This is a genomic window from Stenotrophomonas sp. STEN029, assembly GCF_056760015.1.
Genome location: NZ_JBRREC010000006.1, coordinates 1 through 54931, shown reverse-complemented (window position 1 = coordinate 54931; position 54931 = coordinate 1). Strand labels below are relative to the sequence as shown.

The window sequence follows — 54931 nt, the reverse complement described above, 5'->3', positions numbered from 1 at the left end:
GCTCAGCATCAGGCCCTCGCCAGCGACCAGGGCGGCATTCAGGGCTGACGGGTCATTTGCCACAAGTAGCGGATTGACCGCAAACTCGCGCATCTCGCCACCATTTTCGGCCAATGCCCACGTAAAACGCTGGGTTTGTCCATGATGGAGCTTGCGGATCGCCAAGGTGCGATGGAATTGCAGCTCGTCCGGGTGCTTGGGCTCGCCGTGCACGGCGAGATAGGCCGGGCTGGCGAATACCTGGGTGCGCAGGCTGCCCAGCTTGCGCGCGATAAGGTTGGAGTCGGGCAGTGCGCCAACGCGCAGTGCCAGATCCACTTCCCCTGAAATCAGGTCCAAGGTCTCATTGCCCAGGTGCATGTCGACCCGGATCTCCGGGTACTCGCTCTGGAACTGGCCCAGCAGCGGTGCAATCCAGCAGGTACCAATCGAGTACGGAACGGTGAAACGCAGCCAACCGCGGGGGCCGGATTGCAACTGGCTGACCGCGCTTTCGGCCTGGTCCAGTTCGCGGGCAATGCGCTGGCAATGCTCGTAATACACGGTCCCAGCTTCGGTCAGGCCCAGGCGTCGCGTGGTCCGGTGCAGCAGGCGCGCACCCAGGCGGGTCTCCAGCTCCTGCACCTTGCGGCTGACCGTGGTCTTGGGTTGACCGAGCAGACGCGCAGCGGCAGTGAAACTGCCCTGTTCGACCACTTTGACGAAGATCAGGGTGTCGTTGAGATCGTTGGCCATGGTTGGGACTCTTGCGGCAACGGAATTGTGCCGGCGACGGGATGATTATTCCCTTCAATCCGTACTAATCAAGTCTGGATTAGGGGCCTATCTTGTACGCCTGTATCCAATCCGGACATGCCGTCATGCGCATGCGCTCCCCCATGGCCCTGCCAACACCTCGCCGCGAGCCCAGTTACCGCAACGCTTTGCCTTCAAGGTTGGCCTGCAATCAATTGAATCCATTGCAGTTTGAGGCCTTGCTTGGCGACGTGCAGGCAGCTGCCCCTCGAGGCGCCAAGCGGCAAGGTGTTGCGATGCTGCGACGGGCCCTGGGGTTGTTTGTCCCATTGGTGGTCCAAAAATTTCCGCGGACGGGACAGTGATTTCGCCGCCACTGCCGCTGATCCGCCCGCCCAGGGCTCAGCTGCGCAGATTGTCGCGTGACGGGCTGGCGCCACCGCGATGTCGAGCTCCATTCCGTTTTTTTGCAATTCCCTGATCACCTCCCCTTGGAGCACGAAATGAAAGGCATCTCCCCATCACCCGCGTTGCGCCGCGTCGCCTTGGCAGGCATGTCAGCGCTGAGTCTGGCCGTACTGGTCGCATGCAGTGGCGGCCACGCGGAAAACGCTGCGCCACCGGCACCCGAAGTAAGCGTTGCGCCAGTGCTGATCAAGCAGGTTGCGCAGTGGGACGAGTTCAGCGGCCGCGTCGAGGCCGTGCAGAGCGTTGAACTGCGTCCGCGTGTGTCTGGCTACATCGACAAGGTCAACTACGTCGAAGGCGATGAGGTGAAGAAGGGCGATGTACTGTTCACCATCGATGCGCGCAGCTACCAGGCCGAGTTCAACAGGGCGCAGGCCGAATTGAATCGCGCACGCACGCAGGCTGGTCTGGCACGCAGCGAGTCCGAGCGCGCCCGTCGCCTGGCCGAACAACAGGCCATTGCTGCGGAAACCGCCGAACAGCGCCGTGCCAGTGCAGACCAGGCCGGTGCACAGGTGCAGGCCGCGCAGGCTGCATTGGATGCAGCGCGTCTCAACCTGGAGTTCACCAAGGTGCGTGCGCCGATCGATGGCCGTGCCGGCCGCGCGATGGTGACCGCTGGCAACCTGGTCACCGCCGGTGATGCAGCCAGCGTGCTGACCACCCTGGTGTCGCTGGACACGGTGCATGTCTACTTCGACGCCGACGAGTCCACCTACCTGCGTTACGTGCAGATGGCGCGCAATGGTGAGCGCCCGAGCGAGCGTGACCAGGCCTTGCCGGTCAAGGTTGGCCTGAGTGGCGAGCAGGGCTATCCGCACGAAGGCAAAGTCGATTTCCTCGACAACCAGATTACCCGCAGTACCGGCACCATCCGCGTGCGCGCACTGCTGGACAACGCCAGCCGCCAGTTCACTCCGGGCCTGTTCGCCCGTGTGCAGCTGCTGGGTAGCGGCCAGTTCCAGGCAGTACTCGTGGACGACAAGGCGGTGCTGACGGACCAGGACCGCAAGTACGTCTTCGTGCTGGACAAGGACAACAAGGCGCAGCGTCGTGATGTCCAGCTGGGCCGCAATGCCGAGGGCCTGCGCATCGTCGAGCAGGGTCTGGCTGCCGGCGACAAGGTCATCGTCGACGGCGTGCAGAAGGTGTTCATGCCAGGCATGCCGGTGCAGGCCAAGCCGGTTGCGATGCAGCGCACCGCTGCATCAGCCACCCAGGCCGTGAGCAGCATCAACTAAGCCGCCAACTACCTTTGCCGGCGTGGCAGCCGGCCGTGTTTGCCTGCTCCTGTTGGGAGCGGGCAGGGCGGCTGCAGCCTGACGCCAGCTTTTCCAAGGATTTCCCATGGATTTTTCCAGATTTTTCATCGACAGGCCGATCTTCGCGGCGGTGTTGTCGATCGTGATCTTCGCCGCTGGCCTGGTCAGCATTCCGTTCCTGCCCATTGGTGAGTATCCGGAAGTGGTGCCGCCGTCGGTGGTGGTGCGCACTGTGTATCCGGGTGCCAATCCCAAGGTGATCGCCGAGACGGTGGCGACACCCCTGGAAGAGGCGATCAACGGCGTCGAGGGCATGATGTACCTCAAGTCGGTGGCCGGCTCCGACGGCGTGCTGCAGATGACCGTCACCTTCCGCCCGGGCACCGATCCGGATGAAGCGGCGGTGAAGGTGCAGAACCGCGTTGCGCAGGCGCAGGCGCGCTTGCCTGAAGACGTGCGGCGGCAGGGCGTGACGACCCAGAAGCAGTCTCCGACCTTCCTGATGGTCGTGCACCTCACTTCGCCCAAGGGCAGCTACGACACCTTGTACCTGCGCAACTACGCCCGGCTGCACGTCAAGGATGGACTGGCGCGTATTCCCGGCGTCGGCGATGCGCAGATCTTCGGTGGTGGTGACTACGCCATGCGTGCATGGCTGGACCCGGACAAGGTTGCCTCGCGCGGACTGACCGCCAGCGACGTGGTGAGTGCCATGCGCGAACAGAACGTGCAGGTTTCCGCTGGTCAGCTTGGCGCCGAGCCCATGCCCAACAGCCAGTTCCTGACCCTTATCAATGCCCAGGGCCGCCTGCGCAGCGAGCAGGAGTTCGGTGACATCGTGCTCAAGAGCGGCACCGACGGCGAAGTGGTGCGCCTGTCGGACGTGGCGCGTATCGAACTGGGCGCGGGTGACTACACCTTGCGTTCGCAGCTGGATGGCAAGAACGCAGTCGGCATAGGTATCTTCCAGGCGCCGGGTGCCAATGCACTGGAGATCCGCGATTCCGTGATCGGCACCATGGACGAGCTGCAGAAGAGCTTCCCGGCCGACGTGAAGTACGAGGCGGTGTACGACACCACCATCTTCGTGCGTGACTCGATCAAGGCCGTGGTGACCACGTTGCTGGAAGCCATCGCGCTGGTGGTGCTGGTGGTGATCCTGTTCCTGCAGACCTGGCGTGCCTCGATCATTCCGCTGATCGCAGTGCCGGTGTCGGTGGTCGGTACATTTGCTGCGTTGTACCTGCTGGGCTTCTCGATCAATACGCTGAGCCTGTTCGGCCTGGTGCTGGCGATCGGCATCGTGGTCGATGACGCGATCGTGGTGGTGGAAAACGTCGAGCGCAACATCGAGGAAGGCCTGTCGCCCACGGCTGCTGCGCACCAGGCGATGAAGGAAGTGTCCGGCCCGATCGTCGCGATCGCGCTGGTGTTGTGTGCGGTGTTCGTGCCGATGGCGTTCCTGTCCGGCGTCACCGGCCAGTTCTACAAGCAGTTCGCGGTGACGATTGCCATTTCCACGGTGATCTCGGCGATCAACTCGCTGACCCTGTCGCCGGCCCTGGCTGCGCGCCTGCTCAAGCCGCATGGTGCGGCCAAGGATGCGCCCAGCCGTCTGATCGACAAGCTGTTCGGCTGGGTGTTCCGTCCGTTCAATCGTTTCTTCAAGACCAGCTCGGAGAAGTATGAGCGCGGCGTGTCACGCATCCTCGGTCGTCGCGGCGCGGTGTTCGTGGTGTACGCGGTGCTGCTGGTGGGTACCGGCGTGATCTTCAAGCTGGTGCCGCCGGGCTTCATCCCGACCCAGGACAAGCTGTACCTGATCGCCGGTGTGAAACTGCCGGAAGGCTCGTCGATTGCACGTACCGATGAAATGCTGCGCAAGGTGGCCAAGATTGCCCAGGAGACCGATGGCGTTGCCCACACCATCTCGTTCCCCGGCTTGAATGCGCTGCAGTTCACCAATACGCCAAACACCGGCGTGGCCTTCATTCCGCTCAAGCCGTTCAACGAACGCAAGGGCCGTACTGCCGCGCAGATCAATGCCGAGATCAACCAGAAGATCGCCGGGCTGCAGGAAGGGTTCGCCTTCGCGATGATGCCGCCGCCGATCCTTGGTTTGGGTAACGGCAACGGCTACCAGATGTTCATCGAGGACCGTGGCAATCTCGGCTATGGCGCCTTGCAGAACGCGGTGCAGAGCATGCAGGGCGCGGTGGCACAGACGCCGGGCATGGCCTATCCGATCACCAGCTACCAGGCCAACGTGCCGCAGCTGGATGCAGAGGTCGACCGTGTGAAGGCGAAGGCACAAGGGGTGCAGTTGACCGAGTTGTTCGACACGCTGCAGACCTACCTGGGTTCGGCCTATGTCAATGACTTCAACCAGTTCGGCCGTACCTGGCAGGTGATCGCGCAGGCTGATGGTCAGTTCCGTGACAGCGTGGAAGATATTGGCAAGCTGCGCACCCGCAATGATCGCGGCGAGATGGTGCCGATCGGTTCGATGGTGACCGTCAAGGAAACCTATGGCCCGGATCCGGTGCTGCGCTTCAACGGTTATCCGGCGGCTGATCTGGCCGGTGAAGCAGATCCGCGCATGCTGTCCTCGGCCGAGGCGATGAACAAGCTCACCGAGATTGCCGGGCAGGTGCTGCCGGCCGGCATGGCCACCGAATGGACCGACCTGAGCTACCAGCAGGCGACACAGGGCAAGGCTGCCTTCATCGTGTTCCCGGTGGCGATCCTGCTGGCCTTCCTGGTGTTGGCCGCGCTGTACGAGAGCTGGTCGCTGCCGCTGGCGGTGATCCTGATCGTCCCGATGACCTTGCTGTCGGCGTTGTTCGGCGTATGGCTGACCGGCGGTGATAACAACGTCTTCGTGCAGGTAGGCCTGGTGGTGTTGATGGGCCTGGCATGCAAGAACGCGATCCTGATCGTCGAGTTCGCCCGTGAGTTGGAGATGGGGGGCAAGGGCATCGTCGAGGCGGCGCTGGAAGCCTGCCGTCTGCGTCTGCGCCCTATCGTGATGACCTCGATCGCCTTCATCGCCGGCACGGTGCCGTTGGTGCTTTCGCATGGCGCCGGTGCCGAGGTGCGCTCGGTGACGGGTATCACCGTGTTTGCTGGCATGTTGGGTGTGACCTTGTTCGGCCTGTTCCTGACCCCGGTGTTTTACGTGGCGCTGCGCAAGTTCGTGTCACGTAACGGCGGCGGCAAGCTGGTACAGCACGGTGAGCCGACGCTCCACCATTGATGGCAGGTGTATACGCGTTGCGTGAGGCAGCAGAAGTCCTGCCTCACGCAGGTCCTTGTCACCTTCACTGGCAAGGATGGTTTGAAATGTTATCGGGCTTGTATCAATTCATTCCCCCAAGGAAAAGCAGATGAATACCCAGAACACCAACGTTGCCCTGGTTACCGGCGCCACCCGCGGCATCGGTCTTGAGACCGTACGCCAGCTCGCAGCCGCGGGCGTGCATACGCTGCTGGCCGGGCGCAACTACGATACTGCCGCCGCAAAGGCGCAGGAGCTGAAGGCGGAAGGCCTGCCGGTGGAAGCCATCCAGCTCGACGTCAATGACCCTGACAGCATCGCGGTAGCGGTTGAGCGCGTGACGCAGCAGCACGGCAAGCTCGATATCCTGGTCAACAACGCCGGCGTGCTGGTCGATGACCTGCAGGCCGGCGCCAGCGGCCAGTCGCTGGAAACCTGGCGCAGCACCTTCAATACCAATCTGTTCGCCGTGGTTGAAGTGACCGTGGCCTTCCTGCCGCTGCTGCGTGCTGCACCGGCCGGACGCATCGTCAATGTGTCCAGCATCCTCGGCTCCTTGACCCTGCATGCGCAGCCGGGCTCTTCGATCTACGGTTTCATCGTGCCGGCCTACAACGCTTCCAAGAGCGCGCTGAACGCCTGGACCGTGCAGCTGGCGCATGAGTTGCGCGAAGGCCCGATCAAGGTCAACGCGGTGCATCCGGGCTACGTCAAGACCGACATGAACGGTGGCGAAGGTGAGATCGATGTCGCCGAAGGCGCGCGTTCCAGCGTGGGCATGGCCTTGATCGCTGCCGATGGCCCCACCGGCAGCTTCAGCTACCTCGGCGAGGTGCTGCCGTGGTGATGCGCCTGTTGGTGACCGCAATGGCCAGTGTCTTGCTGGCCGGTTGCATGACGGTGGGTCCCGACTACAAGGCAGCACCAGTGGAACCGGTCAGCCTGCAGGGCGCGGTTGACCCGGCGTTCTCCAGTGCGCCGCCGGTTGCGAGCTGGTGGACGCAGTTTGATGACCCGGTACTGGGGCAGCTGGTGCACGATGCACTGGGTGACAACCTGGATCTGCAGATTGCGATGGCACGCGTACGCGCCGCGCGCGCGGCGTTCACCGAACAGCGCCTGGATCAGCTGCCGCACATCACTGCCGGTGGCAGCCAGGACAGGCGCAAGCAACCCGATGCAACGCTGGGCGGCGAGCGCGTCGGTAGCGAGACCTATCAGCTCGGCTTCGATGCCGGTTGGGAGCTGGACCTGTTCGGCAGGCAACGTCGTGCGGCGGAGGCCGCGCGTGCCGACCTTGGCGCGGAGCGGGACAATCTGGCCGACGCGCAGGTGATGGTGGCGGCCGAAGTGGCACGCAACTACTTCGAGCTGCGCGGATCACAGAAGCGGATTGCCGTTGCCCGCGACACGCTGCTCAATCTGCGTGAGACCCAACGGCTGACCGAAACCCGGTTGGAGCTTGGCGCTGGCAGCGAGCTGGACGTGCAGAGCAGTCGCGCCCGTTTGAAGGCGATCGAGGCGGATATTCCGTTGCTGGAAGTGTCCGAGGTGCAGTCGCGGCACCGTCTTGCCGTGCTGCTTGGGCAGCGTCCCGGTTCACTGGACACATTGCTGCAGCCACGTGAAGTGCCTGCATTCGCCAAGGCCTTGCCACTGGGCGACACCAGCGACCTGCTGCGGCAGCGTGCCGATGTGCGCATGGCCGAGCGTCGCCTGGCTGCAGCCACGGCGCGTGTTGGCGTGGCAACGGCCGATCTGTTCCCGCGCATCAGCCTGAGTGGTTTCGTCGGTTTCCTGGGCGGCGATGCTTCGGGTCTGGTCAACGGCAACAACAAGGCCTGGTCGCTGACCCCGTCGATCAGCTGGGCGGCATTCGACTTCGGCACCGTGCGGGCACGCCTGCGTGCCAGCAAGGCGCAGGCCGATGGCGCGGCAGCCGAGTACGAGAAGGCGGTGCTGCTGGCATTGGAAGACACCGAGAACGCGCTGACCCGCTATGCCAAGCAGCAGGCACGCTTGTGCATCGTGGCTGAGCAGGCACAGGCCGCACGCAAGGCGGAATCGCTTGCGCAGCTGCGTTATCGCGAAGGCTCGGAAGACTTCCTGGCCTTGCTGGATGCGCAGCGCAATCAGTTGGCTGCCGACGATGCGTTGGCGGCAGCGGAAGCGTCGGTGAATGTCAGTGTCGTTGCTGTCTACAAGGCACTGGGCGGCTGGGGTGGACAGCCCGGTCCTGCGTTGGCGGTCACCAGCGTACGTTGAGAGCGCGGGAGCTTCTGGATCTGCAAACAGAAACAGGCGGCCAATGGCCGCCTGTTTCGTTACGCACCACGGAAAATCAGGCAGCGTCAGCTTGCGCCCGGCGCGGGCCTTCAACCAGCGCGCGACCAACCATCTCCACCAGCACGTCGAGTTCTTCCTCATCCATGCCGAAGTGCGGGGTGAAACGCAGCGAATTCTCGCCACCGTGGATGACATTGACGCCGTGCATGCGCAGCCACTCTTCGGTGGAGCCGGCGCCATAGCATTTGAACTGCGGGGCCAGCTCGCAGGAGAACAGCAGGCCGGTGCCCTGCACCTTGGTGATCAGGCCGCCGAGCTTGGTCTTGAGCGCTTCCAGCTTCTGCACGGCCTGTTCACCACGCAGGCGGATGTTCTGGCGAACTTCCGGCGACAGGCGGGCGAGGGTGGCGACAGCCACATCCAGCGCGCGCGGGTTGGTGGTCATGGTGTTGCCGTACACGCCCTTGCGGTAGAGCTTGGCGGCATGCTCGGTGACGGCCAGCACCGACAGCGGGAACTGCGCGCCGTTCAAGGCCTTGGAATAGGTTTCCATGTCCGGCGGATCCAGCGTCTCGTAGCCCGGGTAGTCGACGAAGGACAGGGTGCCGTGCGCACGCAGTGCGGCCTGGATGGAGTCGATCAGCAGCAGGCTGCCGTGCTCGCGGGTGAGTTCGCGGACCAGCTTGTAGAAGCTGGCCGGCACCGCGCGGCCCGGGTCGCCTTCGCCCATCACCGGTTCCAGGAATACCGCCTCGATGAACCAGTTGTTGGCCTTGGCATCGGCGAACACCTTGCGCATCGCCGCTTCGTCGTAGGGCGGCACGGTGATGACGCTGTTCTCGCCGCGGTAGCTGGCCAGGTGCTGGTCATAGGCCTTGCGGCTGGAGTCGGAGTACAGCGCCGGGCGGTCGGTGCGGCCGTGGAAGCTGCCCTTGATCACCACTCGCTTGATGGTGGCGCCGGCATGCGGTGCACCCGGATCGGTCTGCAGCTTGGCGTTGATGTCGGCAATTCGAGCGGCCAGGCCAACGGCCTCGGAGCCGGAGTTCAAGCACATGAAGTGCGAGAACGGACAGCTGCCGCGGCTGTGGCCGATCTCTTTCTGCATGGCCTGCACGAAGCGGCGCTGGGCCAGGCTCGGGGTCATGATGTTGGCCATCACCTGCGGCTTGGCTGCAGCGGCCATCACGTCGGCCGGGGTGTGGCCGAAGCCGAGCATGCCGTAGCCGCCAGCGTCATACAGCACGGCGCCCTTGAGCGAGACCACCCACGGGCCGCAGGCGGCCAGGGCGATGTACGGGACGACGGCGTCGTCGGCGTAGAAATTGACGAAGCCGGCCTGCATGGCGGCGATCTGGTCGTGCTCGTCCAGATCCAGCAGGTCGGCAGCTTCGTCCTTGATGCGGGCGTATTCGCTGGCGGCAGCGGCGATGGCGCCTGCCAGGTCCGGGTGAGCGACGGCCAGGCGTTCAACGCTGGCGTCGTCCAGGCCTTGGGTCAGGCGGCTGCCGGCGTGCGCGCGAAGCGGGGCGAGGGGGCCGAGTACGGTCATGCTCATCTCCAGAAGTTTCTTGTATATACCCATTATGTGGAGATTCTGGACATATGGCAGCTATGATCTCGACGGATTTTCGGGTAATTTCGTCGAATCGACGAAGCTGGTTTGCAATGTGAATATTTCTCCTGCCGACGAACGCCTGTTGTCCGTGTTGCGCGAGGACGCGCGCGCCTCCACCGCGCAGATCGCCCGCCGGCTTGGCCTGTCACGGACCACGGTGCAGAGCCGCATCGACCGGCTCGAGCAGTTGGGAGTGATTGCCGGCTACACGGTGCGCACCCATGAGGACTACGAGCAGGGCCAGGTGCGTGCGCACGTGCTGATCACCGTCCTGCCGAAGAAGATGCCGGCCGTGGTCAAGGCGCTGCGTGACATCACCGAGGTGCGCTCGCTGCATTCGGTAAGCGGCAACCACGACCTGATCGCGATGGTGGTGGTGGGTGGGGTCAGCGAGATGGATGTGGTGACCGACGCCATCGGTGCGGTGGATGGGGTGGAACGGACCAACAGCGCGATCATTCTTTCTACCAAGTTTGAGCGGTGAGGTAGCTGGCAGCGTTGCTTCGGCGCTGCCTTGCCCATGCTCTACAGCCGTCATTCCCGCGAAGGCGGGAATCGCTCTTGCTTTGGCTGTTCGCTGTTGATTTGGCCTGGCCAGTGCGAATTCAGGAGCAAGCCAGTGCCAGAGCCAGAGCGATTCCCGCCTTCGCGGGAATGACGGCATGAAGCGAAGCCAAGGCCAAGGCCCGAACCCAGGCCCAAGCCCAGAAACCAGCTCTTCCTCCCCCGGGAGCTACAATAGTCGGCTCCCCGCACGAAGTTCCGGCCTTGAAGAAGTCCGATTTCACCTATGACCTGCCTGAGGAATTGATCGCCCAGGCTCCCTTGGCCGAACGTTCGGCCAGTCGCCTGCTGCTGGTTCCGCCGGCGCCGGCGCCGTTCGACGACCGTCAGGTGCGTGATCTGGCCGGATTGCTGCAGCCTGGTGACCTGCTGGTGTTCAACGACACCCGCGTCATCCCGGCGCGCCTGTTCGGGCAGAAAGCCAGTGGCGGCCGCGTCGAGATCCTGATCGAGCGTCTGCTCGGTGGCCAGCAGGCGCGCGCGCAGATAGGTGCCAGCAAATCGCCCAAGCCCGGCAGTCGCATTCAGCTTGATGCCGGCGGCGAAGCCGAGGTGCTTGGCCGCGACGGCGAGTTCTATGTGCTGCGCTTTGATATCCCCGAATCGCTGGAATCCTGGCTGGTGCACGAAGGTCGCCTGCCGCTGCCGCCCTACATCCACCGGGAGCCCGGTGTGGACGACCGCGAGCGCTACCAGACGGTGTTCGCCAAGCAGGTCGGTGCCGTGGCTGCGCCGACCGCCGGTCTGCACTTCGACGAAGCGCTGCTGGCGCAGCTGCGCGAGCGTGGCGTGCAGTTCGGGCACATCACCCTGCATGTTGGTGCCGGCACCTTCCAGCCGGTGCGCGTGGATGATCTGTCGCAGCACGTGATGCACCGCGAATGGCTCAATGTCGGCGCCGAGCTGGTCGAGCAGGTGCGGCGCACCCGTGCTGCCGGTGGCCGGGTGATCGGTGTCGGTACCACCGTGGTGCGAGCGCTGGAGAGTGCGATGCGCGAAGGCGAACTGCATCCCTACGCCGGAGAGACCCAGATCTTCATCACCCCGGGTTATCGCATCCGCAGCGTCGATGCGATGGTCACCAATTTCCACCTGCCGGAAAGCACCCTGCTGATGATGATCAGCGCGTTCGCGGGCAAGGAACGTGTTTTCCAGGCCTATGCGCACGCTATCGCGCAGAAGTACCGCTTCTTCAGCTATGGCGATGCGATGCTGTTGTTCCCGGCTGCGGAAGGTGCGGCTGTTTGACGTAGTGCACGGATGGATCAGATGAGATAAGTTCTCATTTGATCCGTGTCCGGCCATCGTGGCCGGGACCGACGACCACTTCCGGAGTAAATCATGCGTCATCCGAAGCGTGCCGCCGGCCATCTGGCTGCCTTGTGTTCCCTTGTCCTGCTTGGCGCCTGCGCCAAGAGCGGTGACGCCCCCGCACCTGCTGCCGCATCGCAAGCAGGCACCACTGCGGGTGAGGTCAACCTCTACACCACGCGCGAACCCGCCCTGGTGCAGCCGTTGTTGGACGCCTTCACCGCGGACACCGGCATCAAGGTCAATACGGTGCTGCTCAAGGACGGCTTGACCGAGCGTCTGGCTGCCGAAGGCGAGCGTTCGCCGGCCGACGTGCTGATGACGGTGGACACCGGTCGCCTGCTCGACGTGGTTGAAGCCGGGCACACCCAGGCGGTGAAGTCGCCGGTGCTGGAAGCGGCCATCCCTGCGCACTTGCGCTCGCCCGAAGGGCAGTGGTTCGCGCTGTCGCTGCGCGACCGCGTGGTCTATGCCGACAAGGATCTCGACCTGACCGGCTTCACTTATGAAGATCTGGCCGATCCCAAGTGGAAGGGCCGGGTATGCATCCGTTCCGGCCAGCATCCTTACAACACCAGTCTGTTCGCGGCGATGATCGCGCATGATGGCGCGGAGAAGACCGAAGTCTGGCTGCGCGGGGTCAAGGCCAACCTCGCTCGCAAGGCTGCCGGTGGTGATCGCGATGTTGCACGCGACATTCTTGCCGGCATCTGCGATATCGGTGTGGCCAACGCGTATTACGTGGGCCGCATGAAGAACGCCGAGGAAGGCTCCGAGCAGCGCAGCTGGGGTGATGCCATCCAGGTAGTGCGGCCGGTGTTTGCCAGTGCTGCCGATACCGGCACCCACGTCAATATCTCCGGCGCCGCCGTCGCCCGTCATGCGCCCAATCATGACAACGCGGTGAAGTTGCTGGAATACCTGGTCAGCGACAGCTCGCAGAGCCTGTACGCGCGCGCCAACTACGAATACCCGGTGAAGCCGGGTGTTGCGCTTGACCCGGTCGTAGCCAGCTTCGGGCCGATGAAGGTGGACCCGCTGCCCTTGGCCGAAGTGGTTGCCAACCGCAAGCTGGCCAGTGAGCTGGTGGACAAGGTCGGTTTCGATAACTGAACCTTGCGGCTTCCTACGGGCCGGCGCCGTGCTTGCGGTGCCGGGCCGTTGTTTCGCGATGGATAGTGCTTGATGACGTGGCGATGGAATCCCTGGCTGCTGGGCGCGGTATCGGTGGCGGTGCTGATGTTGGCGCCGGTGCTGGGCTTGGCGTGGGCGGCGAGCGATGGCAGCGCGGGGCTGTGGGCGCATCTATCGGCCAATGTGCTGCCGACCGCGCTGTTCAATACCGGGCTGTTGTTGCTGGGCGTCGGGGTATTGGTCGTAGTGCTGGGTACGGGCAGTGCGTGGTTGGTGACGGCGTTTGCGTTCCCGGGGCGCAAACTGTTGAGCTGGGCATTGCTGCTGCCCTTGGCGGTGCCAACGTATATCGCCGCCTTCGCCTATCTGGACGTGCTGCATCCGCTTGGCCCGGTGCAGGGGCTGATCCGTGACCTGCTGGGCTATGACAGTCCCCGCCAGTTCCGTCTGCCGGATATCCGCCATCTGCTTGGCTGCATCGTGCTGCTGGGCTTCGTGCTCTATCCCTATGTGTACCTGACGACCCGCGCCTTGTTCATGACCCAGGCGGCGGGCTTGCTTGAAGCGGCGCGCAGCCTGGGGGCCACGCCGCTGCAGGTGTTCTGGCGGGTGGCGCTGCCGTTGGCGCGACCTGCAATCGCAGTAGGCGTGGCACTGGCCTTGCTGGAAACCCTCAACGATATCGGGGCCTCCGAATTCCTCGGCGTGCAGACCCTCACTGTTTCGATCTACACCACCTGGGTAAGTCGCGGCGATCTGGCCGGCGCGGCCCAGATCGCGTTGGCGATGCTCGCGGTGGTGGCGTTGTTGCTGACGCTGGAGCGCTATGGTCGGCGCCGGCAGCGCTACGCCAGCGTACTGCGGCCACGCCCGTTGCAGCCGCTGCAGCTGCGCGGCGCGCGTGGCCTGCTTGCGTTGCTGTTGGGGTTGCTGCCGGTGCTGCTGGGCTTTGTGGTGCCGGCGGCCTATCTGCTCTGGGAGGCGGTTGAGCGCCTGCAGGTTGCTGGTTTCTCGCCGCAGTTGCTGGTTGCGCTGTGGAACACCTTGCGGGTTGCCTTGTTGGCAACGGTTGTGGCGATGACGCTGGGGTTGTTGGTTGCGTGGGCATTGCGGCTGGCGCAGGCGCGGCGACGCAACGCCCTGGCAATGGCCAGCAGTCGCACTGCCACGCTGGGCTATGCGATCCCCGGCACGGTGCTGGCGATCGGCCTGTTGTTGCCGCTGGGTGGGCTGGATGCCGTGGCCAGCCGGCTGTTGGTGCTGCTTGGCGGTCAGCCGCAGATGCTGTTGATGGGTTCGGTGACCGTGTTGGTGCTGGCGTATACGCTGCGCTTTCTTGCGGTATCGGTGGGCGGGATCGAGGCGGGCTTGGCGCGCATTCCGCTGTCGCTGGATCAGGCTGCAGCGAGTCTGGGCGAGGGTGCAGCGGGGATGTTGCGACGGGTGCATCTGCCGCTGCTGCGCCCGGCCTTGGCCGCTGCCGCGCTGCTGGTATTCGTCGATACGATGAAGGAGTTGGCGGCCACCCTTGTGCTGCGGCCAATGAATTTCGAAACACTCGCGACATGGTTGTATGCCGAGGCTGCGCGCGGGACGTATGAAGAAGGCGCGGTGGCGGCCTTGTTGATTGTCGTCAGTGGCCTGCTGCCGGTGATCCTGCTGGCGCGCGCAGGCGCGGCTTATGGAGTTGAAGATGCACGTTGACGCACAGCTGGTATTGGAAGACCTGCATATTGGCTATCCCGTCGCGGGCGGTTTCAAACCGGTGGTGGAGGGCTTGTCGTTGCAGCTCGGTCGTGGCGAGATTGGATGCCTGCTGGGTGCGTCCGGCTGCGGCAAGACCACGGTGCTGCGCAGCATTGCCGGCTTTGAGCCGCTGCAGCAGGGCGGCATCGTGCTCGCCGGGCGGCAGCTGGCTGCGCCGCAGCGGGCGCTGCCGCCCGAGCAGCGCAGGGTTGGGATGATGTTCCAGGATTACGCGCTGTTTCCGCACCTGGACGTGGCGGCGAACATCGGCTTTGGCCTGCGTGGCCTGCAACGTGCCAAGCGGAAGGCCCGGGTCCAGGCTTTGTTGCAGTACGTGGGCTTGCCAGGCCTGGAGCTGCGCTACCCGCATGAATTGTCTGGTGGCCAACAGCAGCGCGTAGCGTTGGCGCGCGCGCTGGCGCCGGCACCGGACCTGTTGCTGCTGGACGAGCCGTTCTCGAACCTGGACGTGGATACCCGTCAGCGGCTGGCTGGCGAACTGCGTGACCTGCTCAAGGCGGCCGGCACCACGGTGCTGATGGTGACCCATGACCAGAGTGAGGCCTTTGCCATGGCTGATCGCATCGGCGTCATGCATGAAGGGCGCTTGCTGCAGTGGAGCAGCGCCCAAGCGCTGTATCAGGCGCCGCAGGATCCGTTCGTCGCCGGTTTCATCGGTCGCGGAGCGCTGATCCAGGCGGCGCGGCTCGGCATGGTTGGGGGAGGGCGGGTGCTGGTGCGCCCACACAGCCTGTTGCTGGACCCGGCCGCGGCACTGCGTGCGCGGGTCGAGGGCGTGGTATTTCGCGGGCCGGGCAGCAGCGGTTGGGTGCGCTTGGCGGGCGGTGAGCGGCTGGAGCTGGACTTCGGCCCTGGCCAGCTGCCGGATATTGGTGCCGAGGTTGGCCTGGCCTGGCACGATCCAGCGCCGGTTCGCTTCCCCGACTGACTATTCCGGGCCCAAAGTTCGCCCTGCAGGCCCATATCCGCGACAATTGGCGCAACTGACGCCTCAATGCTTCCATGTCCAGATTGCAGTTCAAGCTCCAGAACACCGATGGCCGCGCCCGCCGTGGCCAGCTGTCCTTCCCGCGCGGCACCGTGCAGACCCCGGCGTTCATGCCGGTCGGCACTTATGGCTCGGTCAAGGGCGTGCTGCCAGAGCAGGTGCGCGCGCTCGGGGCCGAGATCATCCTCGGCAATACCTTCCATCTGTACCTGCGCCCGGGCCTGGATGTCATTGCCGACCACGGCGGCCTGCATGGCTTCTGCCAGTGGAATGGTCCAATCCTGACCGATTCGGGTGGTTTTCAGGTGTTTTCGCTGGCGCATCGCCGCAAGATCACCGAAGAAGGCGTCACATTTGCCTCGCCGACCGACGGTGCCCGGGTCTTCCTGGGCCCGGAAGAGAGCATGAAGATCCAGAAGGTGCTGGATTCGGACATCGTCATGATCTTCGACGAATGCACACCGTACCCGGCCACCGAGCCGGTGGCGCGCAAGTCGATGGAGCTCAGCCTGCGCTGGGCCCAGCGCAGCCGCAACGCACATGACGCCATGGGCAACGATGCGGCGCTGTTCGGCATCGTCCAGGGCGGGGTACATACCGAACTGCGCAGCCGCTCGGCCGAGGGCCTGCAGCAGATCGGCTTTGATGGCTATGCCATCGGCGGCCTGGCGGTGGGCGAGCCCGAGCACGAGCGCAATGCCATGCTCGACCACATGCATCCGATCCTGCCCGCCGACCGTCCGCGCTACCTGATGGGTGTGGGCCGGCCGGAAGACCTGGTTGAAGGCGTGGCCCGTGGCGTGGACATGTTCGACTGCGTCATGCCGACCCGTAATGCCCGTAACGGCCACTATTTCACTTCGTTCGGCACCGTTCGCATCCGCAATGCCAAGTACGAGCGGGACATGAACCCGATCGAGCCCGGCTGCGGCTGCCATGCCTGCACCGGTGGCTATACCCGCTCCTACCTGCGTCATCTGGACCGCTGCAACGAGATGCTGGCGCCGATGCTGGGCACCCTGCACAACCTGTTCTATTACGAAAAGCTGATGGCCGACATGCGCGCGGCCATCGAGGCGGGAACCTTCCTGGCCTTCCGCGAGTCCTTCTATGCAGCCCGGGGCCTGAGTGTCCCGGCGTTGTCGGGGGAGTAGCGGTCTTCACACGGTCCGGGACGTGCTCCCGGACGCGTGGCATACTTCACGGCTGACCCCGTTTCGCGGTAACTGCTGCAGGCCATCCGGCCCGGGTGGGTGCCGCCCAACATCAAGGATTACAAAATGACTCTCATGGCTATCCTGCTTCCCGTCGCCCAGGCCGCTCCGGCCGCACCGGGCATGGGTACCTTCCTGCTGCCCATCGCACTGATCGCAGTGATGTACTTCCTGATGATCCGCCCGCAGATGAAGCGCCAGAAAGAACACAAGGCAATGCTGGAGAAGATCGCCAAGGGTGACGAAGTGCTGACCTCCGGCGGCATTGCTGGCGTCGTCACCGACATCGGCGACAACTTCATCACCGTGGAAGTGGCCGACAACGTCCGCATCCGCGTGCAGAAGGGCTCGGTCGGCAACGTCCTGCCCAAGGGCACGCTGAAGAACGCCGCCTGAGACTGATCCCTTTCCGTCACGTCGTGACGCCGCACCGGCGTCGCGCAGGATCCTACAATGCTTGAATTTCCGCGCTGGAAGTACTTCCTGATTCTGATCGTTCTGGCGGTCAGCGCGCTGTACGCGCTGCCCAACATCTACCAGAAGGATCCGTCCGTTCAGATCACCGCCAACCGTGGTGGGCAGATTGATGATGCGCTGCAAGAGCGCGTCAACAAGGCGCTGGGCGAGGCCGGTGTCACCGCCAAGTCGGTGGAGAAGGAGGGCGAGAACAATCTGATCGTCCGCCTTGCTTCGCTGGACGCCCAGTCGCGCGCCAATGAGGTGCTGCGCGAGACGGCCGGCGAAAACTACACCGTCGCCCTGAACCTGGCCTCGACCGTGCCGGATTGGCTGGCCAATCTGGGCGGCAAGCCAATGGTGCTGGGTCTGGATCTGGTCGGCGGCGTGCACTTTGCTTTGCAGGTGGACCAGAAGGCCGCGGTGGACAAGCGTTTCGAAGCCTTCACCGAAGACGTGCGTACCACCCTGCGTGACAACCGCGTGTCCTACCGTTCGGTAGAGCGTCGCGGCGAAAGCGATATCGCCATCGCCCTGACCAACGCTGCCGATGCCGACAAGGCACGTGCGGCACTGGCCAAGGCACAGCCGACCTTCAGCTACTCGGTCAGTGGTGATCGCATCACCGCCACCGTGCCGCAGGCGGAAATGCTGCAGATCGCCTCCGGCGCCATCGAGCAGAACCTGACCACCCTGCGTAACCGCGTCAACGAACTGGGCGTGGCCGAGCCGATCATCCAGCGCCAGGGCGAAGACCGCATCGTGGTCGAGCTGCCGGGCGTGCAGGACACGGCCGAAGCCAAGCGCATGATCGGTGCCACCGCGACGCTGGAATACCGCGCCGTGGTCGATGGCAACGCGCAGGATGCAGTGGATACCGGCCGCATCCCGCCGGAAGCCAAGCTCTACCGCGACCGCCGTGGCATGCCGGTGCTGTTGAACAAGCGCACCATCGTCACCGGCGACCAGATGGTCAAGGCGGCGACCTCCACTGACCAGAACGGCCTGCCGTCGGTCAGCGTGACGCTGAACAGCGTCGGTGGCCAGCGCATGTTTGATTTCACCAGCGCCAATGTCGGCAAGCCGATGGCCGTGGTCTACACCGAGCGGATTCCGCAGGTGACGATGGTCAACGGTGTGGAGCAGCGCAGCTTCCGGGTCAAGGAAGAAGTGATCTCCATCGCCAACATCAATGGCGTGTTCGGCAAGGAGTTCCAGACCACCGGCCTGGAGAAGACCGAAGCCGACGGCCTGGCCAAGCTGCTGCGTGCAGGCTCGCTGGCTGCGCCGATGGACTTCGTCGAGGAATACGTGATCGGCCCGAGCCTGGGTAAGGAGAACGTGGACCGCGGCGTCAAGGCAGTGGTGTTCTCGTTCATCTTCACCCTGGTGTTCTTCGCCATCTACTACCGCATGTTCGGCGTGATCACCTCGGTGGCGCTGCTGTTCAACCTGCTGATCGTGGTGGCGGTGATGTCGATGTTCGGCGCGACCATGACCTTGCCGGGCTTCGCCGGCCTGGCCTTGTCGGTCGGCTTGTCGGTCGACGCCAACGTGCTGATCAACGAACGTATCCGTGAAGAGTTGCGACTGGGCATGCCGGCGAAGAAGGCCATCGCGGAGGGTTACGAGCGCGCCTCGGGCACCATCCTCGACGCCAACCTCACTGGCCTGATTGTCGGTGTGGCGCTGTACGCGTTCGGTACCGGCCCGCTGAAGGGCTTCGCGCTGACCATGATCATCGGTATTTTTGCCTCGATGTTCACTGCGATCACCGTGTCGCGTGCTCTGGCGACGCTGATCTACGCCAAGCGCAAGAAGCTGAACTCCGTGGCCATCTGACGCGAACCTCTTCGCAGAAGCCCGCACCTGACCGGTGCGGGTTTTCCAAGGAACTCCTTGCATGAAACTGTTTCCACTTCACATCGTTCCGAACGACACCAACATCGACTTCATGAGTCACCGCAAGCCGGTGCTCGCGATCATGGTGGTGTTGCTGCTGGCCTCGTTCGCCATCATCGGCTTCAAAGGCTTCAACTACGCGCTGGAGTTCACCGGCGGCACGGTTGTGCGCACGCATTTTGAAAAGAGCATCAACGCCGACACGGTGCGCGAGCGTCTGGAGAAGGCTGGCTTCGAGAACGCCCAGGTGCAGAGCGTCGGTGGCGGCAATGACCTGATGATCCGCCTGCCGCCGGATGGCGAGCACAACAATGCCGCCGATGCCGCGCAGACGGTTGCCGAGAATGTCCGCGTTGCGGTGACTGCGGCGGACAATGTCGCTACCGTGCAGCCGGGCGAGTTCGTCGGCCCGCAGGTCGGCAAGGACCTGGCGATGAACGGCATCTACGCCACGCTGTTCATGGTCATCGGCTTCCTGATCTACATCGCTGCCCGCTTCGAATGGAAGTTCGCCATCGTCGCCAGCATCACCGCATTCTTCGACCTGATCCTGACGGTTGCCTACATGTCGCTGCTCGGCCGCGAGTTCGACCTGACCGTGTTGGCCGGTATGTTGTCGGTGATGGGTTTTGCCATCAACGACATCATCGTGGTGTTCGACCGTGTGCGCGAAAACTTCCGCAGCCTGCGCGTGGAGCCGCTGGAAGTGCTTAACCGCTCGATCAACCAGACGCTGTCGCGTACGGTGATCACCGCGGTGCTGTTCTTCCTGTCCGCACTGGCGCTGTACATGTTTGGTGGCGAGTCGATGGAAGGCCTGGCCGAAACCCACATGGTGGGTGCCGTGATCGTGGTCATCTCCTCGATCATCGTGGCCGTGCCGCTGCTGAGCATTGGTCCGTTCAAGGTCACCAAGCAGGATCTGCTGCCCAAGGCCAAGGACGAGGAAGAGCTGGCCCGTCGTCCCTGACGGACCCGCACTGCCTTGCTGAAAAGCCGCGCTCTGCGCGGCTTTTCTTTTGCCTGCAATCCGCGCGGGGGCAGGGCGGTCCATGCGGTGGCGTCGGTTGTTTTCGATGCGGCAGCGCACTACGATCCTCCCGGTTCAGCGCGCAAACTGCTTGTGCTGCTGTCTTCTGTTTAGCCAACCGAGGTTTTCATGGTCATCAAACCGCGTGTGCGCGGCTTCATCTGCGTCACCACCCATCCGACTGGTTGCGATGCGGCGGTCAAGGAACAGATCGATTACATCAAGGCCCAGCCCAAGCTGGCCAATGGCCCGAAGAAGGTGCTGGTGCTCGGTGCCTCCACCGGTTACGGTCTGGCCGCCCGCATCAAGGCTGCGTTTGGCAGCGATGCCGCCACCCTTGGCGTGTTCTTCGAGCGCCCGGGCAGCGAGACCAAGCCGGGTACGGCGGGTTGGTACAACTCCGCCGCATTCGAGAAGTACGCGCACCAGGCGGGCCTGTATGCGCGCAGCGTCAATGGCGATGCGTTCTCCGACGAGGTGAAGCAGAAGGTCATCGAGATCATCAAGGCCGATCTGGGCCAGGTCGATCAGGTGGTTTACAGCCTCGCCGCGCCGCGTCGCAAGCATCCCAAGACCGGCGAGATCATCAGCTCCACGCTGAAGCCGATCGGCGCACCGATCACCTTGCGTGGCTTGGATACCGACAAGGAAGTGCTGACCGAAACCACGCTGCAGCCGGCAACGGCCGAGGAAATCGCCGGCACCGTGCAGGTCATGGGTGGCGAAGACTGGCAGATGTGGATCGACGCGCTGCTTGAGGCTGGCGTGCTGGCACCGGGTGCTACCACCACCGCGTTCACCTATGTCGGCGAAGAGATCACCCAGGCCATTTACTGGAATGGTTCGATCGGTGCTGCCAAGAAGGATCTGGATGCCAAGGTGCTGGCCATCCGTGACAAGTTGCAGGGGCTGGGCGGCGATGCGCGCGTGTCGGTGCTGAAGGCGGTTGTGACCCAGGCCAGCTCGGCGATCCCGACCATGCCGCTGTATCTGTCGCTGCTGTTCAAGGTGATGAAAGAGCAGGGCACGCACGAAGGCTGCATCGAGCAGCTCGATACCCTGTACGACATTCTGTACAACGGCCCGCAGGGCGGCGCCAACGCGGCTGACCACATCCGCCAGCAGTTGCAGGACGCGCAGGGCCGTGAGATCGCGCTGGTCGACGGCGAAGGCCGTCTGCGAGCGGACTACAAGGAAATGGCGCCGGAAGTGCAGGGCAAGGTACTGGAGCTGTGGCCGCAGGTGACCAACGAGAACCTGTACGAGATCAGCGACCTGGCCGGCTACAAGGCCGACTTCCTGCGCCTGTTCGGGTTCGGCATCGACGGCGTGGATTACGAAGCCGACGTGAATCCGGATGTGGCGATTCCGGGGATTGTTGAGGTCTGAGTTCTTTTGGCTTCTTGGTAATGAGAAGGCCGCGCTTTGCGCGGCCTTTTTTTTTGCATTCCTAGCCAGGAGCTTCCCCTCACCCCAACCCCTCTCCCGCAGGCGGGAGAGGGGCTATACAGCTGCGGTTGCAGGCATTGCTCGCGCTTGCGGATTGCTAGCCCTTCTCCCGCCTGCGGGAGAGGGGTTGGGGTGAGGGCAGCTCTTGGCGCAAACAAGCAGCCCACAGAAAACCATCAACCAAACTCAAAATCCATCTGAGCCGTCGGCGGCCCGACAAAATCGCCTTCCACGTAATCCACGCCAGCGCTGAACAACAGGCTCATCGTCGACGCATCCGCCACGAACTCGGCGATGGTCAGAATGCCGGCAGACTGCGCCTTGGTGGTGATCTCCTGGGTCTTCTCCAGCTGCTCCTTGGCCAGCGTCGGGTCAGCCGTGAACGCGCTGTCCAGCTTGAGGAAGCCAGGCTGGAAGTGCGCCAGCAGCTGGAATGAATCCAGTCCCGAGCCAAACTGCTCGAGGCCAACCTTGCAGCCCAACGCAGTGACATCGCCCAGGAACTGCTGCGCATTGCGCAGGTGGGTGAATACCTTGGCCTCGGGAATCTGCAGCCACAGCTGCGCGCCTTCCACGCCTTCGGCCTGCAGGCCATTGCGGATCACCGTCAGCAGCTCGGGGTCGGAGAAGGACTCCGGGGTGATGCGTACCATCAGGTGCGTGCGGTGACCGGCACGGCGCCGCTCGCCCAGCGCGCGAATGGCGTTGGCCACCACCCAGCGGTTGATCGGCGCCAACAACCCGTGTTCCTGTGCGATCGGCAGGAAGCTGGGCGGTCCCACCATCTCGCCGTTGTTTTCCATCTGCAGCGAGGTGTCATACAGCTGGATCGGCTCGCCCATAAGGTTCAGCACGGGGCGGAAACGCAGATGGAAGCCATCACCAGCGACTGCCTGGCGGATACGCTGTACCCAGCTCTGGATGCGCTCTTCCTCGACGCGGTCGGCCGCGCCCGGATCGAATACCTTGAAGGTATTGCCACCCAGTTCAGTGGCGGCGCGTGCGCAGTCATTGGCGCGGTTCAGGACCTGGCCAACGCTGGCGATCTTCTCGCCCACCTGCACGCCGCCGATGCTGACGGTGACGGTGGCCGAGCGCTCGCCGATGCTGAATACCGAGGAGGCAAAGGCGCCGCGTACCCGCTCAGCCATCTGCGAGGTATGTGTGTAATCGCCCTCGGTAAGCAGGGCAAAGCTATGCTCGCCAAAGCGCGCCAGCTGCGCGTCCTCGCCAACAGCCTGGGCCAGCTTCTGGCCGAGGGCTGCAATCAATGCGTCTGCCGAATCCAGTCCGATATCGGGCAGCAGGCGTGCATAGTGATCCGGTTCTACCAGCAGGAAGCCATACTGGCCATCGCTGCGCCCAACCTGGGCGACGGCCTTCTCCAGCTGGACCATGAAAGTCGGGCGGTTGAGCAGGCCGGTGACCTGGTCGCGCTGGCGCAGCGCTTCGACTTCGCGTGCCAGTTCCGGATCAAACTCCTCGCGGCGACGGAACACGATCTGGAAACAGCTCTCGTCTTCATAGGTGGCAGCGGTGAATTCCATCGTCGCCGGGAAGGTGTCGCCGTCCTGGTTACGTGCGTGCACTTCGTATTGCGGTGGCGGCGCTTCGCCCTTGCTCAGCGATTTGAGCAGCTGCTTGAAGTTCTCCACGTGCTGCGGCGCCACCATGTCCAACAGCGAGATGCCTTCCACATCCTCGAACGACTCGAATCCGAACATGTCCAGATAGGCTTCGTTGGCGCGGATGTGCATGCCTTCGTGGATGTAGGCGATGGGATCGCGCGAGGACGAGATCAGTGCGTCGCAGCGGCGCTCGGTCTCGCGCATCTGCGCCTCGATCCGGCGCAGGCCGCGGCGCGCCTGCAGGTCGGTCCATTCGGTCTGCACCACCGACAACAGGTGGTCTGGCTGCTGGCGCAGCGCGATGGCGCGGATGCCGTTGGCGGCCGAGTCCAGCAGCATCTGTGCATCGATGCTGTCGGTCAGCAGGATCATCGGGATGTCCTTGCCGCTGGCCGCGACCTGCTGGGTCAGCAGCAACTGCGGGATAGCGTAAGAGTTGGCCGCCAGCACCAGGTCGATGGGTTGGCTCAGTGCCTGGCTCAGCTCCTCGGCACTCTGCGGCCGCGACGGGCGCACTGCGATGCCGCTGTTGCGCAAGGTGCTGACGATGGCCTCGGCGCTCTCGGCACTGTCGTCAACGATCAGCAAGCGCAAGGTGATGTCTTTGGCGTTCTGCATTCAGGACTCCCGGGGGACGGGGTTTAATACACGATGCACGTCGCCGGCGTCTATGCGCAGATCGCTTGCCTGTGACGTACTCCCGTGAGTGTAGTCCCAAGGCCGCCTCCAGGGGTCGTCGCCAGCGGCCGCAACACCTCCCCGCAGCTGCTGTGTGCAGCGGTGTGGCCGGCTTGCCGATCTGCCGAATCCGCTTACACCGCCATCCCGGCGGCACGTCCGGAGGCCCAGGCCCATTGGAAGTTGTAGCCGCCCAGCCAGCCGGTCACGTCCAGTACCTCGCCGACAAAGTGCAGGCCGGGTACCCGCTGCGATTCCATCGTCGAGGAAGACACCTTGCGCGTGTCCACGCCGCCCAGGGTGACTTCGGCGGTGCGGTAGCCCTCGGTGCCGCTGGCGACTAGCGGGAAATCGGACAGCAGGCTGGCGGCGGCCTTGAGCTCGGGCTCGTCCATCTGCCGCATCGGCTTGTCCTTCAGCCATTGCTCGCACAGGCGCAGGGCCAGCCGCCGCGGCATCACTTCGGACAGCACGGTGCGCAATTCGGAGGCGCCGCGCTCGCGCTTCATCTGCCGCAGCCATTCGGCTGCATCGTGATCGGGCAGCAGGTCCAGCCGCAGGTCATTACCCGGTTGCCAGTACGAGGAGATCTGCAGGATCGCCGGGCCGCTGACGCCGCGATGGGTGATCAGCATCGAGTTGCGGAAGCTCTTGCCGTTGCAGCGCGCCTCCACCGGCAGCGCAACGCCACTGAGCTCGGCGAAGCGTTCCTGGTGGGTGCCGCTCAGGGTCAGCGGCACCAGCCCGGCACGCGTCGGCAGCAGCTCATGGCCGAAGTTGCGGGCCACTTCGTAACCGAAGCCGCTGGCGCCCATGCTCGGGATCGACAGCCCGCCGGTAGCGATCACCACCGAGGCGCTGTGGAATTGCCCCTGCGCGGTACGCACGTGGAAGCCATCGGCGCCGCGCTCGATCTGCTGGACGCCGCAATCGGTGCGGATCTGCACGCCTGCGTCGGAGCACTCGTCCAGCAGCATCTTCACGATCTGCTTGGAGGAAATGTCGCAGAACAACTGGCCCAGCTCCTTCTCGTGATAGGCGATGCCGTGGCGTTCGACCATCTCGATGAAATCGGCCGGCGTATATCGCGCCAGCGCCGACTTGCAGAAGTGCGGGTTGTTGGAGATGAAGTTGGCTGCGGTGGTGCCGGTATTGGTGAAGTTGCAGCGGCCGCCGCCTGACATCAGGATCTTCTTGCCAACCTTGTTGGCATGATCGATGACCTGCACGATGCGGCCGCGCTGGCCGGCGGTGAGCGCGCACATCAGCCCCGCGGCGCCAGCGCCGATCACCAGTACGTCGCAGCGGATTACCTTGTCTGCCACTACTGCTTACTCCGCCGGGCGCTTGCGCCAGACCGGGATCACGTCCAGCTGGATGTGATCATTGAGGATCTGCACCTCGCCATCCTGGATCAGCACGCTCCAGCGCATCGCGCGTTGCACCTGCTCACCCCAGCGCTCGACGAACGCGGACGGCAGGTCGATCACCGACAGGTTGTTGAAACGGGTCAGGTGCTTGCCCTGCTTCTGCCACCAGATGTCGGAGGCATTGCCGCCGTAGTTGACGATCTGCACGCGACGGCTGCGGTTGCAGGCCTTGCGCACGCGTGACTCGTCCGGATGGCCCAGATCGATCCACTGCTCGATGTCGCCGGTGTAGTCCAGCTGCCACAGGTCCGGTTCGTCCTCGCTGCTTAGGCCCTTGCCGAATTCCAGCCGGTCCTCGGCGTTGAGGGCGAAGGCGAGCAGGCGCACCATCAGGCGCTCGTCGGTTTCGGAGGGATGCTGGGCCAGGGTCAGGTTGTGGGTCGCGTAGTAACCGCGGTCCATGTCGCTGATCTGCAGCTCGGCCTTGCGGATGGTGGCGGTGAGGGCCATGGGAATACCGGGTACAAAGACCGCCCATCATAATGCCTGGCCCCGCACCGGACCCGTTTCAACGTGCCTGACCAAGACCTGCCAAGCCGTCTGCAACTCGCTCCAGGCCCGTGGGCCAGCCTGTTGGAGGGTTTGTGCGCCCGCTTCCCGGCGGTAAGCCAGGCGCAATGGCTGGGCCGTTTTGCGCGCGGGCGGGTGCTGGGCAGCGACGGCCGGCCGCTGCTGCCGGCGCAGCCGTGGCGGGCAGGGCAGGAGATCCAGTATTTCCGCGAGGTTGCCGACGAGCCGGAGGTGCCATTCGCCGAGCAGATCCTGCACCAGGACGAACACCTGTTGGTAGCCGACAAGCCGCATTTCCTGCCGGTCACCCCGGCCGGCCGCTTCGTGCGCCAGACCCTGCTCGCGCGACTGATCGCCAGCACCGGCAACCGCGAGCTGGTGCCGCTGCACCGGATTGATCGTGGCACTGCGGGACTGGTGTTGTTCTCCTGCAATCCGCACACGCGCGCCGCCTACCAGCGGCTGTTTGCCGAGCGTCGCATCGACAAAGGCTATGAGGCCCTGGCCCCGGCCCTGCCGACGCTGCAGTTCCCGCTGCAGCGGAACAGTCGTATCGGCCGCGGCGAACCGTTCTTTCGCATGGTCGAGCTGGCGGGCGAGGCCAATGCCCTGAGCCGGGTGGAGGTGATCGAGCGGCGTGGCGATGTGTGGCATTACGCGTTGGAGCCGGTGACTGGGCGCAAACACCAGTTGCGCGTGCACATGGCCGCGCTGGGAGCGCCCATCATCGGTGACGATTTCTACCCGCAGGTAATCGAGCGCGCACCGGATGATTACCGGCAGCCGCTGCAACTGTTGGCGCGGCGCTTGGCCTTCTTGGATCCGCTCAGCGGCCGGCAGCGGGAATTCCGCAGTGCGCGTGAGCTGGTGTGAGCTTCAGCGCCGTTGCGCGAGCCAGCGGTCGAGCTGGGCGGCAAAGGCCTGGCGGTCACGCGCGTGCAAGGTGGCAGGACCGCCGGTCTGAACGCCAGCACCACGCAGTTCTTCCATGAAGTTGCGCACCGATAGCCGCTCGGCGATGGTGTTGGCGGTATAGAGCTCACCGCGCGGATTCAGTGCGACGGCTTTTTTCTCCAACACACGCGCTGCCAGCGGAATGTCCTGGGTAACGACCAGGTCGCCGGGGTTCACTCGCTCGGCAATGGCGTCGTCGGCAACATCCGGCCCACCCGGCACCTGCATGGCACGGATGAAGCGCGAGGGCGGGGTGCGCAGCCATTGGTTGGCGACCAGTACGGTCTCGACCTTGGCCCGTTCGGCGGCGCGGAACAGGATTTCCTTGATCACCACGGGGCAGGCATCGGCATCGACCCAAATCTGGGTGGCCGAACGGGTGGCGGAAACGACGTCTTCAGTGCTCATGCCGCGCAGTCTATTGGATTTTCGGACTTTGCTGGTTCCGGGCTATCGTCAGAAAATTGACTGTTTTCAGCGACTTAATAGACGAACTGAATCAAATTGGGTTTCTGAATACGGTAATTATCGCTTTTTGGAACAAAGCGGCGTATTGTCCATCCCACTGTGCTTGCAAGGGTCACCGTGAATCGTGGCCTGATGCAGTTGATCTTCTTGATCGGCTCATCGATCCGCTTTACCAACGCCTGCAACTCAGTCTCGGCCCCGATCTCCGGTGGCTGCGATTATTTCAACTTATGTTTCAGGAGTTAGTACATGTCTGATCGTCAGACCGGCACTGTCAAGTGGTTCAACGACGCCAAGGGCTTCGGCTTCATCACCCCGGAAAGCGGCCCGGACCTGTTCGTGCATTTCCGCGCCATCCAGGGCAACGGCTTCAAGTCGCTGCAGGAAGGCCAGAAGGTGACTTTCGTCGCCGTGCAGGGCCAGAAGGGTATGCAGGCTGACCAGGTGCAGGCGGTCTAATCGACCCCTTGCTACCGTAAGGTTGCTTGGAACGCCGGAAGCGAAAGCTTCCGGCGTTTTTATTTGTGTTTTCGCATCGAGCTTCGCCTTGCACTGACGCTGCGTTCTGCAGGTGTTGGCTAGGATGTTGTCTCGTGTCGATTGAATGACGTTGGAGCCAGCGATGATCACCGTGCACCATCTGGAACAATCGCGTTCGCAGCGCGTGCTGTGGATGCTGGAAGAGTTGGGCCTGGCCTACGACGTGGTCAGCTACAAGCGCGACCCCAAGACCTGGCTGGCGCCGCCGGAACTGCGCAAGGTGCATCCGCTCGGCAAATCTCCGGTGCTGCAGGACGGCGCACTGATCCTGGCCGAATCCGGGGCCATCCTGGAATACCTGGCTGACCGCTATGACCTGCAGCGCAGCCTGTCGCCGCAGCCCCTGCCAGTGGATGCGCCGGAACGCCTGCACTATCACTACTGGATGCACTACGCCGAAGGCTCGGCGATGCCGCCGCTGGTGATGAGCCTGGTGTTCGCGAAAGTGCGCAAGGCACCGCTGCCATTTTTCGCCAAGCCGATTGCCCACAGCATCGTCGACAAGGTGATGAAGAGCTTCATCAGTCCGCAGCTGCGTCTGCACCTGGGCTGGATGGAGCAGGCCTTGGGCGAATCCACCTGGTTTGCCGGCGAGCGTTTCAGCGCGGCTGATATCCAGATGAGTTTCCCGGTCCAGGCGGCGGCAGTCCGCGCCGGTCCCATGACCGACTATCCGAAGCTGCAGGCTTTCCTGGCCCGCATCGCCGAACGGCCGGCCTATCAGCGTGCCGAGCAGCGTGGCGGCGCGCTGGATCTGATCGGCGGCGCTCGTTGAGCACAACGGGCCACGCTTGCAGCATGGCCCGGCAGTCCCCACTTTCAGATGATGAACGACACGCCCCCGCTATTTGATAACCGCTTCCAGCGCGAGCTGCCCGGTGATCCTGAAACCGGCGCGCGCCGCCGCGAGGTGCTGGGTGCTGCCTGGTCGGCGGTGATGCCGACGCCGGTGGCTGCACCGCGCTTGCTGGCGCACTCGGCTGAGGTCGCAGATGTGCTTGGCTTCGCCCCGACAACGATTGCCAGCCCGGAGTTTGCCGAGATCTTTGGTGGCAATGCCTTGTTCGCCGGCATGCAGCCGTGGGCCGCCAATTACGGCGGCCATCAGTTCGGCCATTGGGCCGGGCAGCTTGGCGATGGCCGCGCCATCTCCCTGGGGGAGTTGCTGGCCAGTGGCAAGCGTTGGGAGCTGCAGCTCAAAGGTGCGGGTCCCACGCCGTATTCGCGCGGCGCCGATGGCCGAGCGGTGCTGCGTTCGTCACTGCGCGAGTTCCTGTGCTCCGAGGCCATGCATCATCTCGGTGTGCCCACCACCCGCGCATTGAGCCTCGTCGGCACCGGCGAGGCGGTGATGCGCGACATGTTCTACGACGGTCATCCGCAGGCCGAACCCGGTGCGGTGGTGTGCCGCGTCGCACCGTCGTTCATCCGCTTCGGCACATTCGAGCTGCCATCGGTGCGCGGTGATGTCGCGCTGCTGCGGCAACTGGTCGATTTCTGCATCGCCCGTGATTACCCCGAGCTGCAGGGCAGTGGCGAGGCGCTGTACGCCGACTGGTTTGCGCAGGTCTGCACGCGTACCGCGGTGATGGTCGCGCAGTGGATGCGGGTCGGCTTCGTACACGGCGTGATGAATACCGACAACATGTCGATCCTCGGTTTGACCCTGGATTACGGCCCTTACGGCTGGGTCGAGGACTACGATCCGGACTGGACGCCGAACACCACCGATGCGCAGGGCCGACGCTACCGCTTTGGCACGCAGATGCAGGTGGCGTACTGGAATCTGGTGCGATTGGCGCAGGCGTTGTCGCCTTTGTTTGCCGAGGTTGCACCTCTGCAGGCCGGATTGGATGGCTTCCGCGAACGCTTTGAAGCCGAAGAACGCGCCCATCTGGTTGCCAAACTTGGTCTGGGCGAGTACCGGGACGGCGACGTCGAGCTGATGACGCAGTTCCAGCAGTTGCTGCAGGACGGTGAGATGGATATGACGCTGGCATTCCGTGCCTTGGCGTCCATTGATATCGACGCGCCGCAGGCCGCCGCGCTGGAGGATGCCTTCTATTCGCCGGCCGCCCGCGAACAGGTGTTGCCAGCGCTGACCGACTGGCTGCAGCGCCATGCAGCGCGGGTTCGGGCCGCCGGGCAGTCACCGCAGCAACGCCGTGATGCCATGCAGGCAGCAAATCCCAAATACGTGCTGCGCAACTGGCTGGCCCAGCAGGCGATCGACCGTGCCGAACAAGGCGATCTGGCCGGAATCACGGACTTGCTGGACGTGATGCGGCATCCTTATGACGAACAACCCGGGCGCGAGGCATTTGCCGCCAAGCGTCCGGAATGGGCGCGCGACCGCGCCGGCTGCTCGATGTTGTCGTGCAGCTCCTGAGCACCTTTCCACGAATGACTGATATGACTTCTCCTGCCTACCCCGAATGGTCGCGCCCGATCCGCGACATCGCTGATTTCCCCAAGCCCGGCATCCTGTTCAAGGACATCATCCCGCTGCTGGGCGATGGCGCCTGCTTCCGTGCCGCCGTGCAGTCGATGGCCGAGCCGTGGCGCGACGCTGGTTTGCATGCGGTGCTGGGCGTGGAGGCGCGCGGCTTCATTCTGGGTACCGCGCTGGCCCTGGAACTGGGCGTGGGCTTCGTGCCAGTGCGCAAGCCGGGCAAGCTGCCGGGCGCAACGCTGAAGCAGGAATACGCGTTGGAGTACGGCACCGATCGCATCGAAGTCAGCGTCGGCGCAACCCCGCCGGGTGCGCGCGTGCTGCTGGTCGATGACGTGCTGGCCACCGGCGGTACCTTGCTCGCCGCCTTGCAGTTGGCTGCGCAGCTTGAGGCGCAGGTTGTTGGCGGCGCGGTGTTGGTGGAGCTGGACGGACTGGGCGGCCGTGAGCGCTGGCCTGATGGTTTGCCGCTGGCCGCTACACTGGTGTACTGAGTACCTGGTCCACCCCAATCCGCGGAGTCCCGAATGCCGACGTTGAGTGAGCTGCTGTCTTCCTTCGATGGTGAACAAGGGCTGCTGCTCCCTGACAGTTGGCGACAAGGACGCACTGCCTACGGCGGCGTGCTCAGTGCGCTGGCGGTGGCCGCGGCGATGCAAAGCCATGCAGGCGTGTTGCCGCCATTGCGCGCGATGCAGGTGACCTTCATCGGGCCTGCAGCCGGTCTGCTGCGTTTCGTGCCGGCAGTACTGCGCGAGGGCAAGTCGGTGGTGAATGTCGGCGTGGATGTGTTCTCCGACGATGCCTTGGCGGCGCGCTTGTCATTGGTGTTCGGCCGCGCCCGCGAAAGCGCGATTGCGCATGATTTCGGTGGCGAGCGCCCGGCCCAGGGGCCTGCCGCGTACCGCGATTTCGACATGGCGGCGATGCCTTTTGCGCCAGCCTTTACCCGCAACTTCCAGATGCGTCCTGCCGGTGGCGCGATGCCGGTGTCGGCTGCGGAGATTCCCGAGCTGCTAACCTGGATCCGCCATCGCGACGCCGGCGGGATAGACCCGGCGGTAGCCCTGATCGCGATGGGCGATGCGATGCCGCCGGCGGCATTCACCAGTTTCCGAGCTGCTGCGCCGATCAGTTCGATCACCTGGAACGTTGAGCTGCTCGATCCTTCGCCGCAGGGCGAATGGTTCCTGCTGCGTTCCTTCAGCCAGCATGCGGGTGACGGTTATTCGTCGCAGGACATGCAGGCCTGGGATGAGCAGGGCCGGGTGGTGATGCGCGGCCGCCAGAGCGTGGCGGTGTTTGCCTGATGCGCGCCCTGCGGGTGTTGGGTGGACTGGCGCTGTTGCTGGCGATGCTCGGCTGGAGCGCGTGGTTCGTGATCTGCAATGTCTATGAATTCTCGCCAGCACTGGACCCGCTGGCGTTCGCCGGTGGCTGGCTGCTGAGCGCGGTGTTGGCCTGGCGCGTGTTCCGTGGCGGTTTCCGCCGTATTGCCTGGCCATTGTTTGCGCAGGCTAGCTGCATCGGCGTGTACCTGCTGCTGATCCATCGTGGCGTCGGCGAGGCCACTGCGCTGGCGCTGTTTGGCGCAGCCAGCGTAGCGGTTGTTGCCGCGGCATTCCGGGTGACGCTGCGCGCTCGCGCCGACTGAAGCGGGTTCAGCGGGTCAGCCGGATGTCCCCTTCGGCCAGCGCCTGCCGCAAGAATGCCAACACTGCCGGGCCGCTTTCCCGGTCCGCGCGGGCGTAGCCTTCGGCAGTGCCACCAACCGGGATGTATGGACCGGTGTCGCTGCGGAAGGTGGTGGGTTGCAGGAAGGGAGTGATCAGATGGCCAGCGTCCGAGTAGTACAGCAAGGCGTCTGGTTGCGGCGTGCTGCGACGCTTCAGGCGCTGCATCGCCAATGCCGCCATCTCGCCGGAAACACCGAGCTGGTCGTCACCACCTGCGACCAGTAGTAGCGGGCCGTTGATGCGTTCGATCGGCAGCATCGCCTGCTCCAATGCTGCCGCGTGCGCGCCAGGCTGATTCCAGTTGAGCTGCTCCACATAGGGCAGGAACGGCAGGTCGCGGCCACCAACGCTCAAGGCGGGCTCATCCACGGCGCGGAAATCGGCCGGCGGTACATCACGGCGGATACCGCGGAACGGTGCGGGACTGCCTACCCATGACACTGCCGCCTGCAGGCGCGGATCATGTGTGGCGGCTGCCATTGCCACGATGCCACCCCAGGAACCGCCCATCACGCCGACCTTGCCGGCAAAGGGCTGGGCGCGCAGCCAGCCGACCGTTTCGCTGACCGGGTCGATGGGGACGCGGATCAGATCCTTGGGCAGTCCGGGCATCCGGTAATAGGCAACAGCCACGGCGACGAAACCGTTGGACGCCAACCAGGCGGCGTACAGATTCGCGGTATCGATGCCGCCTTCGGCGCCGCCCAGGGTGATCACGACAGGATGGCGGCGGTCGTCGTCCAGCGCACCAGCGGGGTGATAGAGATTGCCGACCACTCCTTGCAACTGCAAAGGCGTGGCAACGACATTGGCCGCGTTGATCCGCCGCAACAACGTCTGCTGAGCGATCCGCTCGCCGTCGACGAAGGCCTCCAGTTGCATCGCTACCGGCGTATAGCGCAGGCCGTCGGGTTCGCTGCGCATCGGCAGTGGCGTGGGTCTGCCCTTACCTGCCTCTGGCCGCATTGACCAGAACAGCCCCATTGCATCGACACCTGCGTAGCTGCCAGCCTCGGCGCCGGCAGTGGCGGTATCGGCAATGCCGTTGTGATCAGCACGGTAGTTGGCGTGCGCCAGCCAGCGGTTGCCGCTGCTGTCCTGCATGGAAAGCTGCAGTTTCACGGCTTGGCTTGGCAGCAGCCCGGCAACGCTGATCTGCACCGGTTGATCGGCTGGACCGTCCACGGGATGTACGCGCAGTTCGGCGGCATAGGCCAGGGAGCTGCAGCCGAGCAGCAGCGGAAGCAAGAGGTGCTTGAGCATGGGTGGTGTGAGCGAGGAGCGGCACGCGATGTTGCCGCTACTGGAAGTGCAACGGAACAGCTGGACGCCACCAATGGCGCAGGCCGTGCCGGGCGTGGCATGAGCCGTGCGTCTCAGCCGACCTTGCCCATCTTCGCTTCGAAGGCGTCGCGGTGCAGCCGGCTCAGTGGCAGTTGGGTGCCATCCAGCAGTTCCAGCGTCGCATCGCCATTGCGGCGTGGCAGCAGACAGCGCACCCGTGCGCAATTGACGATGACCGCGCGCTGTATCTGCACGAAGCCGGCCGGCGTCAGCTGCTCGGCGAGCCGGCCAATGCTCTCGCGCAACAGGTGCACCTGCTTGCCGACATGCAGGCAGGCATAGTGGCCGGCGCTGTCGATGTAGTCGATGTCGGTCGGTGATACGTAGTCGCTGCGGCTGCCATTGCGGATGCATAGCGGTGCCAGCGGGTTGGGGGTCTCGCGTGCCAGATGCCTGCGCAGCCGGTCCAGTGCGACGGCAAGACGGTTGGCATCCAGTGGCTTGGGCAGATAGTCGACCGCGCCCAGTTCGTAGGACGCCAACGCATGTTCTGCATGGGCGGTGGTGAAGATGATCGCCGGTGCAGGTGCAGCCAGGCTGCGCGCGAGCTGCAGGCCGTTTTCACCGGGCAGCTGGATGTCCAGCAACAACAGTTCGACAGGTTCGGCAGCCAGCAGCGAACGGGCCTGGGCGATGCTGGGCGCCTCGCCGACTATCTGGATATCCGCATGCGCGCCCAGCAGGTGGCGCAGCTTTTCGCGGGCCAGTGCGACGTCGTCGATCAGCAGGGTGCGGATCATGCGGCGGGCTCGCTGCTGGCAAGTGGCAGCTGGATGGTGACCTGATAGTGCGAATCTTCGCGTTGCGCGTGCAGCGTGGCAAGTTCGCCGTAGATCGCCTGCAGGCGTTCGCGGCTGGCTTGCAGGCCAATTCCCATGCCGGCGGCAGCGTCGCCAAGCGGGTTGCGGATCTGCAGGTGAAGCAGATCATCGCGCGACTCGAACTGCAGGCTGATCGTGGCGTCCTCTGTGTCCGAGGTGCTGGCGAAGCGCACGGCGTTCTCGATCAATGGCTGCAGCAGCAGGCTGGGCACGCGCGCATCCCAAGCATCGGCGCTGGCCTGCAGTTGCACCTGCACTGGCTGTTGCTGCAGCAGTCGCTGCAGTTCGATGAAGGCCATCGCCTGCGCCACTTCCTCGCGCAGGGCGACGAAGGGGGCGCTCTGCAGCAGGTTACGTAGCAAATCACCCAGCTGCGCCAAGGCAGCGTCGGCGCGCTCTGCATCGCGATAACCCAGCGCGCCGATCGCATTGAGCGCGTTGAACAGGAAGTGGTGATTCAGGCGTGCCCGCAATGCTTGCTCGCGCGCCTGCGCCAGCAGCTCGCCACGGCGGCGATAGCGGCGGATATAGGTCAGTGCCTGGCCGATGCCGATGACAGCAACATAGGTTGGGAGCGCGAACAGGCTGGTGGCGACAACCGCATGCAGCCAGCTGTCGGGCAGCGCGCGGGGCAACGCCAGCTGCGAGAGGTGGTAGCCAAACATCCAGCCCATCAGCGACAGCGCAGGAATGATGCCAATGCCGGCGGCCAGCAGCTTGCTCGCTGCCCGGGCATCGCGGCCCATGCCCAGTGGCCAGCGTGCGCACAGCCGCCAAAGACCAGGCGTTGCCAGCAGCCAGGGGCTGTAGATGCCAAGCAGGAACAGCAGGGAACGCATCAGCTCGACGGGAGCCAGACTGCCAGCGGAGGGGCCGGTGAGCTGTACTGCCGGCAGGGTGACCAGGATCAGCAGCAGCCAAGCCGCGGATACCGCACGCCACGGAAAGGCCGTGGCGTGCGTATCCGCCGCAATGCTGGAAGAGCGGGTGTCCGGCTGGAAAGTCATGTGTGCGCTCAAGCGCCGGGCTGGGCCGGCACCTGCTTACATCTTGCGAACGCGGAACCGCTTGCCCTTGATCTTGCCGGCTTCAAGGCGGGCCAGGGCCTTGCCTACCTGCTCACGGGCAATGGCCACATAGGAGCGGGTCGGGAAGATGTCGATCTTGCCGATCGCCTTGGCCGACAGCCCGGCGTCGCCGGTTAGTGCACCGAGGATGTCGCCAGCACGCAGCTTGTCGGTCTTGCCGCCATCGATGCGCAGGGTGGTCATCGCCGCCTGTGGCAGCTCAGCCGGACGCGCGGTTGCCAGCGGGGTCTTCTGCCAGTTCAGCGGCTTGCCCTGCTGTGTTTCCAGTGCGTCGGCGCGGCTGCGCTCGCGGCCGGCAACCAGGCTCAATGCCAGGCCATTGCGGCCGGCACGGCCTGTACGGCCTACGCGGTGCTGGTAGGTATCGATGTCGGTCGGCAGCTCGTAGTTGACCACCGCAGCCAGGTCTTCCACATCCAGACCGCGTGCGGCCACGTCACTGGCGACCAGTACGTTGCAGCTGCGGTTGGAGAACTGCATCAGCACTTCGTCGCGGTCGCGCTGTTCCATGTCGCCATGCAGCGCCAACGCCGAGAAGCCGAACTGGCGCAGCGAGTTGGCCACTTCGTCAACGTCCTTGCGGGTGTTGCAGAACACCACCGCCGATTCCGGCGTATACCTCAGCAGCAAGCCGCCCAGCGCCTTCTGGCGGTTGGCCGGCTCGGTCTCGAAGAACAGCTGCTGGATGGCCGGTGCCTCGGCCTGGCCATCGACAGTGACTTCGGCCGGCTCGTTGAGCAGGGCGCGGGCCAGTTCGCGGATCGCTTCCGGGAAGGTGGCCGAAAACAACAGGCTCTGGCGTTCCTTGTGGGTGCGGCCGGCGATTTCGCGGATCGGCTCCTCGAAGCCCATGTCGAGCATGCGGTCGGCTTCGTCCAGCACGAAGCTGCGGACCTGGCCCAGGTTCAATGCGCGCTTGCGCGCCAGTTCCTGCACGCGGCCGGGAGTGCCGACCACGACCTGCGGGTCATGGGCTTCCAGCGAGGCCAGCTGCGGGCCCAGCGGCATGCCGCCGGTGAGGATCAGCAGCTTCAGGTTGGGGATGCCGGTGGCCAGCTTGCGCAGCTGCTTGCCGACCTGGTCGGCCAGTTCGCGGGTAGGGCACAGCACCAGCGCCTGGGTGCGGCTGACGGACAGGTCGAGCCGGTTGAGCAGGCCCAGGCCGAAGGCGGCGGTCTTGCCGCTGCCGGTCGGGGCCTGCGCGATCACGTCGCGGCCTTCCAGGATCGGCGGCAGGGCCAGCGCCTGTACCGGCGTCATCGAGGTATAGCCCAGCGCGTCGATGCCAGGAGCGAGTGCCGGCGACAGCGGCAGGGAAGAGAAGTCAGTCATGCCATATTTTCGCAGAAGCCGGGCGGCGGCGCTTGCCTTCCTGAATGGGTAGCTGGGTCTGCTTCATCCAGTGTCGGTGGGGCGGAATCAGCTCTTGCGATTATTGGTGACAGGTTTGCTCCTGGGTGTGACGGTCTTGGCCCCGGAAGGGCGCTGGTAAACGAAGGGATAGGGCACGGCAGGTGTCTCCGGCAAGCCTGCACGCCATTGTTCGAGCACCGTAGCCACGGCCTTGCCGGTCTTGAACTGCGGTTCGGAGGGGAGCTCGCTTTGCTCCTTTTCGCGGCGGCGGACGCTGCCTGCAGCCAGTGTGTAGGCGTGGGCGAAGTCGTTGGTGGCGTTCAGGGCCTCGACCAGGAAGGCGCGGCCAAACCAGGTGGCGCTATCGGTATTGCCGCAGCCAAAGGATGGACGGTCCTTGCGCGCGGCAGTGATCACCATGCGCTGCGGAGACATCAGTGCCGGAACGAAGGCGCCCGAGAAACAGGCCGAGACCACGATCACCGCATTGCCGATCTGGGCTTGATCCAGCATCCGCGCGAGCTGTGCCGGTGCCAGATAGTCTTCCTGGTCGCGGCCGGTGTGCAGGTAGACGCTGTTGTCATGCAGGCCATGGCTGGTCAGGTAGAGGAACAGCACGTCTTCATCCGGGTCCAGCTTCTGCCCGAGCCCATTGAGGGCATGGCCGATGCTGTCGGCGGTAGCCAGAACCTGCGGAGGACCGCCATGGCCCAGGGCAGGCTGGTTGACCAGGCTGATCATGCGGCCTTCGGCACCCCAGCGTGTTGCGGACAGTTGCCGCAGGTAGGCCACTTCATTGGGGAACACGTCTTCGTCGGCATCGCCGGCCACGCCGAGTACATAGATGTCGGTCACGCCGGGGCGCTGGGCTGGCAAGCCCGCCAATGCGGCGTCCAGCATCGTGAGCTGGCTGCCTTCGAGTTTGGGTGTGGTGGCTTGCCGCTCGGGTGCTGCTGCGGCGCCGGCGAGTGCAGGCCAAACCGCACAGACTGCCAAAAACACGTTGGCGACGGCTTTCATCAGCCGGGTAGAGGAATGCTGGGAACCGCGTTGGGCTGCCATTGCCGTAATCCATGACGGTGGGTATGGCAGCACGATCAAGCTGACCGTGCTGCATCCAGTGCGCGCCAGGAGGCGGCCTTGGTGGCTATGGTGCCGGAGTTGGCGCCTGGATGCTTTTGCAGGTGTTGGGACCGCGCGCCGTAGCTGGCGCAATCCCGTAGCGGTCAGCGCGACGCTCAGTCCGCCAGCGATGACCAGCCATAGGCCAGGGCGCACTTCTTCCTGAGATTCTCAAGCTGCTCGGCGGCATTGATTGCGCTGTTGGCGCGGTAGACCAGATCTTCCAGCCTGCACAGGACGTCGGCCTGCTCGTCATCGTCCGGTACAACCTCGACAATCCGGTCGACAAGCTGGTGCATCTCCAGCAGCTTCTGTTTGCGCTCGTATTCGCCAAGCGCGGTAGCGTCCTGCACGACCTGCTGTGCCAGAACGTCGAAGTGATCGCGCAACTTCTCGTAGTCCATACAGCACCTGCTGTTATGACTGCCAGCCAATAGCCTGTAATGGTGCTGTCGGGGATACCACTACCTCAATGAGGGATACACCTTACTTGGCCTAGGATTTATCTGACAAAGCCGTTGTCGAGGGGCTGGAAGGGCGCCCAAGGGGCTTGCATCGCCAACCAGGCGCCGGCGTCGATGTCGACCTCAGCGTAATGGGGATGGATTGATCCCGGGCGGCTGGCCAGTGTTGCCAACATCGGCGTTGTCTTACGGTGAGATGGCGTAGATGTAGAAGTCGTTGTCGCGCGCCCACCCGAGCGTTTCATAGAGTCTTTGCGCAGGGATGTTGTCCTTCGCGGTCTGCAACTCAATGCGTCCAGCACCAAGCCCCTTCGCAACAGAAACCGCAGCAACCATCAGTTTTCTGGCCACGCCCAGGCGGCGAGCGTCTGGAGACACGAACAGGTCGTAGAGAACGTAGCTTTTGGTAGCACCAACGGAATCGAACAGCGGATAGAGTTGGGTGAAGCCGAGAAGACTGCTGGTGGAATCAGCCGCAACCAGGATCAGGGAAGATCCCTCCCGCAGACGGGCGCCAATGAACTCCCGGGCCAAGCCGGGATTGGAAATTTGACCATAGAACTGCCGGTATTGATCAAAGAGCGAGGCGACCGGTTCCATGTCAGCAGCAGTGGCAGAACGAACGGAAATTTCCACTTCTATCTCCTTGCGATTGGTTCTGATGGCTTCGGCGAATCGCGGTTCGTCAACCTGGACCATCACATTCCGCCACGCGGGAGCGGGCTCTGGTGCCCACCTGAGCTACGAGACGGGCAGGACAGGCCGCGAGGAATGAGGCCGCGCCATGAAGCCAGGGTACGGGCCAAGACAGCCTTGATTGCTGCTCGTAAATGGGGGAGGGCGCGAGGCTGTGATGAGTGCCTGGGCTGATCAGCGCCTCATGTGCGGGTTGAAGGCGGCATTGATCAGCGCGACTGCCCCGACCAGCTCTGCAATCAGTCATCTGTCCATGAACAAGGAAAGACGCCGACCTGCGGAGGCCGCAGACAATGAGGCTTGGAAAGGGGGTCAGGCTGCGACAAGGCTCTCTACGGGAATGCCAAGGTTCCTGTGTAGCTTGCGGATCATTGGGAGTGTCAGCTCGCGCTTGCCGTTCAGTACCTCATATACCCGGTTCGGCTGACCAATGCTGGAGACCAGGTCCTTTACCGTGAGCCCAGATTGCTCCATGCGGAATTTGATGGCCGCAATAGGATTGGGCGCTTCAATCGCATAGTGCTTTGCTTCATAAGCCTGCACCAGCGTGACGAGGACATCGAGGCGATCACCCTCTGGAGTGTCAGGAAGGGCCATCATCAGGCCGTCGATTTCGCCGAGCATTGCGCGGTAATCGGCTTCATTTTTAATGGGTTTGATATCCATGGATCACCTCAAATGGTTTGAGCGTCGATGGCGTCGTACTGCGGATGAGTACCAATGAAACGCACGTATACGACTCGATAGTGATAGTTGATCCAGACGATCAACCTGTACTTGTTGCCTGCGATGTTGAAGACAACTCTGCTGTCCTTGAGGATGCTTGCACTGCCGAAATCCGACTTGACCTCCGCTGGCTGGCTCCAGTCCGCCGCTGCAACATGTTTGTACCAAGCCATCGTCGGCTCTTCGGCATCGGCATATTCAGGTTTGTCTTGCCAGAACGCCTTGAGCGTCGAAAGGGCTATGACTCGCATGGCGGCAACCATAGTCCCAAATTGGGACTATGGCAAGATGCTGTTGGTCCAGAGTCGTCGGTTGGTCAGGCCCCGCCCTTCCAGGAACTAGAAGCCAAGAGGCCTTCAAGCGCGGGCAAGTGGGGCGCCGGGATGAAGCCACAGCGCGAGAAGCTTCCTTCCAAATGCCCAAGGGCACTCCCGCAGTCGCGTGGACGCGGAAACAAAAAGGCCGGAAACCCCTGCTGCTACTGGGTTTCCGGCCTGATCGGGACCTTGACGGTCCATCTAATGGTGGAGGTGGGCGGATCGTCCTGGCACCCCTTCCTAAGCAGTTGAACTGCAAGGAAAAGCCGGTGACGCCGTCCCCTCAAAACGATACCTCAAACGATACCCAATCGTAGCATGCAGCACGGTAAGGGGCTCGTGGGCGGCCGTTCTCGAAAGAGGACGGCATGCTGTGGAAAATCTTGGCAGTTTTGGCATTGGTGGCCGGCGGCCCGGCTTGGGCGCAGGGCGGTTCGATTCCGCCCACCGGAATCAAACAGGGTTGGGAGCGTCAGCACCTGGGCGACTACTCCAGCGAACCAGGGGAAGCATTGGCTGATTTCCTTATTCGGTCTGGCCGCGCGCTTCACGACTTCACCCGGCAGAGCGGAACCGAGGCCTGCGGTGCAATCGCCAGCGATGGGCAGCGCTTTTCGTTCCGCCTTTACACGGATGGCGTCCCCCACGGCTGCGCCATTCGGACCAGCGATGTGCTGGAAGGCTTCGTCTTTACCGGCGAAACCATTCATAGCCACCCTTGGCAAAGGCTGCTGACGATGACGCCGGCAGCCAGGGCTTGGAGCCAGTTCTATCGGGACGGCAATGCCGGAGCCCCGACGCTGCGCAACGACGGGGCGGCCGGCTTCAGCAAGGCCGACCGTGCCAACGGAAATGGATGGCTGGTAGCGGGCGGCACCTTGCTGCAGCTCATCAATGGAAAGACCGAGCGCCATGGCCCGGTCTCTCTCTCCACTGAGTGATTCAATGGCCGTTTACGGGCATTTGAACTCGTAAGCGGACCAGTCGGATGCGCCCACGCTCTGCCAGTAGAAGGCTGACCCGGCCCCCACCGTTTCACATGCGCACTCTGTCGGCCAACTCACGGTCCCGGTGCTTGGGGAGCCAAATCCAGGCATCGGGGTCAGCTTCTGCTGAAGCGCAGCAACGCAGGACCGGCGCTCTGTCGTCAACGCCTGCTCTTGAGGCATTACAGGGGAAAACGTCGCGTCATCGTTGGTATTAACGCTCTGCGTGCAGTGCGATTGGTCAGCGTAGAACTGAGAGACCGAGCAGAACACGCCCCAGCCGTAAAGCCCACCGTCGCCCCAGGAAATCCACGATTTCCCGCTGTAGGACGGATAGGTTTTTGCCGGTGGTGCCGGGGTTGTGCAGGTGTTGGAGGTGGTGACCCAGGTCGTGATGCCAGCCCAGGCCGACCACGCCGACCAGGTGCCCCAGGCATACGTCCCGGTGGGCGCCGGGCAGGACGCCGCACGGGTCTGCGTCCGCTGTTCCTGCCGTGTTTGCGTGATGCCCCCGAGCTGGCCCGATGGGCATGCCAGCGTCTGCGACGCGATGCGGGTCTCGGTATTCGTTTGCATGCTGGGGTTCGGCAGCACGCAGGCCGGCGCGCATGTGCTGGACGTGGTGGCCCAGGCGCTCCACCCGCCCCAGGTCAGGACCGGGGCGGCCCAAGCCTCAGGACAGGCATAGGTGCCGGCCCGGCTGCGGCTCTGGGCCAGGCTGCCCAACTGTCCGGCAGGGCAACCCACGGCCTGGCTTTCCGTCTCAGTTCTCGACGCGGGTGACGGCACTGCGCACGTAGCCAACGGTGTCGGCGTCGGTGTCGGCGTGACAACCGGCGACGGCTGGGGAGTCGTCGGAGTTGCTGGTGCTGGCGGGGCCGTTGGCACGACCGGCGGCTGTATCGCCGGCGGTCCGGGCGGCACCACGCCAGGCGTTCCAGGCATTGCATCGTCCACTTCGGGGGCCCCATCGACCGGGCCCACCGGAGTGCTGGGGTTGACCGGGTCCACCGATGGCGGAGCAGGGGGCAGTGCAACGGGTGACACCGCGACTGACGAGCCGGACGCCAAGCCGGAGAAATACACAAAACCGACCCGGTCCCCGCCGTCGCGCTCGCAGGCGACCGTAGCGGTTGCGGGGTCGTATTTGTGGCCCACGTAGACCGACTGGCCGTTGACCTGAGCATCCCAAACAGCCGAATCGCCGGCCATGGCCCCAATCAGCCGGACGCACGCGGACTTGGGCACGTCGCGGGTTTCGACTAAAAACGAGTCGTTTCCGCGTCGCACCGTGTTCGGCAGGAAAGAGACCGAACCGCCCCAGGCGTTGAGCAGGCCGCCATCGCGGCGGAGACGCTGCGCAGCCAGGCCGTCGGCTTTAACGAGGGACGTTGACAGCCCGGAGAAGCCCCCGAGGATTCCTAGGCTACGGTCGATGGCGTTGGCCGTTTCGCTGAAATCCAACTGCGTCTGTTTCACATCTGCGGCCACGCTTGTCGGGCCGAACAACAGCCAGCCGGCGGCCGCTATCGCGGACGAGACGCCGAGGACCAGCAGAACCTCGACCAAGGTGTAGCCCATGACGAGTTTGTTAGGACGCAGAGCACTCATGATCGTGCCGCCTCACGTGCAGCTGCACGTTCTTCCAAGTGTTTGATGCCGCGTTCCCGCAGTGCTTCCCGCTTTTGCGGCTCACGCTCTAGTTGGGTTGCAATGACCAGGAGCGCCCCGACGATTTCTGCCGGGTCCCAGTCGTCCGCACCCGCAGCGATGGTCAACCCGCCGAGCACAATCTTGCGGTGCGCATCGGCGCTGCGAAACAGTGCGGCGCGTTCCTTGGCCTTCTCGCGTGCGGCGTGGCGGGCCTGCCGTTGCTTCTGCTGTTTCTCGGCCAGCATGAGCTTTGCTTGCTCCTTCGCGGCGACTTCAAGAATCTTCGCCAGTTTTAGTTTTTGCTTCTCAACATCCGCCACGGCACGCCTGCATTAAGTCCTGATAACCCATGCAAGCAGATTCAGCGCGGAGCGCAAGGGGCATCGCCCCAAAACTGGCGCGAGCGAGCAGCGAGCGCCGCTTTTTATTTTGGCTAAAAAGTTGACAGTTTCTGCGTGCATGGGACGCTGGATGTAGGGGCCAGCGAGCGCAGCGAGCAGCCCGGTTCTCATGCGGTTTTCAGAGGGTGCGAAGCGCCCGAAGAAAACAACAAGAGCGCGGTTATGCAAACTCTTCGAGTTTGCCCGCGGTCAGGGGCTTCGCCCCCGACACCCCGCGAGCGCTACGCACTCGCTGCCCCCTTCCGCCGGACGCCCCCGTAAACGGGGACTGGCGGGTTTGCCGAAGCTTGGGGACCGTGTGGCCATTTACCGTTGCGAAATCAAAACCGTCAGCCGAAGCCAGGGCGCCAGCGCCGTGGCCGGCGCGGCGTATCGCGCGGGCCTAGACGTCACCGACCTGCGCACGGGCGAGCGTCACGATTACACCCGCAAGCAGGGCGTGGTGGCCTCGGGCATTTTGGCCCCGGCCGGCTCCCTCGAGTGGGTTCAAGACCCGGCCCAACTCTGGAACGCTGCCGAAGCCGCCGAGACGCGGAAAAACTCGGTGGTGGCACGGGAGTTCCTGGTGTCGCTGCCGCACGAGCTGACCGAGGAACAACGCGCAGAGCTGGCCCGCGACATCACCGCCAACCTAGTGGACCGCTTCGGCTTTGCGGCCATGTTCGCCATCCATGCCCCGGACAAGAAGGCCGATGAGCGCAACCACCACGTGCACATTTTGGCGACGACGCGGCGAATGGAGCCGACCGGATTGGGCGCAAAAACGCGCGAACTGGACGACCGCAAAACCGGGGCCGTGGAAGAAGTGCGCGCCCAGGTGGCCGACACCATCAACGCCCACCTGGAACGCGCCGGCCTGGTCGCGCGCGTGGACCACCGCAGCTTGCTGGACCGGCAGATGGCCGCCGTCACCGTGGGCGACTTTGCCCAGGCCGCCGAGCTGGACCGCCAGCCGGAGCCCAAGGTGGGCCGGACCGCCACCGCTGCCGCCCGTCGGGGCAAGCGCAGCCCCCGCGTCGAACGCGTCCAGAGGGTGCGGGCCGAAAACGCCCAGCAAGCCCAGGCCCAGGCCGACCGCTTCCGCGAACTCAAGTCCCAAGCCGCCGCCGAAGGCCGGCTGGGCATGGTCGACGAGCAGGCCCTGCACGCCCGTGCGTTGCTGGAGCGCCAACAGTCGGCCGCCCCGTCTCGCAGTTCCCCTTCTACCCCACAGGCCTCACGCCATGACTCAGCCCACCCCCAGCGACGCCGCGCCCCCGCTCTCACTCGACATAGCCTTGATGCTGTCCGAGTCCGAAAACCCGGACCTGGCGACGAGCGCGTGCCTGCGCTGCGCCCACTCCACAGCCTTAACCCTGGCTTGGCCGCGGGGGGACGACGAGCGCCCGAAGCCGGCGGATTTAGTCGTGTTTTGCGGCCAGATGCACCGCGATATCACGACCCTCGTCCAGCGGTGCTCAGGATTTCAGCCCAAGAGCTGACACCCAGGGCAGGGGCCGCCATCCAGGCGCGTGCACAGCGTCCAGCTGCGCACAAAGCCGGGTCATCCATGCCCCGGCAGGCCCCCGTTGGGGGCGGTCAGCAGGGCAAGGGGGCGGCAGGCATCGAGCGCGCTTCACGCAAACACACACAGAACAGACAGGCGGAAATCATGGCCGGAGACCAGGCGGCGAAGAATCTAGAAGAAATGATTGAACAGATGTTCAAGGTGGCACGCCGGGCCCTTCAATCTGGCAACAGCAACGCCACGCCTGAGCAACGTTCTGCCTCTCGCGCACTCATCAAGTGCCACACAGACCTGCTCGAATGCCGGGCTGCACATGTGCAGGCGAGCGAAGAACGGCAACAGGCTCGGTTGGCCCGGCGCAGGGCCGTGGCTGACGCCAACACCTTCCCGGTGCCCGCAGATTTCCTGTCTACGGCGCTGCGCAAGGTGGGACGGCCTACCGCCGAAGACAAGGCTGCCCAGGCGGCGCAGGAACAGAAGCGGCAAGCGAAGGCGCAGGAGCAGCAGGCTCGGAAGCTCCGCGATACGACCCGGGAGGCCAAGAACCAAGCCGGGGTGGCGTTCGAGCTTGCGCAGGCGGATTTTTTGACGCACTTCCCGAAGCACTTCCCGCCCGTCAAACCTACTGACGAGCTCGCGCCGATGCGGGAGATGGGCCCGGTGCCGCAGACCCCGGAGCAGGCCTTGCGGCCAACGGAGTCGGTCAGTCCGCCCCGTCGTCCGTCCCCGCGGCCTTGAGCAGGGCCGCAACCGCCTTGGCGCGTTGCTCCGGAGACAACTGAGCAAGCGCCAGCACCGCGTCGGCCATCGCTTCGTCCTCGGCCACCAGGTAGGCCATTGGAACGCCAAGCACCTCGGCGAGCTTGCCCAGCCCGTCCAGGTCTATCCCCCGCGCTTGGCTTTCATACCGGTTGACCCTGTTGCCGGCCAGGTTCTTATCAAGCCCCATGAGCAGACCTAAGGCGCGCTGGCTGCCGACCCCGCGCAGTGCTCGGGCCTGCCTCAGCCGGTCGGCGAAAAGCTGGCGGGGGGCTGGGGGTGATTGGGACACGTGCGCAACCGGCAAAAAGACCAACTTTCAGCATGACTGCAACGCTCCCTTTGAGGTAGTCTCTACCTTAAAGGTAGCACCCCGCTACCCGCCCAGGGAACGGCCATGAACTACGCACCAGCCCCCACCACCTCAGTGATGACCCCGCAGGCACGTCTAACCCTTTGCTTCTGCGTCGCGGTTCTGTTAACCGGACCTTTTGGGTTCATCATTGGGCCAGTGATGTCCCGCGTGCTGCGGAGGCGCGCGGAGCGACTCCAACCCGCAGCGGCATACGCGGCTGCACAGCGCAGCGCTGGTCACTTCAATGTGGGCCAGCTATGGGCAATCACGGCCTGCGGCATCTGGGGCTTCATCGGGCTCATCGCCATGGTTCCGATGCTGGCGATTCTTGCGCTGAGCATCATTTCCTGACACGGGGATGCTTAGCTGCGGATGCGTGCGAACAACCAAGAAGGCATCACTCTGGATACGCGTTGGACAAGGCCTGACGATGTTCATCGGTGACGCCCGCCTCTAACGCGTCCAACCAGCCATGGAACTCTTCGAGGTGATTCAGGCTAAACACCTTTACTCCGAAGGCCTGCTCCAGGTCTATTCCTCTTTCACCCATCAGCTCTGCCATCGCCTGGTCCAACGCTATGGCATCGCAATATGGTGCGTAGAACGCTGCATGGTCCACATCTGAGTAGAACCCGCTCAGCTTCCCGCGAGCACGCTCAAGATTTACATAAGCGCCGTTCCGAACCATCCTCTGAAGCGTGGCGTATGAGCAAGCACGCACATGCTGGAATGGAAGCTGCGCGAAATGCTCGGAATCGAAGAAGGAAGCACAGGCTCGCATTGATTCTTGGAACGTTTGCTCTGGCGGGAGGAGATGCCGCATCTGCTCCACCACCTTCGAGATTATTGGAGAGTCAAGCAGAGCGGAGAAATCCCCTTGCCCCACCCTTGTGAACTAGGTGAGGAAGGTATCCAGGTAAAGTCTTTTCGCTCCGGCCAGCTCTCCGGCAACGCACTGCTCAAACGTTTCCTCAGACGCCCGCCAGCCGTCGAAAAGGTTAAGCAAACCTTCCAACGACTGCCGCTTGAACTCTCGCTGGGCCTCGTTGTCTCCTGGCTGGTGCCGGACCCCCACCACAAAGTAGCCATCCCAGTCGTGCACCCGCTCAGAAAGCGCCTCGGACTGGGTTAACGGATAGGCTGCCACCTCGCCTGCGAGCCAGCGTCTAAACCCTGCCAGTATCTGCCGGCGTTCGACGTTGTATGCCCTCTCAAATGTGTGGCCACGGCTTGTTCGTTTGATGAACTCCAAGAGCTCGTCACCGCGTTCCCAAAGCCGCGTCTCGTAGTCGTGTATCGAAGAGCGGGGGATGGTGACCAACTGCGCCGAGGCTGCGCGTTGTATGCGGTCTGCGAGTTCGACATAGTGACGGTTCCTCTCCCCCCCACGAAACGCCCCGCTGAAAAACGGTTGGTCCAGATATAGGATCTTCTTGCGAAGTGGGGGAAGCCAGAGCTGCTCTGACACCCGGCAACGCTCGCATCCCCGAAGGACATGATTGCCGTATACGTCTACATTGCCGTATCGCCCATGACCGCAGGCGGGGCACGGGCCTAAAACCTTTGTTACGAGCACATCCGTCTCCTACCAGGTATCGAACCGGCCTCGTTAAGGTCTTGCCTAGGATCACGCGCGCAAGCAGGATTGCTTCAACCGCTACGACTGAAGGATGGTGAATCCGTGTGGCTCTGTAAAGACTCAGGCTTGGACTGGACAGCCATTGCAGCTCTTATCGCATTGGGCATATGGATAGCGGACGGCATGCGAAGGGCGAGGGAGCGGGCCGCCACCCGTCGCTTGCTGGCCCAGATAATGACGGCGCCGGTCGGAGCAGCACAGATAGACATCGCGCGCTTCCGAGCGTCAGTCGTTCCATCAAACGGCGATACAACGACTCTCCTGGATCTGATTGACAGCCAGGCGCTGAGGCGAGTTTTTGCAGGCAAAGCCTATGAAGTAAAAGTGGAACTTCCTTCACAGTTTCTAGAAAAAGCAGACCTATTTGGCGAGAGGACTGCGAACCGCTTGGCGTTTGCGCTCTCTCAGACGAGCCGCCTCCACAGCGCCTGGAAAATCGCGTCAGACGTTCCTGACGGGGGTGATGAGAAGGAACTCCATAACCACATCCAAGCTGCTCTGGAGCAAATCCAGGAGACGGAGAAGGCAATAGGCGAAGCCTTCAACGCGCTCCTTGTGGATGGTCGCGCTTCCTAAGTTGCCTTCCGAGCCGAAAACGCCCCGGCTTGACAAAAGCCGAGGGCGTCTTAGTTTGGATTCATGGCCCCCGAGTTTGAGCGACTCGGAGGCGAGCAAATGTAGGAATCAGCTACGACATGCCCAGGCGGTGCCCCTTGAGGACACCTTAGCAAGCCTGGACGGACCCGCAAGCCCCCCTCCTTTTCTCTCCTCCCTGTCTGCCCAGCCCGAAGGCCGTTGGTAGCCGTATCACGACGACCCATTGAGTTGGGGTGCGCACGGTTTCCGGGAGCCCATTGCGGGCTCGGGCTGACCGCCACCGGGTGCGCAGGCAGTAAAGCGAGGGGGGTGAAACTCGCGCCAGCCAGGTAACGCAGATGTCGATGGTAACTGGGGAGTGCTCAATCTGGCCCCAGCAGCGTCTCCCATTCGCGGTCCCGTTACCAATGGTTCGTTGCTAGGAGAAGCCCCAGGAAAAACGCGCCTGGGCACGGGAAAAGTAAAGCAACACCGGAGAGACGCCATGAGAACCTTGGTGACAGGACCCGGACCCGGCGCGGTTGCTCGCGTGAACCTGTCGTAGTGGTGCAGAGCAGAGAATCACCACGCCCTGAGTGCTAGGGGCCGCCATCACGGGGCAACGCACGGGCCAAGTCCACCCCACCGCTTTTAGTCAGCGGGGTTAGGGGAGACTTTGCCCTTCGGCAAGGGGGAGCCGGAGGCGACCCCGAAGCCGAAGGGCAAAAGCAGGGGAGCTTTAGCAAAGCTTTAGGCTCTGAGAAGGCAAACGCATGAGTGCTTTTCTGTTACTGCAAAGCATATCGGGCGCGCGCTCATTCAAAATCGAAGTGTCCTTTGGTGGGGTCATGCTTCGGAACCTTCACTTTCAGCTCAAAACGATAGGTGTCACGGGTCAATACATCGATTGCGGTTGCTTCGACCACTTCGAATGCCCGGATTTCGACAGTGGGCGAGAAGGCGGTGAACTGAGAGAGGGCCTGCGCAATAGCTTCCTCGATATCCTTCAGCGAAGCAGCTTTCAGTGATTTGGGTGATGTTTCCATGGCTATCCTTTCTGGCTGGTTGAGTGGCGTTTGCTCGCGGCCGTTGCGCGCCGCCGCTCGATGTGGCGGACCTGCTTGAACGCTAGCTCAAACTGGCCGGAGGTGTAGGCGGGCAGTGTCACCGGCGGGCCATACGCATTCAGCGCGTCAAAGCGTTTCGGGATGGTGCCCGGATTGACGTAGTGCCTGAGGCCGCTGGGCAAGGTCAGGTCGTGCCCCGTGATTTCCTGCACCACCTGGATGGCAATGCCCCGCTCGTTGACCAGGTTGCTCACGATGTTGTGGCGGAAGCAATGGAAGGATTTCAGGCGGCCGGTCAGGCCGCGCTTGATGGCGTAGGCGCGAAACTGGTCGCCCATGGTGTCGCCGTAGCCGCCGGCCTCTGTGTGCTGGAGGTGCGGGAACAGGCGTTCAAACCCGGCGCGCTTCACGTCCTCGACGAACGCCAGGAACCCCGCCTGCAGCACGGTGTCGGACAGGGGGACGAAACGCGAGGAGTGCGCGTTCTTCAGCCGCTGGTCCGGTCGCTGGGCGCGAATGTGGATGCCCCAGTGGCCCCCAACCTCGGCCACGTCATCGACGTAGAGCTGGGCCAACTCATTGATGCGCGCGCCCGTGGCCACGCCCAGGATAGAGCCGAACCAGCGGTGCGGGTATTTGCTGGCCCACTCAGGAAAGGCTTCGGAATCGAACAGCGCGGCCAGCTCTGCGGGCGTGAAGGGTTCGCGGGTTGGGGCATCAGTTTTGGACTTGGAGCGGTTCATGATGGCCTTGTGCGGCGCCTTGGGAATGAGGGCCTCGTCGGCCTGAGCGTTGAAGAAAGCGGCCAAGTGGTCGCGGCGCTTTTCCTGGGTGCGTTCCAGCAGGGTGGGGTGGCCGCCGCCCTTCGCCTTTTGCACCACTTCCAGGGGCGTCAGGCCACGAAACACGGCTTTCTTGCTGGCATTTGCCGGGTAGACCGCCAGGGCGTCCAGGAAGGAACGCACGTCCGTGGCCGTGACCTCTTCAATCGCCTTGTCGCCGCCGAGGGCGAGGAACAGGCGCAGCGTGTATTCGGTGTCCATCACGTTGCGCACGGCCCGCTGGGCTCGCCGCATGTCGCTGAGGTAGACGTCAATGCGCTCGGAGAGCAGCGGCCCGGCGGGAGGCGCAGGTGGTGCTGGGGGCCGTGGTGGTTCCCACCCGTGCATGCCCGCCATGAGCGGGTCTTTTGCTGCCAGGGCGTTCAAGTCCTGAACGGTCTGCCGGAACAGGCGGCGGTCCTCGGCCGTGTTGATTTCCACGCCGCCGAGCGTCAGCCCGTTGGGCAGGCGCACCTGTTGGATAGTCAGGTCCTGATGCCCGTTCTCGCGCACCCTGCGCAAGATGTCCTTGATGTCGTCGTTCACTATCGTCCCTGTGCGTAGCGCCTTGAAGGACTCTGATAGTGCCATCGCCATGCGTGCCGCGACCAGTCGGGCGGCGTCGCCTCGACCGGGCAGGGCGCGGACGAGGAAGCGGCACCCCAACAGCGAGCGCAGGTCAGCGGGCACAAGAAAGCGGGCATAGAGCCCGCTGGCGCGCTTCAACAGAAAGGGTTTGGGCAAAACGATACCTCAAACGATACCTTGAAGGGGTATCGTTTGAGGCTCGTAAATCACCAATAAACCTTGCAAAATCAAGCTACTTACGCTAGTTTTGCAGGTGAGAATGGTGGAGGTGGGCGGAATTGAACCGCCGTCCGAAGGCACTCCATCCCCGGCACTACATGCTTAGCTCACCGTTGGGTCTCGTCCTGTGGCAGCACGGTGTGCAAAGCGCACCCCAGGACCAGCCTGTTTTGGTTAAGCCGTGACTGACAGGCAGCCGTCACAGCCGGTTCCGTGATAATGACCCTACATCCACGAGCACGGGCACAAGTGGGTTCGGGGCTTACGCCTTAAGCGGCGAGAGCGTAGTTGTCGTCGTTGGCAACTAGAGTTTTGCAGCTGGATTTACGAGGAAAGCTACCCCCTCGGCATGCGCCAAGCGACTTCACAACCCCCGTCGAAACCAGTGCACCCCCGGTAAGACGTTGATTCATGAGGGCTGTAGACGATGTTCTGACCACGGCCTCGCTGACGAAACGAATGCTACAGGGAAAAGCCTGAACAGTCACCCGCGTGAATTGGGGTTTTGCCGGGCTTTCAGCAAAAGGCCGGTACCACTTGCCAGGCAGGCGGCGATGGTTGCGATGGATAGAGGCAGATCGAACTGGTCTTTGCCTGCTGCGGCAAAGCCGGCGTGGAGCAGGGCGGTCAGCACACCAATGCCTCCGCAGAGCAGGGCATAACGCCTTGCTTGTGGCATAGCCAATGCCACCTGCCGATAGCCGTGGAGCAGTAGGCCTAATGCCAGTACGTTGAACAGCAGAAAGCCTTGTATGCCGCCGGGCACATGGAACATATCCCATTCGTGCCAGTAGGCGGCATCTATCTGGTGAACGATCAGCGACAGCAGCGTTGCGGTGTACCAGCGATCCATCGTCAAAGAACTCATTGGTGGGGCGCCAGTCTAGTCAACAATCTTCATGACCACGTGCGGCTGCGATGTCGCATCAACTTGAACGCACCAGGTGAGGCTTAACGCCGCGCCGACCTTTCTGCGACGTTTGCCGGCGGACCATGGCTGCCATCAAGTTTGCGACGGTGGAAGTGGTCATGCAGAAGCGCAGCCTGCGATTGTTGGCGGGTGGAGTTGGAACCGGGTTTCGGCGACGCGCGCTGGCGCCGGCTTCGCTCTATCTGTTGCTGGCGGTTGTTGTGCTGATCACGGCGTGGCTGGGGCGGAGCTATTGGCCGCAGCTCGCACCGCTGGTGTTGTTGCTCTGCGCCGGGCTTCTGGGGTGGGTGCGCCAAGTGTGCCAGCGCTGGCTTGGTGTCTATCTGGTGGCGGTAGTGCTGTTGCTGGTGCTGCAATCGTCATGGTCTGGACTCGCGGCCGCCGGGGTGGAGCGGGCTGCAGTCGTCGCGATGGCATTGGGTTTGGCTCAGTTGCTGATCCATACCGCGCGGGTATGGCGGTTCTCACGCGCGCTGCAGCTGCAGGTTGATGGCTTGGATGATGCCGCGATCCTGGCGGTGTTGCCGCCGGAAGCTGCCGAGGAGGCAAGGCAGTGGCTCGGCGGTGATAACCGCAAAGCTGCCGAGCTGAGCGAGGTGGTCAGCCTAAGCGTGCTGTACGCGGCCTTGCAGGCACCCGGAACCCAGCGACGCCATCTGCGCCGGATCTTGATGGGTTAAAGCGTCTTGCGCAGATAGATGCGCTCGTGGCCGGGCGGAAAGTCGGGCAGACGGCCGAAGACTTCGTAGCCGTGGCGCAGATAGAAGCCCTCGGCCTGCCAGTCGAAGGTGTCCAGCACAACGCTGTGTGCACCTGCGGCCTTGGCCTGTTGTTCGGCTTCCAGCAGCAGTTGGCTGCCCAGCCCTTGGTCGCGCAGCTCCGGATCGACCCACAGTACATGGATGGCGAGCCAGCCTGCGCAGACGTCGCCGAGCAGTCCGCCGCGCAGGGTTCCGTCCCGGTCATGGCTGGCCAGCTGCACTGGCAGCTCATCGAAGCTGTTGCCGCTGGCGTTGCGATTGAAGGCCAGCAGCCGTGCGCACAGCGCCTGCACATCCTGCGCGCTGGCGACCTGCACCGCGCGCTGTGCCGACATCAGGCGTTGCGGTTGTGGGCACGCATCGCGCGCTGCTTTTCGCGGGCCCAGTCGCGTTCCTTGGCGGTATCGCGCTTGTCGTGGTTCTGCTTGCCCTTGGCCAGCGCGATCTCGAGCTTGATCTTGTTCTTGCTCCAGTACATCGCGGTTGGCACCAGCGTGTAGCCATCGCGTTCGACCCGGCCGATCAGCTTGTCGATCTCGCGACGGTGCAGCAGCAGTTTGCGCTGGCGGCGGTCTTCCGGAATGGTGTGGGTGGAGGCTTGGATCAACGGTGTGATCTGCGCGCCGATCAGGTAGATCTCGCCATCCTTCACATAGGCGTAGGCGTCGGTCATGTTGCCGCGACCGGCGCGGATGGCCTTGACCTCCCAGCCCTGCAGCACCAGGCCTGCTTCGACCCGCTCTTCCAGGTGGTATTCGTGGCGCGCGCGCTTGTTCAACGAGATGGTTTTGTCGGCCGTCCCGTTCTTTGCTTTATCCTTGCTGTGTTTCGTGCTCATTTCCGTATTGTCTCCGATTCGGGGGCTCCCCGAACACTTTCTGTATTGCCATGACTACCATTCGTCGCAGCGCGCTGGTCGAACACTCCGCCGAGCGCATGTTCAACCTGGTCAATGATGTCGCCGCCTATCCTGGCCGGTTCCGCTGGTGTGACAAAGCGGAAATCCTGGAGCAGGGCGAGGAGCGGCTGGTTGCCCGGCTGGATCTGGGGCTGGGTTCGTTCCGTACCTGGTTCATGACCGAAAACACCTTGCAGCGCCCGCACAGCATCGATATGAAGCTGCGCGAAGGCCCGTTCAAGCGCCTGCACGGCCGCTGGGAGTTCCACGCCCTGTCCGAGAGCGCCTGCAAGGTCAGCCTGGAGCTGGAGTTCGAGCCGACCTCGCGCCTGCTCGGGCCGGCCCTGGCGTTGGGCTTCCAGGGCCTGGCCGATCGCATGGTCAACGATTTCGTGCGCGTGGCCGATCAGGAACTCTGAGCGATGCGTGTAGAGGTGGTGCTGGCCTGGCCGAACCGTTACCAGCTGCGGCAGCTTGAGCTGCCAGAGGGCTGCACGGTCGCTGATGCGGTGGCCGAGGCGGCGCTGGATGGCGCTGCCGAGGCGGCGGCAATGGCGGTGCACGGCGTGCTGGCGCGTCCGCAGCAGTTGCTGCAGGACGGTGACCGGGTGGAGCTGCTACGCCCCTTGCTGGCCGACCCCAAAGAAAATCGCCGCCGGCGGGCGCGCGGCGGCGATTGACCCTGCGAAGGGGGGCGCTGGATCAGCGGCCCTTCTTCTTGTCCTTGGCCAGGTTGCGGCCGAATTGACGCACGCTGTTACGGGCCAGATCCGCATCCTGGGTCGGGAAATACTCACCTTCCCAGCGGGTGACCAGGTCGTTCTCGAAGAACACGGTGAAGTTCTTCACCTCGGTCTTGCCCAAGCGGTTCACACGCTGGCTGGCGGTGTAGTCCCAGCGCTGGGCATGGAAGGGGTCGGCAATGGACGGCGTGCCCAGCAGCGCGTTGACCTGCTGCTTGCTCTGGCCGGCCTGCAGCTGCGCAACGGACTGTTCACGGATCAGGTTGCCCTGATAGATGGGCTGCTTGTAGATGATGCCGCAGCCAGTAGTGGACAGGGCGACAACGGCGATCAACAGTAGGTTGCGCATTAGGTAGGGCGGTTGAGGAAATCAGGTCGATGATACACTCCCCGGCACCCAGCGCGATCTGACCGGAGATAACTGGCGTTAAACCGCCAATGAACACGATGGCTATGGAATCCAATGACCTGCGCAAAGTCGGCTTGAAGGTAACGCATCCGCGGATGCGCATCCTTGCCCTGCTTGAACAGAACACCCCCCAACACCACCACCTTACCGCCGAAGACATCTACCGCCAGTTGCTTGATTGCGGTGATGAGATCGGGCTGGCCACGGTTTACCGTGTACTGACCCAGTTCGAGGCGGCCGGGCTGGTCCTCAAGCACAATTTTGAAGGCGGCCAGGCGGTTTACGAGCTGGACCGCGGCGGCCACCACGACCACATGGTCGATGTGGACTCGGGCAAGATCATCGAGTTCGAAAGCCCGGAAATCGAGGAGCTGCAGCGGAAGATCGCTGCGGAACACGGTTTCGAGCTGGAGGAGCACTCCTTGGTGCTCTATGTGCGCAAGAAGCGTAAATAAGGCTTTGGCGGCGCAGTCTCTGGGCTGTTGCTGCTGAATTGAGAACACCGGCCAATGGCCGGTGTTTTTGTTTGCGCTCCCCGCTCACCGCAGGCAAGAGGCTTGGATGTAGTGCCGAGCCATGCTCGGCAGGGGCCTCGCCGGTCAGGCGTCAGCGGGCGGTGCTTCCGCTTTGAGATTTGCTCCCTCCCTTTCGTGCAGCGAAGGGGAGGGTTGGGGAGGGGTGTTTTTGGAGCGGAGCCTTAAGAGCCAAGAGCTGCCCTCACCCCAACCCCTCTCCCGCAGGCGGGAGAGGGGCTTCAGAACCAGAGCCAAAAGCCAGAGCCCAAGCCCAAGCCAAAGCCCAAGCCCAAGCCCAAGCCCAAAGCCCAAAGC

General features: G+C 63.7%; 55 protein-coding genes and 1 other RNA gene (1 of these 56 cut by a window edge). 29 read left to right on the top strand and 27 right to left on the bottom strand.

All coding sequences use genetic code 11. From position 1 onward, the window contains the following. A protein-coding gene (locus ACVOLI_RS02575) for a LysR family transcriptional regulator (RefSeq protein WP_481533402.1) crosses the window boundary here: on the bottom strand, window positions 1-735 show its 5' portion. 288 nt of this gene lie to the left of the window's left edge; the window shows 735 of its 1023 coding nt (coding positions 1-735); it begins with the start codon at window positions 733-735; its stop codon lies off the left edge, out of view. A gap of 503 nt (window positions 736-1238) precedes the next feature. Here ACVOLI_RS02575 and ACVOLI_RS02570 point away from each other — a divergent pair. The 4 genes from ACVOLI_RS02570 (at window position 1239) to ACVOLI_RS02555 (ending at window position 8007) form a co-directional block, all read left to right on the top strand. Beyond that, entirely contained in the window at window positions 1239-2444 is a 1206-nt protein-coding gene (locus ACVOLI_RS02570) for an efflux RND transporter periplasmic adaptor subunit (RefSeq protein ID WP_481533401.1), read from the top strand. Between the two features lie 106 nt (window positions 2445-2550). After that, complete coding sequence (locus ACVOLI_RS02565) at window positions 2551-5721, top strand: efflux RND transporter permease subunit (protein WP_481533400.1); 3171 nt, start codon at window positions 2551-2553, stop codon at window positions 5719-5721. 130 nt (window positions 5722-5851) lie between these two features. Then, on the top strand, window positions 5852-6589 hold the full coding sequence (locus ACVOLI_RS02560) for an SDR family oxidoreductase (RefSeq protein WP_481533399.1): 738 nt from the start codon (window positions 5852-5854) through the stop codon (window positions 6587-6589). After that, entirely contained in the window at window positions 6583-8007 is a 1425-nt protein-coding gene (locus ACVOLI_RS02555; protein WP_481533398.1) for an efflux transporter outer membrane subunit, read from the top strand. Before ACVOLI_RS02560 ends, ACVOLI_RS02555 begins: the two co-directional genes overlap by 7 nt. Window positions 8008-8083: 76 nt before the next feature. Here the strand turns inward: ACVOLI_RS02555 and ACVOLI_RS02550 are convergent, their stop codons facing one another. Then, the gene (locus ACVOLI_RS02550; RefSeq protein WP_481533397.1) at window positions 8084-9580 is read right to left on the bottom strand and encodes an aminotransferase class III-fold pyridoxal phosphate-dependent enzyme; all 1497 of its coding nucleotides are present in this window, start codon (window positions 9578-9580) and stop codon (window positions 8084-8086) included. Window positions 9581-9698: 118 nt separating this feature from the next. Between ACVOLI_RS02550 and ACVOLI_RS02545 the strand changes: the two genes are divergently transcribed. The 10 genes from ACVOLI_RS02545 to fabV all read left to right on the top strand — a co-directional run bounded on the left by ACVOLI_RS02545 (window position 9699) and on the right by fabV (window position 21401). After that, the gene (locus tag ACVOLI_RS02545; RefSeq protein WP_282271858.1) at window positions 9699-10130 is read left to right on the top strand and encodes an Lrp/AsnC family transcriptional regulator; all 432 of its coding nucleotides are present in this window, start codon (window positions 9699-9701) and stop codon (window positions 10128-10130) included. Window positions 10131-10414: 284 nt separating this feature from the next. Further along, complete coding sequence (gene queA / locus ACVOLI_RS02540; RefSeq protein WP_296246330.1) at window positions 10415-11458, top strand: tRNA preQ1(34) S-adenosylmethionine ribosyltransferase-isomerase QueA; 1044 nt, start codon at window positions 10415-10417, stop codon at window positions 11456-11458. A gap of 93 nt (window positions 11459-11551) precedes the next feature. Continuing rightward, window positions 11552-12634 (top strand): Fe(3+) ABC transporter substrate-binding protein, encoded by a 1083-nt coding sequence (locus ACVOLI_RS02535; RefSeq protein WP_481533396.1) that lies wholly within the window; start codon window positions 11552-11554, stop codon window positions 12632-12634. 72 nt (window positions 12635-12706) lie between these two features. Then, entirely contained in the window at window positions 12707-14359 is a 1653-nt protein-coding gene (locus tag ACVOLI_RS02530; RefSeq protein ID WP_481533395.1) for an ABC transporter permease, read from the top strand. Next, window positions 14349-15350, top strand: coding sequence for an ABC transporter ATP-binding protein (locus ACVOLI_RS02525; protein ID WP_481533394.1), 1002 nt, complete (start codon window positions 14349-14351; stop codon window positions 15348-15350). Before ACVOLI_RS02530 ends, ACVOLI_RS02525 begins: the two co-directional genes overlap by 11 nt. A 74-nt stretch (window positions 15351-15424) precedes the next feature. Then, a complete protein-coding gene (tgt, locus tag ACVOLI_RS02520) occupies window positions 15425-16564 on the top strand; it encodes a tRNA guanosine(34) transglycosylase Tgt (protein ID WP_282271735.1) in 1140 nt (379 codons plus the stop codon). A 126-nt stretch (window positions 16565-16690) separates the two neighbouring features. Next, a complete protein-coding gene (yajC, locus tag ACVOLI_RS02515; RefSeq protein WP_282271731.1) occupies window positions 16691-17020 on the top strand; it encodes a preprotein translocase subunit YajC in 330 nt (109 codons plus the stop codon). Window positions 17021-17077: 57 nt separating this feature from the next. Next, window positions 17078-18922, top strand: coding sequence for a protein translocase subunit SecD (secD, locus tag ACVOLI_RS02510; protein WP_481533393.1), 1845 nt, complete (start codon window positions 17078-17080; stop codon window positions 18920-18922). Window positions 18923-18983: 61 nt separating this feature from the next. Continuing rightward, the gene (gene secF, locus ACVOLI_RS02505; RefSeq protein ID WP_282271728.1) at window positions 18984-19952 is read left to right on the top strand and encodes a protein translocase subunit SecF; all 969 of its coding nucleotides are present in this window, start codon (window positions 18984-18986) and stop codon (window positions 19950-19952) included. 189 nt (window positions 19953-20141) lie between these two features. After that, a complete protein-coding gene (gene fabV / locus ACVOLI_RS02500) occupies window positions 20142-21401 on the top strand; it encodes an enoyl-ACP reductase FabV (protein ID WP_303746690.1) in 1260 nt (419 codons plus the stop codon). 236 nt (window positions 21402-21637) lie between these two features. Here fabV and ACVOLI_RS02495 read toward each other — a convergent pair whose 3' ends face one another. The 3 genes from ACVOLI_RS02495 to ACVOLI_RS02485 all read right to left on the bottom strand — a co-directional run bounded on the left by ACVOLI_RS02495 (window position 21638) and on the right by ACVOLI_RS02485 (window position 25647). Then, a complete protein-coding gene (locus ACVOLI_RS02495; RefSeq protein WP_481533392.1) occupies window positions 21638-23707 on the bottom strand; it encodes a GGDEF/EAL domain-containing response regulator in 2070 nt (689 codons plus the stop codon). 194 nt (window positions 23708-23901) lie between these two features. Beyond that, window positions 23902-25092 (bottom strand): BaiN/RdsA family NAD(P)/FAD-dependent oxidoreductase, encoded by a 1191-nt coding sequence (locus ACVOLI_RS02490; RefSeq protein ID WP_481533391.1) that lies wholly within the window; start codon window positions 25090-25092, stop codon window positions 23902-23904. Window positions 25093-25098: 6 nt separating this feature from the next. After that, window positions 25099-25647 carry a YaeQ family protein gene (locus ACVOLI_RS02485; protein ID WP_282270084.1) on the bottom strand — a complete coding sequence of 183 codons (549 nt, stop codon included), beginning with the start codon at window positions 25645-25647 and terminating at the stop codon, window positions 25099-25101. Between the two features lie 63 nt (window positions 25648-25710). Here ACVOLI_RS02485 and ACVOLI_RS02480 point away from each other — a divergent pair, with 63 nt between their 5' ends. Next, window positions 25711-26580: a pseudouridine synthase gene (locus tag ACVOLI_RS02480; RefSeq protein ID WP_481533390.1), complete on the top strand. Its 870-nt coding sequence runs from the start codon at window positions 25711-25713 to the stop codon at window positions 26578-26580. Between the two features lie 3 nt (window positions 26581-26583). Here ACVOLI_RS02480 and ACVOLI_RS02475 read toward each other — a convergent pair whose 3' ends face one another. Continuing rightward, window positions 26584-27069 (bottom strand): YaiI/YqxD family protein, encoded by a 486-nt coding sequence (locus ACVOLI_RS02475; RefSeq protein WP_481533389.1) that lies wholly within the window; start codon window positions 27067-27069, stop codon window positions 26584-26586. 309 nt (window positions 27070-27378) lie between these two features. On the opposite strand from ACVOLI_RS02475, the gene ACVOLI_RS02470 reads away from it, so the two are divergent. The 6 genes from ACVOLI_RS02470 to ACVOLI_RS02445 all read left to right on the top strand — a co-directional run bounded on the left by ACVOLI_RS02470 (window position 27379) and on the right by ACVOLI_RS02445 (window position 31775). Further along, window positions 27379-27588: a cold-shock protein gene (locus ACVOLI_RS02470; protein ID WP_054659637.1), complete on the top strand. Its 210-nt coding sequence runs from the start codon at window positions 27379-27381 to the stop codon at window positions 27586-27588. Between the two features lie 163 nt (window positions 27589-27751). Then, the gene (locus ACVOLI_RS02465; protein WP_296246304.1) at window positions 27752-28444 is read left to right on the top strand and encodes a glutathione S-transferase family protein; all 693 of its coding nucleotides are present in this window, start codon (window positions 27752-27754) and stop codon (window positions 28442-28444) included. Between the two features lie 51 nt (window positions 28445-28495). Further along, window positions 28496-30058, top strand: coding sequence for a protein adenylyltransferase SelO (locus tag ACVOLI_RS02460; RefSeq protein WP_481533388.1), 1563 nt, complete (start codon window positions 28496-28498; stop codon window positions 30056-30058). 14 nt (window positions 30059-30072) lie between these two features. Next, the gene (locus ACVOLI_RS02455; RefSeq protein WP_481533387.1) at window positions 30073-30615 is read left to right on the top strand and encodes an adenine phosphoribosyltransferase; all 543 of its coding nucleotides are present in this window, start codon (window positions 30073-30075) and stop codon (window positions 30613-30615) included. Between the two features lie 33 nt (window positions 30616-30648). After that, window positions 30649-31431 carry a thioesterase family protein gene (locus ACVOLI_RS02450; RefSeq protein ID WP_481533386.1) on the top strand — a complete coding sequence of 261 codons (783 nt, stop codon included), beginning with the start codon at window positions 30649-30651 and terminating at the stop codon, window positions 31429-31431. Further along, window positions 31431-31775 (top strand): hypothetical protein, encoded by a 345-nt coding sequence (locus ACVOLI_RS02445; RefSeq protein WP_481533385.1) that lies wholly within the window; start codon window positions 31431-31433, stop codon window positions 31773-31775. The genes ACVOLI_RS02450 and ACVOLI_RS02445 overlap by 1 nt, the downstream gene beginning before the upstream one ends. A 7-nt stretch (window positions 31776-31782) precedes the next feature. On the opposite strand, the gene ACVOLI_RS02440 is transcribed toward ACVOLI_RS02445, so the two are convergent. The 9 genes from ACVOLI_RS02440 to ACVOLI_RS02400 form a co-directional block, all read right to left on the bottom strand. After that, complete coding sequence (locus tag ACVOLI_RS02440; RefSeq protein ID WP_481533384.1) at window positions 31783-33120, bottom strand: acyl-CoA thioesterase/bile acid-CoA:amino acid N-acyltransferase family protein; 1338 nt, start codon at window positions 33118-33120, stop codon at window positions 31783-31785. Between the two features lie 113 nt (window positions 33121-33233). Then, window positions 33234-33941: a LytR/AlgR family response regulator transcription factor gene (locus ACVOLI_RS02435; RefSeq protein WP_481533383.1), complete on the bottom strand. Its 708-nt coding sequence runs from the start codon at window positions 33939-33941 to the stop codon at window positions 33234-33236. After that, the gene (locus tag ACVOLI_RS02430) at window positions 33938-35029 is read right to left on the bottom strand and encodes a sensor histidine kinase (RefSeq protein WP_481533382.1); all 1092 of its coding nucleotides are present in this window, start codon (window positions 35027-35029) and stop codon (window positions 33938-33940) included. The genes ACVOLI_RS02435 and ACVOLI_RS02430 overlap by 4 nt, the downstream gene beginning before the upstream one ends. Window positions 35030-35065: 36 nt before the next feature. Next, window positions 35066-36442 (bottom strand): ATP-dependent RNA helicase DbpA, encoded by a 1377-nt coding sequence (dbpA, locus tag ACVOLI_RS02425; protein WP_296246288.1) that lies wholly within the window; start codon window positions 36440-36442, stop codon window positions 35066-35068. Window positions 36443-36529: 87 nt separating this feature from the next. Next, window positions 36530-37525, bottom strand: coding sequence for a C13 family peptidase (locus ACVOLI_RS02420; RefSeq protein WP_481533381.1), 996 nt, complete (start codon window positions 37523-37525; stop codon window positions 36530-36532). Window positions 37526-37701: 176 nt separating this feature from the next. Then, window positions 37702-37989, bottom strand: coding sequence for a hypothetical protein (locus ACVOLI_RS02415; protein WP_481533380.1), 288 nt, complete (start codon window positions 37987-37989; stop codon window positions 37702-37704). 246 nt (window positions 37990-38235) lie between these two features. Further along, complete coding sequence (locus tag ACVOLI_RS02410) at window positions 38236-38748, bottom strand: GNAT family N-acetyltransferase (RefSeq protein ID WP_481533379.1); 513 nt, start codon at window positions 38746-38748, stop codon at window positions 38236-38238. 309 nt (window positions 38749-39057) lie between these two features. Then, window positions 39058-39411: a helix-turn-helix domain-containing protein gene (locus ACVOLI_RS02405; RefSeq protein ID WP_481533378.1), complete on the bottom strand. Its 354-nt coding sequence runs from the start codon at window positions 39409-39411 to the stop codon at window positions 39058-39060. Window positions 39412-39419: 8 nt separating this feature from the next. Further along, on the bottom strand, window positions 39420-39734 hold the full coding sequence (locus tag ACVOLI_RS02400; protein WP_481533377.1) for a type II toxin-antitoxin system HigB family toxin: 315 nt from the start codon (window positions 39732-39734) through the stop codon (window positions 39420-39422). A gap of 422 nt (window positions 39735-40156) precedes the next feature. Here ACVOLI_RS02400 and ACVOLI_RS02395 point away from each other — a divergent pair, with 422 nt between their 5' ends. Continuing rightward, entirely contained in the window at window positions 40157-40729 is a 573-nt protein-coding gene (locus tag ACVOLI_RS02395; protein WP_088375442.1) for a hypothetical protein, read from the top strand. Between the two features lie 12 nt (window positions 40730-40741). Here ACVOLI_RS02395 and ACVOLI_RS02390 read toward each other — a convergent pair whose 3' ends face one another. Continuing rightward, a complete protein-coding gene (locus tag ACVOLI_RS02390) occupies window positions 40742-42385 on the bottom strand; it encodes a type 4 pilus major pilin (protein WP_088375441.1) in 1644 nt (547 codons plus the stop codon). Continuing rightward, a complete protein-coding gene (locus tag ACVOLI_RS02385) occupies window positions 42382-42747 on the bottom strand; it encodes a conjugal transfer protein TraD (protein WP_088375440.1) in 366 nt (121 codons plus the stop codon). The genes ACVOLI_RS02390 and ACVOLI_RS02385 overlap by 4 nt, the downstream gene beginning before the upstream one ends. A 379-nt stretch (window positions 42748-43126) precedes the next feature. Between ACVOLI_RS02385 and mobQ the strand changes: the two genes are divergently transcribed. Then, window positions 43127-45073 carry a MobQ family relaxase gene (gene mobQ, locus ACVOLI_RS02380; protein ID WP_088375444.1) on the top strand — a complete coding sequence of 649 codons (1947 nt, stop codon included), beginning with the start codon at window positions 43127-43129 and terminating at the stop codon, window positions 45071-45073. Here the strand turns inward: mobQ and ACVOLI_RS02375 are convergent. After that, the gene (locus ACVOLI_RS02375; RefSeq protein ID WP_088375445.1) at window positions 45039-45386 is read right to left on the bottom strand and encodes a helix-turn-helix domain-containing protein; all 348 of its coding nucleotides are present in this window, start codon (window positions 45384-45386) and stop codon (window positions 45039-45041) included. The two genes, mobQ and ACVOLI_RS02375, sit on opposite strands and share 35 nt — an antisense overlap. A gap of 105 nt (window positions 45387-45491) precedes the next feature. Between ACVOLI_RS02375 and ACVOLI_RS02370 the strand changes: the two genes are divergently transcribed. Continuing rightward, window positions 45492-45800, top strand: a complete 309-nt coding sequence (locus ACVOLI_RS02370; RefSeq protein ID WP_088375439.1) for a hypothetical protein — start codon at window positions 45492-45494, stop codon at window positions 45798-45800. Window positions 45801-45846: 46 nt separating this feature from the next. Here ACVOLI_RS02370 and ACVOLI_RS02365 read toward each other — a convergent pair whose 3' ends face one another. Both ACVOLI_RS02365 and ACVOLI_RS02360 read right to left on the bottom strand, forming a co-directional pair. Beyond that, window positions 45847-46272 carry a hypothetical protein gene (locus ACVOLI_RS02365; protein ID WP_481533376.1) on the bottom strand — a complete coding sequence of 142 codons (426 nt, stop codon included), beginning with the start codon at window positions 46270-46272 and terminating at the stop codon, window positions 45847-45849. A 72-nt stretch (window positions 46273-46344) separates the two neighbouring features. Further along, entirely contained in the window at window positions 46345-46770 is a 426-nt protein-coding gene (locus ACVOLI_RS02360; RefSeq protein ID WP_481533375.1) for a hypothetical protein, read from the bottom strand. Between the two features lie 384 nt (window positions 46771-47154). On the opposite strand from ACVOLI_RS02360, the gene ACVOLI_RS02355 reads away from it, so the two are divergent. Next, complete coding sequence (locus ACVOLI_RS02355) at window positions 47155-47664, top strand: DUF4684 domain-containing protein (protein WP_253247590.1); 510 nt, start codon at window positions 47155-47157, stop codon at window positions 47662-47664. Between the two features lie 815 nt (window positions 47665-48479). Here the strand turns inward: ACVOLI_RS02355 and ACVOLI_RS02350 are convergent. From ACVOLI_RS02350 to ACVOLI_RS02335, 4 genes are all read right to left on the bottom strand, one after another. Next, window positions 48480-48710 carry a hypothetical protein gene (locus tag ACVOLI_RS02350; protein ID WP_088375436.1) on the bottom strand — a complete coding sequence of 77 codons (231 nt, stop codon included), beginning with the start codon at window positions 48708-48710 and terminating at the stop codon, window positions 48480-48482. Window positions 48711-48712: 2 nt separating this feature from the next. Further along, complete coding sequence (locus ACVOLI_RS02345; protein ID WP_088375435.1) at window positions 48713-50098, bottom strand: site-specific integrase; 1386 nt, start codon at window positions 50096-50098, stop codon at window positions 48713-48715. Between the two features lie 302 nt (window positions 50099-50400). Beyond that, window positions 50401-50754: a transfer-messenger RNA gene (ssrA, locus tag ACVOLI_RS02340) on the bottom strand. Window positions 50755-50843: 89 nt separating this feature from the next. After that, on the bottom strand, window positions 50844-51227 hold the full coding sequence (locus ACVOLI_RS02335) for a DUF6713 family protein (protein WP_481533374.1): 384 nt from the start codon (window positions 51225-51227) through the stop codon (window positions 50844-50846). A 125-nt stretch (window positions 51228-51352) separates the two neighbouring features. Here ACVOLI_RS02335 and ACVOLI_RS02330 point away from each other — a divergent pair, with 125 nt between their 5' ends. Continuing rightward, window positions 51353-51970 carry a hypothetical protein gene (locus ACVOLI_RS02330; RefSeq protein WP_481533373.1) on the top strand — a complete coding sequence of 206 codons (618 nt, stop codon included), beginning with the start codon at window positions 51353-51355 and terminating at the stop codon, window positions 51968-51970. Here ACVOLI_RS02330 and ACVOLI_RS02325 read toward each other — a convergent pair. Together ACVOLI_RS02325 and smpB are read right to left on the bottom strand one after the other, a co-directional pair. Then, a complete protein-coding gene (locus ACVOLI_RS02325) occupies window positions 51967-52386 on the bottom strand; it encodes a GNAT family N-acetyltransferase (protein ID WP_481533372.1) in 420 nt (139 codons plus the stop codon). The genes ACVOLI_RS02330 and ACVOLI_RS02325 overlap by 4 nt on opposite strands. Next, window positions 52386-52889, bottom strand: a complete 504-nt coding sequence (gene smpB / locus ACVOLI_RS02320; RefSeq protein WP_296246245.1) for an SsrA-binding protein SmpB — start codon at window positions 52887-52889, stop codon at window positions 52386-52388. Before smpB ends, ACVOLI_RS02325 begins: the two co-directional genes overlap by 1 nt. Before the next feature lie 50 nt (window positions 52890-52939). Between smpB and ACVOLI_RS02315 the strand changes: the two genes are divergently transcribed. Continuing rightward, window positions 52940-53368 carry a type II toxin-antitoxin system RatA family toxin gene (locus tag ACVOLI_RS02315; RefSeq protein ID WP_282271976.1) on the top strand — a complete coding sequence of 143 codons (429 nt, stop codon included), beginning with the start codon at window positions 52940-52942 and terminating at the stop codon, window positions 53366-53368. Between the two features lie 3 nt (window positions 53369-53371). Beyond that, window positions 53372-53629: an RnfH family protein gene (locus ACVOLI_RS02310; protein ID WP_481533371.1), complete on the top strand. Its 258-nt coding sequence runs from the start codon at window positions 53372-53374 to the stop codon at window positions 53627-53629. Window positions 53630-53651: 22 nt separating this feature from the next. On the opposite strand, the gene ACVOLI_RS02305 is transcribed toward ACVOLI_RS02310, so the two are convergent. After that, window positions 53652-54041, bottom strand: a complete 390-nt coding sequence (locus tag ACVOLI_RS02305) for an outer membrane protein assembly factor BamE (protein ID WP_481533370.1) — start codon at window positions 54039-54041, stop codon at window positions 53652-53654. Between the two features lie 104 nt (window positions 54042-54145). Here ACVOLI_RS02305 and fur point away from each other — a divergent pair, with 104 nt between their 5' ends. After that, a complete protein-coding gene (fur, locus tag ACVOLI_RS02300; RefSeq protein WP_282271992.1) occupies window positions 54146-54556 on the top strand; it encodes a ferric iron uptake transcriptional regulator in 411 nt (136 codons plus the stop codon). Window positions 54557-54931 lie beyond the last annotated feature (375 nt).

Bases quoted from the DNA above. Each gene is read 5' to 3' on its own strand.
- ACVOLI_RS02570 (WP_481533401.1), top strand. From the start codon at position 1,239: ATGAAAGGCATCTCCCCATCACCCGCGTTGCGCCGCGTCGCCTTGGCA.
- ACVOLI_RS02565 (WP_481533400.1), top strand. From the start codon at position 2,551: ATGGATTTTTCCAGATTTTTCATCGACAGGCCGATCTTCGCGGCGGTG.
- ACVOLI_RS02560 (WP_481533399.1), top strand. From the start codon at position 5,852: ATGAATACCCAGAACACCAACGTTGCCCTGGTTACCGGCGCCACCCGC.
- ACVOLI_RS02550 (WP_481533397.1), bottom strand. From the start codon at position 9,580: ATGACCGTACTCGGCCCCCTCGCCCCGCTTCGCGCGCACGCCGGCAGC.
- ACVOLI_RS02535 (WP_481533396.1), top strand. From the start codon at position 11,552: ATGCGTCATCCGAAGCGTGCCGCCGGCCATCTGGCTGCCTTGTGTTCC.
- ACVOLI_RS02530 (WP_481533395.1), top strand. From the start codon at position 12,707: ATGACGTGGCGATGGAATCCCTGGCTGCTGGGCGCGGTATCGGTGGCG.
- ACVOLI_RS02525 (WP_481533394.1), top strand. From the start codon at position 14,349: ATGCACGTTGACGCACAGCTGGTATTGGAAGACCTGCATATTGGCTAT.
- tgt (WP_282271735.1), top strand. From the start codon at position 15,425: ATGTCCAGATTGCAGTTCAAGCTCCAGAACACCGATGGCCGCGCCCGC.
- yajC (WP_282271731.1), top strand. From the start codon at position 16,691: ATGACTCTCATGGCTATCCTGCTTCCCGTCGCCCAGGCCGCTCCGGCC.
- secD (WP_481533393.1), top strand. From the start codon at position 17,078: ATGCTTGAATTTCCGCGCTGGAAGTACTTCCTGATTCTGATCGTTCTG.
- secF (WP_282271728.1), top strand. From the start codon at position 18,984: ATGAAACTGTTTCCACTTCACATCGTTCCGAACGACACCAACATCGAC.
- fabV (WP_303746690.1), top strand. From the start codon at position 20,142: ATGGTCATCAAACCGCGTGTGCGCGGCTTCATCTGCGTCACCACCCAT.
- ACVOLI_RS02495 (WP_481533392.1), bottom strand. From the start codon at position 23,707: ATGCAGAACGCCAAAGACATCACCTTGCGCTTGCTGATCGTTGACGAC.
- ACVOLI_RS02485 (WP_282270084.1), bottom strand. From the start codon at position 25,647: ATGGCCCTCACCGCCACCATCCGCAAGGCCGAGCTGCAGATCAGCGAC.
- ACVOLI_RS02475 (WP_481533389.1), bottom strand. From the start codon at position 27,069: ATGAGCACTGAAGACGTCGTTTCCGCCACCCGTTCGGCCACCCAGATT.
- ACVOLI_RS02470 (WP_054659637.1), top strand. From the start codon at position 27,379: ATGTCTGATCGTCAGACCGGCACTGTCAAGTGGTTCAACGACGCCAAG.
- ACVOLI_RS02465 (WP_296246304.1), top strand. From the start codon at position 27,752: ATGATCACCGTGCACCATCTGGAACAATCGCGTTCGCAGCGCGTGCTG.
- ACVOLI_RS02460 (WP_481533388.1), top strand. From the start codon at position 28,496: ATGAACGACACGCCCCCGCTATTTGATAACCGCTTCCAGCGCGAGCTG.
- ACVOLI_RS02455 (WP_481533387.1), top strand. From the start codon at position 30,073: ATGACTGATATGACTTCTCCTGCCTACCCCGAATGGTCGCGCCCGATC.
- ACVOLI_RS02450 (WP_481533386.1), top strand. From the start codon at position 30,649: ATGCCGACGTTGAGTGAGCTGCTGTCTTCCTTCGATGGTGAACAAGGG.
- ACVOLI_RS02445 (WP_481533385.1), top strand. From the start codon at position 31,431: ATGCGCGCCCTGCGGGTGTTGGGTGGACTGGCGCTGTTGCTGGCGATG.
- ACVOLI_RS02440 (WP_481533384.1), bottom strand. From the start codon at position 33,120: ATGCTCAAGCACCTCTTGCTTCCGCTGCTGCTCGGCTGCAGCTCCCTG.
- ACVOLI_RS02435 (WP_481533383.1), bottom strand. From the start codon at position 33,941: ATGATCCGCACCCTGCTGATCGACGACGTCGCACTGGCCCGCGAAAAG.
- ACVOLI_RS02430 (WP_481533382.1), bottom strand. From the start codon at position 35,029: ATGACTTTCCAGCCGGACACCCGCTCTTCCAGCATTGCGGCGGATACG.
- dbpA (WP_296246288.1), bottom strand. From the start codon at position 36,442: ATGACTGACTTCTCTTCCCTGCCGCTGTCGCCGGCACTCGCTCCTGGC.
- ACVOLI_RS02420 (WP_481533381.1), bottom strand. From the start codon at position 37,525: ATGGCAGCCCAACGCGGTTCCCAGCATTCCTCTACCCGGCTGATGAAA.
- ACVOLI_RS02415 (WP_481533380.1), bottom strand. From the start codon at position 37,989: ATGGACTACGAGAAGTTGCGCGATCACTTCGACGTTCTGGCACAGCAG.
- ACVOLI_RS02410 (WP_481533379.1), bottom strand. From the start codon at position 38,748: ATGGTCCAGGTTGACGAACCGCGATTCGCCGAAGCCATCAGAACCAAT.
- ACVOLI_RS02405 (WP_481533378.1), bottom strand. From the start codon at position 39,411: ATGGATATCAAACCCATTAAAAATGAAGCCGATTACCGCGCAATGCTC.
- ACVOLI_RS02400 (WP_481533377.1), bottom strand. From the start codon at position 39,734: ATGGTTGCCGCCATGCGAGTCATAGCCCTTTCGACGCTCAAGGCGTTC.
- ACVOLI_RS02395 (WP_088375442.1), top strand. From the start codon at position 40,157: ATGCTGTGGAAAATCTTGGCAGTTTTGGCATTGGTGGCCGGCGGCCCG.
- ACVOLI_RS02390 (WP_088375441.1), bottom strand. From the start codon at position 42,385: ATGAGTGCTCTGCGTCCTAACAAACTCGTCATGGGCTACACCTTGGTC.
- ACVOLI_RS02370 (WP_088375439.1), top strand. From the start codon at position 45,492: ATGAACTACGCACCAGCCCCCACCACCTCAGTGATGACCCCGCAGGCA.
- ACVOLI_RS02365 (WP_481533376.1), bottom strand. From the start codon at position 46,272: ATGCGGCATCTCCTCCCGCCAGAGCAAACGTTCCAAGAATCAATGCGA.
- ACVOLI_RS02350 (WP_088375436.1), bottom strand. From the start codon at position 48,710: ATGGAAACATCACCCAAATCACTGAAAGCTGCTTCGCTGAAGGATATC.
- ACVOLI_RS02335 (WP_481533374.1), bottom strand. From the start codon at position 51,227: ATGAGTTCTTTGACGATGGATCGCTGGTACACCGCAACGCTGCTGTCG.
- ACVOLI_RS02330 (WP_481533373.1), top strand. From the start codon at position 51,353: ATGGCTGCCATCAAGTTTGCGACGGTGGAAGTGGTCATGCAGAAGCGC.
- ACVOLI_RS02325 (WP_481533372.1), bottom strand. From the start codon at position 52,386: ATGTCGGCACAGCGCGCGGTGCAGGTCGCCAGCGCGCAGGATGTGCAG.
- smpB (WP_296246245.1), bottom strand. From the start codon at position 52,889: ATGAGCACGAAACACAGCAAGGATAAAGCAAAGAACGGGACGGCCGAC.
- ACVOLI_RS02315 (WP_282271976.1), top strand. From the start codon at position 52,940: ATGACTACCATTCGTCGCAGCGCGCTGGTCGAACACTCCGCCGAGCGC.
- ACVOLI_RS02310 (WP_481533371.1), top strand. From the start codon at position 53,372: ATGCGTGTAGAGGTGGTGCTGGCCTGGCCGAACCGTTACCAGCTGCGG.
- ACVOLI_RS02305 (WP_481533370.1), bottom strand. From the start codon at position 54,041: ATGCGCAACCTACTGTTGATCGCCGTTGTCGCCCTGTCCACTACTGGC.
- fur (WP_282271992.1), top strand. From the start codon at position 54,146: ATGGAATCCAATGACCTGCGCAAAGTCGGCTTGAAGGTAACGCATCCG.